Here is a 57,671-nt window from a genome sequence, read left to right as displayed (position 1 = left end):
CAACAATCAACGGGCCATTGAGTGATACGCGGGTGGATACTGGGTAAAGTGAAAGCTGTTGACGAATTTCATCCATCGGGCGGTTAAGATCAATGTTAACGACGGTCCCTTCATTATTAATCCGCAAATCTTCAGGAATATATCGCTCAGGGTGACGTTCTAATTTCTCCAGCCATATACCCTTTTTATTAATTTTGGCTTTAATATTTCGGTCAGAAGAACATGAAATAGCCATCCCTATCGGGCAAGAGCCACCATGACGCGGCAAGCGAATAACCCGAACATCATGAGCGAAATATTTGCCACCAAACTGAGCGCCTAAGCCAAATTCGCGTGAAGCCTGTAGCAGGTCGTCCTCCAGTGCCTTATCACGGAAAGCCTGGCCGTGTGCATTACCCTCACCAGGTAAGTTATCGTAATATTTTGTCGAGGCGAGTTTGGCGGTCTTCAAGGTTAATTCAGCGGAGGTGCCTCCGACGACAAAAGCAATATGATAAGGGGGACAGGCAGCCGTTCCCAGGCTCTTCATTTTCTCAATTAAAAATGCTTTGAGCTTTGCCGGTTCCAACACCGCTTTTGTTTCCTGATAAAGCGCCGCTTTATTGGCTGAACCGCCGCCCTTATTCACAAATAAGAACGAATATTGCATACCCGAAGTAGCAAAAATATCGATCTGCCCAGGAAGATTGGTACCGGTATTCACTTCGTTATACATATCTAACGCCGCATTTTGCGAGTAGCGCAGATTATCCTGTCGGAAGGTGTTATAGATGCCGCGTGATAGTGCTTGGGCATCATCGGTATCAGTCCAAACCCGTTGGCCTTTTTTCGCCACAATGGTGGATGTCCCCGTATCCTGGCAGTTCGGCAAAATACCTTTAGCTGAAATCTCAGAATTTCTCAATAATTGCAGTGCAACATATTTGTCGTTTTCGCTCGCCTGTGGATCATGCAAAATAGCGGCAACTTGCTGCTGATGTGCTGGGCGCAGGAAGAATGAAGCGTCATGGAAAGCTTGCTGGGAGACTAATATCAGTGCTTCAGGTTCAACTTTTAATACTTCGTTGCCATCAACCTCAATAGTGGAAACATACTTATCTGTTAATAAATAATATTCTGTGCTGTCCTCAGAAAGAGGGAAGAGATCTTGGTAGAAAAAATCATTTTTATACATTATTTTCACTCGATTAGCTGAATGGGAAATAGTAAGAAAATATCGCTGACCCTTTGCATCTAAAAATCAAAGAATAAAAACAACCTCAGCAAACTGCCTATGTCACAGTGCTATTATTAATAGAGTAAAATAAAAAGCAATTGTTCTATCTGCAACACATAATGCTTATTGGTGATTAACTCCCCCTCAATTGTCACAGTAAAAATGAGGGAAAGACCAAGGTAATAATCCATTAGAAACATGCACATACCAAAATGGCTGCACTATAATAATATAGTAAAATACGAAAACTCAATTATTACCATAATGTTAGAACATGACACTAATTGAGTGTCATACCTAATATATAGATTATATTTTAAAAAATAGTATGGAACCGTACCCGTCAATTTAACAAAATCAATTACCCCATGTTCTTTTTAGCTCTTCTTCCTTCGATTTATCATGGAGCCAACGACTTAATTTCTGCAAACTTATCAGCCCTCTTTTACCTTCTTTGTAGGTCAGTACAAAGTGGTTCCCAGTGCTCATGGGTAAATCACATGGAATGACCATATCGCCATTTTCCAAATCCTTGTGAATCGCAAACCGAGGTAATAAAGCCACACCAAGATTGGAACGCACAGCAGAAATCAACATTGATAAAAGATCAAAACGCGGCCCCATCCGTACTTTAGGACTATTAACGCCCGACAATGTAAACCAGTCATGCCACGAATCTAAACGAGTTGTTTGATGAAGCAACGTAAATTCATCCATCAACTGCTCCGCACGCATCACTTTTTTATCATCTCGCCATAACATCCGGCTACATACAGGAACCAGTTCTTCTTCAAACAAATGCTCATTTTCAGCCCACGGGCTACAGAAATCCTCACGCATAATTGCCGCATCATATTTCAGATTCAGAAAATCAGCAGGTGTAGTCAGCGCCACTAAATTGAGGACAATTTCAGGATGCTTCTCGTGGAAGTCACTGAGGTTTGGAATGAGCCAATGAGTGCTAAATGTTGGCGTCACCGCCAACTCCAACACTTGCTGAGTCGACTGGTAAGACATAATGCTTTGCGTATCCCTTTCCAGTTGCTCCAATGTATCTCTGACTAAGCCAAGATAATAACGACCCGCATCATTGAGGAAAATTCGTTTACGAACATGGTGGAATAATGACACATTAAGTAGCTCCTCCAGTGCTGTGATTTGACGAAAAACAGCACTTTGTGTTAATGCTAACTTTTCTGCCGCTCGCGTGTAGCTTTCATATTGAGCAACCGCTTCAAATGTCACTAATAAGTCAGTTTTAGGAATTTTACACCGCATTATGGCTCACCCGTTATTTCATAAAAAACCGATTAAATAGTTGTGCATACTTGGGTACAACTAATATTCAAATATTGATGACAACTCTTCTTTTTTTGATTTTTAAAATACACATTTCTATTTAGATAGACATGGCTCTCCATCATTTTTGTGATAGCCTTCATAATTATTAATAACAATATCATATTAAAGATAAAAAATAAGCGGATGAACCAAAACTATAACGAAGGACATTGCACATTTAAATATTGATGCTTCAGCGTTAACACAAATAAAACAATAAAATAATTAAACATAAAAATCATGTAGTTAGAGTGTTAGTAATCAAACACAAAATATTTGAAAGAGATCATTCCATAAAATGATTAAATATTGGGAGCAAGGTCAAATATATAATCCAATATTTATGAATAATGATGCGGAGTTTAATGATCATATTCCGTTTTTATATAACGCATTTTTGGTGATTAATTTTATATAAAATTATAAACCTTATCGTTCATAAAGGTTGCTCGAATGAGTAAAGGAAAAGTATTGTTAGTTGGCGCAGGACCGGGGGATGCATCTCTAATCACTGTAAAAGGATTGCTAGCCATTCGTGAAGCACAAGTTATTGTGCATGACCGTCTGGTTAATCTTGAGTTAATTTCTCAAGCACCACCCCATTGTCAGATTATTAATGTCGGGAAAACCTCAAACCATCATCCAGTCCCGCAAGAGCAAATTAATCAAATCCTGGTTGAGCATGCCTTGGCGGGTAAAAATGTTGTTCGTCTTAAAGGGGGCGACCCTTATGTATTTGGCCGGGGCGGAGAAGAAGCCGAGGCACTTGCTCATGAAGAGATCCCTTTTGAAATTATTCCGGGTATCAGCTCCGCTATTGGCGGTTTAGCCTATGCCGGTATCCCCGTGACTCATCGTCACTACGCTTCCAGCTTTCATGTGGTTACCGGGCATATGTGTCAGGGAAATGAACCACAAAACTGGGATGTTTTGGCACAACTGGATGGGACGTTAATCGTATTAATGGGGATGACGCGACAAGAGGAGATCTGCCAACGCTTAATCGACGGAGGTAAATCCCCTGACACCCCCGCCGCCGCCGTGATGTATGCCAGTCAGCAACGACAAGAGATAGCGAAAGGAACACTGACCACGCTAAAAGATGAAATTGTACGCAAAAAATTACATGCCCCCGCGCTGTTAGTCATTGGTCATGTGGTCAATCTTAGTGATGTTCTGGCTTTTACTGCGCGCCAAATTGATATCAGTCATGAACCACTATTGCAGGTAATCTAAGTATGTGGTCAGCAATAGTTATTTGGTTCAGGGGGCCAGTCGTGCATAAGAACGGTATTCAACCCGTCAGTTATATCCGGTATCCAGACCACATCTGGCAACAGGCTCTTTTTCATGGCTGAAGCCCGTTGCCCTGCCTCTTGTGGTGAACTGATCCAAGGGTGGATTTTTGGCGGAGAAAAACTTATCTCTTGCCCGATTAACTGGTTTAGCACCGTTTCAGTCACTGAAGGGGAACCGGGCTGGCGTGAACGACCGCGTATGCGCCAAATGGTCAGGCAAGTGTTAGCGCATTTTGGCGAGCCTGCGCAATACAGCGAGAATATATGTATTGAATTTGAATCCACTATTCCCGTGGCTAAAGGATTAGCCAGTAGCACCGCTGATATTGCCGCAGCGGCTATCGCGACCAGCCGCTTACTGGGCAAATCACTGAGTGACGAGTCACTGGCCAAACTCTGTGTAGCACTTGAACCCACCGACAGCACGATATTTAAAGATCTCACCCTTTTTGATCACCAGACCGCGCAAAGTCATCATCCCTTTACCTGGCGACCCGGCATCGACATTCTGCTGCTTGAAAGTACACAAACGCTGTTAACCGAAGAGTTCCATAAACGAAATCGCCAACCCTTATTACTTAAACAGGCAACCAATTTAGCCTGTGCTATGCAACAATTTCAGCAGGCTAACGACACCCAGTGCCACTATCGTTTGGGCGAAGCCACCACGCTAAGTGCCACCGCCAGTCAGTCAATGCTGCCTAAGCCTAAATTTCATCAATTACTGGATATCGTTGAGCACAGCGGAATCTATGGTTTGAACGTAGCCCATAGCGGCAGCGTTATCGGTTTGTTGTTCAATCATCAACAGCACGACGTAGACCGCCTTATCAGCACACTGCATCAACAACAGATAATTAAGCACTATCCACATATTCATATCGTCAAAATGGTGGCGGGTGGTGTACGTTGATAAGAATACTATTTTCGCACAAATCATTTTTTAATATTTATCTCATTTGATAGTAACTCATCATTACTTTTAACATTATAACCCTCACATCTATAAAATATTTTATATTAGTCCATCAAATATGGGTAATTAGCAATAAACCAAGCTAACTCCTAGAGATTTAAATATGATGAATGTCACATAAACAGAATTAAGTCATAAGTTTTAAATGGATCACACTTTCACTCTAAATAATCACATTAATTTTTAATGATAATTATAACCATATAGTAACAATTAATAAATAATAGAATTAACACCATGACTTTAAAGGATTTATTAAATTAACTCCGGGTATTTTAAATAATTAATTTTACTTTTTTATTTTTTTCAAGATGTCCTGACAATAAATCAATTGTATTCGATTTGTTAGAAAAGCACATTATAAGCCAGCCAATTCCCAGTGAATTGCCATCGATACCTGAAGAATAAAATAAATAATCTTGATTTACGCGTAGAAAGCTAAAAGCATAAATTTGGCTCTCTACTCACAAAACCAATATACGGATCGTAATCTACATAGAGGACTTAACATGCAAAATCCAACAATTGTTATTGGCGTCATTGGTGCTGATTGCCATGCTGTTGGTAATAAGGTGCTAGACCGAGTGTTTACAGTGCACAACTTCAACGTCATCAATCTCGGAGTGATGGTGAGTCAAGATGAATATATTGATGCTGCCATTGAAACCGGTGCTCAGGCCATTGTCATCTCCTCTATCTATGGACACGGTGAAGTGGATTGTATTGGTATGCGTGAGAACTGCATTGAACGCGGAATTGGCGAAATATTGCTGTATGTCGGCGGAAATTTGGTTATTGGTAAACATGCCTTTTCAGAAATTGAGTCAAAATTCAAAGAGATGGGATTCAACCGCGTCTTCGCACCCGACACTGATCTGGAATTAGTCTGTTCTTTGATGAAAGGCGATATCGAACATGCTATGCAATCAGAAGCAGCGGCTGGGGGCGTGCAATGATCACCGTTTCTATCGATATCGGCTCCACCTGGACAAAAGGAGCAGTGTTCGAGGTGGGAGATGATGACCATATTGATGTGAAGAATTATGCGTTATCTCCTACTACGCCACACCATTTGGCTGAAGGATTTTTTTCGGTATTGAATAAGATCCTAAATGTTGCCGATGCACGGCCTTTATTAGCGTCAGGGCAGGTCAATATTGATTATTCCTCATCGGCCAAAGGCGGATTAGCGGTTGCTGCTATTGGGCTGGTGCCCAATATCACCCTCGAATCGGCCAAAGTCACCGCGCATTCTGCGGGGGCTAAAGTGTCACAACACTTCGCCTATAACCTGAATAAATCAGATGTGCGGGCTTTAGAAGCATCACCGCCGGATATCCTGTTATTTACCGGTGGTACTGACGGCGGTGACTACTCTCATGGCCTGTCGAACGCAAAACTATTGGCTCAATCTAAATTGAAGTGTTCCATTATTTATGCCGGAAATCGTGACCTGCAAGATGACGTGTTGGAGATCCTCGGTGATAAAGATTTAACTATCGTTAATAACGTGCTGCCTAATCTCGACAGCCCTAATCCGTTTGATGCACGTAAAGCTATTTGTAATATTTTCCTCAAAAAGATTATTAGAGGGAAAGGTTTAGACGTCATCGTTGATCAAACGGGTGAAGACCCTCTGCCTACGCCCTATTCAGTCTTCGAACTGGTACAACAAATTCGCCAATACGTGCCCGATTGGGAAACGTTCATGTTGATAGATATGGGGGGTGCTACCACCGATGTTTATTCCTCCTATAACAGTCATATGTTGCCCGATACCGTGATACACGGGATCCCAGAACCGCTGATTAAACGAACCGTAGAAGGTGACCTGGGGATGCGCGTTTCAGCGATGAATGCTGGCGAAACCGGTATGCCGATGATTGCTCATTACTTCTCACATCAACAAAACCAAATTGATGCTTTTTATCGATATTTAACCCATGTCACTGCGCATCCGGGCTATTTACCCCGTAGCGATGAAGAAATTGTCTTCGACCAACTGTTGGCTGGGATTTGTGTCGGATATGCCACTGAACGTCATGCGGGCAAAAAAACACAGGTTTGTACCTGTGCAGGCAACATTGACCTACAGGTCGGCCGCGACTTAAGCCTGGTTAAAAAGGTCATTGGCACTGGCGGGTGGCTCTCCCGGGCAGAATCATTCGATATTCATAACTGGCTGAAATATCGCAATTTAGATGATGAGGGCAAGCAAGTACTGCTCCCCAGCAAGTTTGAGTATTACAGAGATACACAAGGTTTACTTCCCCTGTTGGCTAATGTCGCCCGTCGCTTTCCTAAAGCTGCCGCCCAAACTGGCGTTCGAATTTTGAACAAGTAAAAACTGGAGTCATGATGGAACTTCGCAACAAAAAGATTTCTTTAGATCACTTTATGTCAGAACGTTTTCACGTTTTACAAACGTGGCACACCGGCAAAGACGTTGAGAAATTTGAAGATGGCGTTAAGTATCAGCAAACAATTCCTGAGTCGAAAAATTTTGCCAGGGCGTTATTTGAAGCAGACCGCCAAGGCATTACGTTGAGCCAACCTCGTGCTGGGGTCGCATTAATCGAAGAACATATCGCACTGCTGACAGCGTTGCAAAAAGATTGCGACCTCCTGCCCACCACGATTGATGCCTATACCCGCCTTAATCGTTACGAAGATGCGGCCATCGGCATCCAAAAATCTATCGAAGCAGGGACATCAAAACTCAATGGTTTACCGGTCGTCAACCACGGTGTCACAGCTTGTCGCAGCATTACTGAAAGCTTGTCTAAACCATTACAGATCCGGCACGGAACACCTGATGCACGGCTGCTGGCCGAAATAGCGATGGCCAGTGGCTTTACCAGTTACGAAGGCGGCGGTATCTCCTACAACATCCCTTATGCAAAACGCGTAACGCTGGAGAAATCCATTCGTGACTGGCAATACTGCGATCGCTTGATTGGGGTGTATGAAGAACATGGCATTCGTATCAACCGCGAACCATTTGGCCCATTGACCGGCACCTTAATCCCACCGTTTGTGTCCCATGCGGTCGCGATTATTGAAGGGTTACTCGCGCTGGAACAAGGTGTCCGGTCTATCACCGTGGGCTACGGCCAGGTGGGTAACATTGTGCAAGATATTGCGGCTATTCAATCGTTACGCGAGCTAGCCCATGAATATTTCCACGCCAATGGCTACGACAATTACGAGTTGAGTACCGTGTTCCATCAATGGATGGGCGGGTTCCCGGAAGATGAATCCCGCGCATTTGCGGTTATCTCTTGGGGGGCCGCAGTGGCGGGCATGGCAGGCGCTACCAAAGTTATTACCAAAAGCCCACATGAGGCCTACGGGATCCCAACCGCTGAGGCAAATGGTCAAGGGCTAAGAGCCTCGAACCAAATGCTGAACATGGTACGCGACCAAAAATTCCCACCTTGTCTGGAGGTTGACCGCGAGGTCGATTTGATTAAGCGCGAAGTTCGCGCCGTTATGAACAAAGTGCTGGAATTGGGACAGGGCGATATTGCGATAGGTACCGTGCGTGCCTTTGAAGCGGGTGTGCTTGATGTGCCATTTGCACCCGCCACCTGTAACTCCGGCAAGATGATGCCCATCCGCGATAACCACGGTGCCATTCGTGTCTTCGATCCGGGTTCAGTTCCACTGCCTAAAGATGTGCTAGCGCTCCATCATGACTTTGTTGCTGAACGCGCTAAAGAAGAAGGTCGTGCACCTTCATTCCAAATGATCATTGATGACATTAACGCTGTATCCCACAGTAAATTAATAGGAAGACCATAATGAAAATCAAACACGCTCTGTTCACCGCCGGTTACTCATCTTTCTACTTCGATGACCAACAAGCCATCAAAAATGGCGCGAAATTGGATGGGTTTATCTATCAAGGCAAGCCTGTTACTGAGGGATTTACTGCCATTCGGCAGGCGGGTGAATGCGTCAATGTCCAATTAATTTTAGAAAATGGGGCCGTGGCAGTGGGTGACTGTGCCGCAGTGCAATACTCAGGCGCTGGTGGTCGTGATCCTTTGTTTATTGCAGCAAATTTCGTTCCTTTCTTAGAAAAACATATCAAACCCCTACTGGAAGGGCGCGATGTCAGTGAGTTTCGCCTGAATGCCCGTTTCTTTGATGACGTGACCATTGATGGCAAACAGCTACATACCGCCATTCGTTATGGGCTTTCCCAGGCATTGCTGGATGCCACTGCGTTAGCCACCGGGCGTTTAAAAGCGGAGGTAGTGTGTGACGAATGGCACCTGCCGCTGGTTGCCAAACCTATTCCGTTGTTTGGTCAAAGTGGCGATGATCGTTATATCGCCGTGGATAAAATGATCGTTAAAGGCGTCGATGTACTGCCGCACGGCCTTATCAACAACGTTGATGAAAAACTGGGCCGCAATGGCGAAAAACTGCGTGATTATGTGAGTTGGTTAGCCAAACGCGTAGCTGAACTGCGCGTTGACCCTAGCTACAAACCGAATCTGCATATCGATGTTTACGGCACCATTGGCCTGATTTTTGACATGGACCCAATGCGGTGCGCCGAGTATATCGCCAGTCTGCAAGAACAAGCCGGCGATCTGGATCTGTATATCGAAGGGCCGGTTGATGCAGGCAATAAACCAGACCAAATCCGCCTGTTAACTGAAATTACCCGCAATCTGGCAAAACTCGGTTCGAAAGTCAAAATTGTGGCCGATGAATGGTGTAACACCTATCAAGACATCATCGATTTTACTGATGCGGGTAGTTGTCACATGGTGCAGATCAAAACCCCTGATTTAGGCAGTATTCACAACATCGTGGACGCGGTTCTTTACTGCAATAAAAAAGGGATGGAAGCGTACCAAGGTGGTACCTGTAACGAAACTGATATCAGCGCCCGCACTTGTGTGCATGTCGCTATCGCCTCCCGTCCAATGCGTATGCTAATCAAACCAGGGATGGGTTTTGATGAAGGGATGAACATTGTGTTCAACGAGATGTCTCGCACCATCGCGCAACTTAATGCAAAGGCTAACTGATATGTCTAAGACTTTTAAAATTCTCTCACCAACGGCCATCTTGGGGTACGGATTCCCGGAAGAGAGCTTTATGAAAGCGATGGAGGAGTCGCCTGATTTAATCGCCGTTGATGCGGGTTCCTCTGATCCCGGCCCTCACTATCTGGGTGCCGGTAAACCTTTTACCGACCGCGCTGGGGTAAAACGCGATCTGCGCTATATGATTACCGCAGGGGTGAAGAATGGTATTCCTGTGGTTATCGGTACTGCGGGTGGTTCAGGGGCTGCACCGCATCTGGAGTGGTGCCGCCAGATAATTTTAGAGATTGCCAAAGAGGAATCTCTCAATTTTACGCTGGCCGTTATCCCTGCCGACGTCAGTAAAGAGGTGGTCCATGCCGCCCTTGATGCTGGCAAGATTCAATCGCTGGATTTTGTCCCAGAACTGACTCATGAAGCCATTGATGCCACGACCTATATCGTTGCTCAAATGGGGATCGAGCCTTTTCAGGAAGCATTGCAAGCTGGCGCGCAAGTGGTGTTAGGTGGCCGTGCTTATGATCCCGCCTGCTTTGCAGCGTTACCGATTATGAAAGGATTCGATGAAGGTCTGGCGTTGCATTGCGGCAAGATTTTGGAATGTGCTGCTATTGCAGCAACTCCGGGATCAGGTTCTGACTGTGCAATGGGTATTCTGGACGAAACTGGCTTCACTTTAAAAACCTTCAACGAGAAACGCCAATTTACTGAAACCTCGGCCGCAGCACATACCCTGTATGAAAAGTCAGACCCTTACTTCTTGCCCGGCCCCGGCGGCGTGTTGAACCTGAAAGCCTGCCGCTTTGAAAATGTCGGCAATGGACAGGTTCGTGTCAGCGGATCAGTACATGAAAACACGCCATACACCGTGAAGTTAGAAGGCGCGCGCCCAGTAGGCTATCGTACCCTGAGTATTGCTGGCACCCGTGATTCCATCATGATTGCCGGTATCGATAATATTTTGGTCGAAGTGCGCAACAGTGTCGAAAAAAACCTGAAAATCGATCCTGACGCGGTGAAGCTCAATTTCCATCTGTACGGTAAGAACGGTGTCATGGGTAAAATGGAGCCAGAGCCGGATACCACTTCATATGAATTGGGTATTTTGCTGGATGTTGTCGCACCGACTCAAGCCATGGCCGATAGTATATGTTCACTCGCCCGCTCTACTCTGCTTCATTATGGTTATGCCGGGCGAATAGCTACTGCGGGTAATTTGGCCTTCCCATTCTCTCCGTCAGATATTCGTGCAGGACTGGTCTATGAATTCTCCATTTATCATTTGATGGAATACACGCCAGAAGTTGCATTTAAATTCCGCCTGGAAAATGTAACAACCGAAGGAGTGGTAGCATGAAAAAATCAATTTTAGATTTGGCACACGTCGTCAGATCGAAAAATGCCGGTCCTTATGAATTGGTGCTGGATATTTTATTTAAAGACAAGGAAATATATTCAAGCATTAAAGCGTCAGGGCAATTTAAAAAAGAATTGATTGCGCAGCTCTATAAAATTGAACCCAAATTTGTCCATCGTATCGTTTGGTTCGATCCCGCTAATGCTGTCAAGGTGGTCATGCCGCGCAACCTGGTATCGGGCGCGGTAGGCGATACTGATGTCTATGGTGCTCAGCAACATGCGCCATTATTGAAGCTCGAGTTTACTATTTAGCATTTTATCAGCCGTATCAGTTCCATTAGCTGTATTAATAGAAAAACACCCAAATAATCCGGTGCACTGAGCTGCGTTATTCGTCTCTCCCTGCGCCGTGATTAATATAGAGGCAAATACAACATCAGTACCGTTATTAAATGATTTTAGAACAACGATACCACTCTACTTATAAATGGAATCCTTATGAAATCAAAAAATTTGACCACAATGATCATATTGGGTCTGATAATAGGTATTATTGTCGGGTTTTTAATTAATTCCTTTAGCAGCCCTGAGTTCGCCAAGTCGTACTCATCTGAAATATCTATTTTCACCGACATTTTCCTGCGATTGATCAAAATGATCATTGCTCCGTTGATCATCTCAACATTAGTCGTTGGGATTGCAAAAATGGGTGATGCCAAAACCTTAGGGCGCGTTTTCTCAAAAACGCTGTTCCTGTTCATTTGCGCTGCATTCATTTCCATTCTACTCGGGTTGGTAATTGTTAACCTGCTGAGACCGGGTGATGGGATTAACTTCGTGGCAGCAACGGCCAGCGCTGTTGACGGTATCGCACCGGTGCCATTCTCCGCTAAAGTGTTTATCTCACACGCTATCCCAACCAGTATTGTGGATGCGATGGCACGTAATGAAATCCTGCAAATTGTTGTATTCTCAATATTTATGGGGATTAGTCTGTCCGCTATCGGTGAAAAAGCTGCCCCTATCGTTTCGGTATTAGATTCGTTAGCACACCTGATGCTGAAGCTCACAGGTTATGTCATGTTGTTTGCCCCACTGACGGTATTTGCTGCCATTTCAGCCATGATTTCTGAGCGTGGCTTAAGTGTATTAGTCAGTGCTGGCATCTTTATGGGCGAGTTCTATCTCACCCTCGGCCTGCTGTGGCTTATTTTGATTGGCTGTTCAATCCTTCTGATTGGCCGCTGCACATTGCGCTTAATTAAAGGTATCAGCGAACCCGCACTGTTAGCCTTTACCACCTCAAGTTCTGAAGCCGCTTTCCCTGGCACGTTAGAGAAATTAGAAGAGTTTGGCGTGTCCAACAAAATTGCCAGCTTTGTGTTGCCGATTGGTTATTCCTTTAACCTTGTAGGCTCCATGGCATATTGTTCGTTCGCGGTCATATTTATTGCTCAGGCATGTAATATCCATCTGAGCATGGGTGAGCAAGTCACCATGTTGTTGATTCTGATGTTAACCTCAAAGGGCATGGCAGGTGTTCCGCGTGCGTCGTTAGTGGTTATTGCCGCAACATTGAGCCAGTTCAATATCCCGGAAGCAGGGTTGATTCTACTGATGGGCGTTGATCCCTTCCTTGATATGGGCCGTTCTGCCACTAACGTGATGAGTAACGCCGTTGGTGCAGCATTAGTTGGGCGTTGGGAAGGTGAACACTACGGTGAAGGCTGTCGTGGCGTGGCAAAAGCGCGCACAGAAACCGTCATGGTTCATGAGACGGCCACGATACAAGAGACATTTACTCTCGAGGCGCAGGCCAAGTAATATCGGCTCTCTATGCACCATCTGAAAAAGCATACAGCCCAAGCTTGCAATAAGCTTGGGCTTTAGATTTGGCGAAGGGGTAGCCGCTCAAATTGTTATAATGCGTAACCAGCCTCAAAAAAGGACGACAGCACGTTTTCCCATCACGCACTCCAACTATAAATTATGCGCATAATTTAATGACTCTACAATATGAGAGTATTTTGTGGCATTAACACAAGAATGGAAGAGCTTCATTGTGTGATCGATAATCCAAAATACTTCCATATTGAATATCGATCGTCACAATACATAACACAATGACAGCGTATATATCTTCATGCCGCAATTTTAATTTCTGATACATAGCCTATTCTATCTATCATTTTCATAGCAGCATCTAGTGTTTTAAAAATCCGTGCACCTCCCCGCTGGAGTTCAATAATTTCAATATTATCGGTCCCATATAAGCTTATTTCAATAATCCAACCCTCACCGCAATGCCTAAGCCTTACTCCAATGACAATTCCCATTTCTACGGCCTCTTTAGCCATAAACACCTGCATTTTACACCTCATTATAATAATAACTATAAAAATGCCATAATATAGTGCCAAAAAATATGACCCACACTAATAAGGAACTGTAATTTTCAAAAACCAGATCACGCTCTTGGCAATAGCCACACAGATTGCAGTATGAATTATACTTTCATATTCTTTTACTCTGTTAACTCCCATAGAATTTAACCCTTCGGTCATAGGGTATATCTATGACCGTCTAAATGCTCTCTAGAATATCCCATTAGCGAATAAGTCTAATCGTCGTAATAATTATTTAGATTAAACCTTTCCAATAATCGATAGTGAATCGGAAAACGAGACTATCTGATTGAACAGCGATTTTTATCCTTGTTTTCGCGAAAAGAATTAACGTGATAGCCCAAGGTTACTACGACGTTAATACTTAAATCAGTTAAACGTCACCAGCATTTCGGCTGCCGCGCTTACAGCCCCCGTCGGCAGTGAACTGCCCCCCGAGCATAAGCGCCACGTCACCTGATTGGTGATTGTCTGACTCGTCTGAGCACTGGTAATACTGCCTATTTTTAGCGGTGTACTATTAAATTGCACCCCGTTGGTTGAATTGCAACTCCCACTGCCCGTCACCGCATTATTAATTTCACCGGTAATATAACCACCGCCTTCATTTAATGCCAGGCGGGTTGCCACACCGCCATATAAGCTGGTTAATGCCCTAAATTGTACATTAATGTTGGCATTAACCTGAGCCGAGGACTGTGAGCATTGGGTTATAAACGGGTATGACAAGGAGCTCAGTTCAGCACCGCTCTGGAGATTTTTAGCAACAGTGCCAAAATCAATCATGACTGGTGTATTGACCGTACATTCCAATGTTGAAATACGTAATACCGTACCTGCAGGAATAACTTGTTTATTTGCGATTGAGTTATATGTAATTGTTTCAAACCATAAATCAAGGGCGATATTATTCTGACTGGTCTGCGTTCCATCGGCAACAATAATCACAGTTCCTGCTGCAGTCGCATTTATAGGCGTACCCGCCTTATAGAAATAATCAACAGCACTCATTCTTGGCGGCACGCACCATTGCCTGCCCGTTGACAGTGGATTGGTAATAATACTCCCATTCGAGGTCACCGCCCGTGTTTCCGGTAAACCCATCGTACCCGTGAGTGTCTCTGACGTATTGTTCGCCAACGTATAATTTGCACTGATATTCGCTCTGGGAACAATCCCGACGCCTGGAGCAATTTTATATGCCTGGTAGCCCGCGATAGTCGTTAATGCCCCGATAGCACAGCCAGTTCCTGACTGAGGCGTTTTAACAAAAGAAGCCACCCCATAATATAGACTGGAAGAAGTGCTCGCCGATTGTACTGTTACGATATTTGAGACACTAAATGGCATCCCCTCCCACACAATACCACTGCCTTTACCAATGGTAATGGTGTCCGCCATGGCAGACTGCCCCATCAGCGCCAGCAGGCACAGGCCAAGGGAAGGATGAAATACCTTGCGCCGTAAGTATTGACTGATTCTTTTCATATTTTCTTTCCTACAAATTCATGTTTACCGGATGCCAGGCGATTAACTCACGTCACAACGCGCCGTTAATTGGCGAACAGGGTTACTCCCCGAGCTTGCTGCACTGTCCGCCAAATCAAACACTGCGCGGCACTGCTGGTCCGCACCCTGGCCCCATTTCGTCATCAGTCGGCCCTTTTCCGGCAGCCCACTCAGGTACACCTGACCGGCGTCGCCAACAATACCGGTGTTGTTTTCACTCCCGGAACCGCCTTCCACCGTCACCAGTGCCCCAAACGGAATGTTGCTTTCCCCCCGGCGCAACGTCACCAGCGCCTGATACCCCACCCGCGTATCAAACTTCGCCATCACCACCGCCCCTTTGGTCGGGTAGACCTTCAGGCTCGATTTCGCCATGTCGACATCATCCGGCAACGTGGCCGGGTTCAGGCTGATATTGTTGTTCTGGTAGTTCGATAAATACGGCACCACCGCATAACCCCGGCTGTCGGTGCGCACATTCCCGTTCATCACCTCGACACCCTCCGCGCCTGGCGCACTCACTATCGCCACCGAACTGCCCAGCATTTGCCCCAGCGTCACCCCTTCCGGGTGGACAACCAGGCTGCCGTTACCGCTGAGGTTCAGCGAACGGAACTGATTGCTGTAGCTGTACCCCATGTTTGCCATCCCTTTACTGCCCTGATAGCCCGCATTCAGGGTGGAATTGTCACCACTGCTGCCATTTGACTGGCTCTGCATCGCGCTGTAAGAAAGACGGTCATCCAGCGCATTGCCGCTGACCCCAACCTGCTGCTGCACCTGCCCCTGATTATTATGCGTCATTTGATAGTTAACATAGTGGCGGCTCACCGCCGGGGATGAACTAAACAGGCTAAACGGCACCTGCATGTTCATGGATAACTGGCGATTTTCAGGCCACCCTTCGTCACCTTTTATCCGGTCAATGCTGTAAGCCACACCGAGACTGACACCCCGGTAACTGGTGTTGTAACCGGCTGAGACCGTGTTATTCACCTGGTTATTGCCCCAAAAATCATTGCGGGAGGCCGACAGATACAAAGCCCCCCAGTCCCCCAGTTGCTGGCTGACACGCATCTGAAAATTGGAACGCTGACGCTCTAAGGCCCAGGGCACCTGACTGTCATTGAGTTCATATCCCAGATTGTTGAAATCCGAGAAACTGTAATAGTGGCGGGTCGAATACCGGTAGGCCGCCAAATCCACAGCGGTGCCGGTGCTCAACAGGCTTTTGGCATAACGCAGCCGATAAGAGCGGCCTTGTTGCTGTTCATCCTGCCCCTGCAATCGGGCTGTGGAGGTGGTGACATCGGCTGAAAGCGCGCCAAAAGTCCCCAGTGACAGGCCCGACCCCGCCACAAAAGAGAGATAGTCGTCAGCCATCAGCCCACCGCCGTACAGGGTGATGTCATAGGGCAAACCATAAATAAAGGTGCCCAGCGCAAACGTGGCCTCACGCGAGCCTTGCGTTATCCCGCCGTCGTAACGCCCGGTGGTAAACTCATATTTGAGGGCGCCGGGGCGTTGCATCACCGGTAAAGAAGAGAATGCCATTGTCTGGCTGCGCACCGTGCCGTCAGCCTCAGTGATAGTGACCGTCAAATCCCCGCCCTGACTGGTCTGATAGAGGTCATTAATGCGAAACGGCCCCGGTGCAACATAGGTTTGATACACCACATTACCGTTCTGGCTGACCGTCACCCGCGCATTACTTTGCGCAATACCGGAAATCTCCGGGGCAAACCCCCGCAGGCTGTTAGGCAGCATTTCTTCGCTGGAATTCAGCTTAATACCGCGAAACGGAATATTGTCGAACACCTCATTGCCGGTACTGCTTTCCCCCGCCAGCACCTCAGCGCGCAAGGCATGAATATCGCGCTGTAAATAGGTATTGGAAAAGCGGGTGTTTTGCTGGCTCGTCGACGCAGTGCCACTGTTCTGGCTGCGGGTATAGGTCATGTCACTGCGCAAACGCCAGGCCTGCCAGTTCAGCCCGTTACGCAAACTGGCAAACAGATTGGTCTGTTCGCTGCTGTCCATTCCAGCCCGCGCACGTTGCCAGTTTCGGCTGCCATTCAGGCTATAGTTCATCAGCAACGCGGGCACGCCGTCGTCCCACAATGCGGGGTCGACATAACCGGCGGCGTTTTGCTGCATGGCAATCTGCGGCACACTGATGTCCAGCCGCAATTGGGATAAGTCAAAGTGCACCTGCGCATCAGGAATAAGGGCGGCCAAATCATTGACCGGCTGGTCCGGTGGCAATGCGCTGAACCCCGGCAACGCCGCAGTATTGACCCCCAATTCATGGAGGAGCGCTGGCGTCAGTTCCGGTTGCACCTGACCTTGTGCATTCTTTTTAAAGTTAAGGGTGTGCTGCCCCTGATCCGACTGATTCATCCACAATGTGACCAGATAATGGCCCTCTGCGACCTGGCCGGCGGATTCAAATGCACTCAAGTCGGTGCTGGTCGACTGCGCGCCGCCCAATGACAACAAACGGGGGTCAAAATAGTCACGCGCCCAGACAGGGAATGCCCCGGCCAGCAGCCAGACTCCGGCCATAACGAACGACACGATGGGCCTGTTACGCCTGTTTTTTATTGTTATGTTGTGCATGACGTGAACCTGTCCATCAAAATCAGAAAAAATCATGGCAGAAGCTGTTTGAATACACGACGCCTGCACCCGGTAAGGCAAGTGTTACGTACGGTGACAGCACGACTACCGGCGCCTTGTGGGTAAATACGTCGGGTGGGTAAAACAGCAGCGCCATCATCATCGGAATAAACAGTGTCAGGCGCGTCATTCTTTCGTTACAGAGTAAAAAGGAAAAAGGTCACAATGGCAGGTGGCTGAAGCCACCCGCCATCAGGACAATCAGTTATAGGCAAAGGCAAACAGGATAGGCGCGCTAACCGCACCGATGCTGATACCCGTTGCGGTGGTTGACGCCAGACCGGCCTGCAGGTTCAGTGTCTTGGTATTAAAGTCACCTGCGGCTGGCGTTGAGCCTGCAGTCGCTACCAACAGCTTCTCATTATTGTTGATATAGGTGGTTGGTGTCGCAACCTGGTTCAACATGATGCCGGTGTTAGTACCGGTAGAGTTAAACATGTTCGGGTTACCCCCCAGAACTGGCCCGCTCACCACCAAATAGGCTTTATCACCCGCAGCACCCGGCGCATCACAGTTGTTCAAGCCCACAGTGAATGACTTTTTGCTGGCAGGGATTGGGGTGGCAACACCGCTAAATGCAGATGCTGCATAGTTACCCAGGTCCAGATTATTGGTCGACAAAGAAACATCACAGGTTGACGCAACAACGTTAGCGGTAACCGTTAATTGGGCGTTAGAGGTTGCTTGTGCATTCCCGGCTACCGCCAGTAAGACCAACGCGGCGGGAGTCAGAGAGAAAATAGTTTTACGCATGGAACAATTCCTTCATGGTGATATTGATTTTCGGTTACCCGATATATAACGTGGTTGTTTTAACCACAGATAAATGCCCCCCGCTATTACATAATAGGGAGCGTTAATACAGATAAATAAAATATAAATAACGATAATTAATTTATTATTAATATGTACATACTGATTTAAATCGAGCGATTAAATATTGCCCCCCTAAAAACGCGGTTGTTTATCGGCAGAGGATAAAATCACTGTCGGTTACCTCGGTCATACGGTCATAGAAAACTCTATTTTTACTGAATATCGGTATGCGGTGCTAATGCTGTTGCTCCCCTGAACAAAAAAGGTGATATAAACCGGTGTTGGCTACGACACCTTGGCTAAATCAGGATGACACAATCATAACAAGGTTTTAAAGAAAGTATATTTGAGCATTTATTTAGCTTAAACATAGATTTTTATATCGATAATTTAATTTATACATTTTATTATTCTTATAAATTATCTTTAAAGTAAAGAAATTAGTATAATCAACTTGTAAAGTAAAATGTGGTAAGGAGGTGCTTTAATAGTATGAGACTGTCGGCAGTGATTAAATGTTTAATTCTGCCTGTAGTGGCCCTTAATGCCCATTGAGTGATATCGTTCTTCATGTCAGTGTTGGTTGACCCTGTTTCCTTTGCCACAAAAAAGAGCTGTCAGTCATAAAAAATATTTCAAAAAGAAAATTTATAAGAGAGGCTTAGCCGAAGACAGTATTGCCATTTTTGATTTAGCGCCGATTAAAAGGTTTTTTAGCCCATTAGAGTTATAGATGATATATATACTTAATCTTACAATTGTGTTTAATCCATCAGAAAAGATATTGGTGGTGTTAAATGACGAAGATCAGGGGTGACATTTCCAACCCGGCTATTGCTGAATTTATCCAACATCTGAATGAACCAATAGAAATAGACGTGCTACTGAAGAACGTGTGGGAAGACTATGGTTTTATTGCGTCGAACAGTAACCTGAATATAGATGCGCTTGACCTGATCTTGATCGATAAAATCGTTGATATCGGCCGTTCCACAAGTAAATCGAAGATGCTTTCATGGCATTTCCCCCAAGGCTTTAACTGAATAAACAGTATGGCTGAGCCCTGACCACGACCGGCATGACAACGCTTATGCATGGATCAATAACACCGCTGCCGCGTTTAAATTCGCAGCAGCCGGATAGCACTCATATCAGCTTCGCTTCTCTGAGTTCACTTTTTAAGTAGGCATAATAGATAGGGGCGGCAACTACACCCGCTAGCCCGAATGCCGCTTCGAATATCAACATTGCCAGCAGGATCTCCCAAGAATGGGCATTGATCTTAGTACCAACAATACGAGCATTGAGGAAATACTCAAACTTGTGGATCACAATCAGGTAAAGCAGCGCAATCAACGCAACACCGAGTGATACCGACAGACCAGAAATAAAAACAATAGTATTGGAGATAAGATTGCCTATCACTGGCAGCAGGCCAAAGATAAAGGTAAACACCACCAACGTTTTCGCTAATGGAATATAAATCCCACACAGAGGTAGCACACCGAGGAGAAAAATGGCGGAGAAGACGGTATTAATCGTCGATATTTTAACCTGAGCAAATACGATGTTGCGAAACGCCTGTGACAGCAGCGAGATCCTTTTCATCAACTCACTCTTTAGCAATGGTCGATCCCCAGTACTATCAATGCTGCACAGAGAAACTATCGCCCCAAGTACCATACCGATCAACATGGTGACCAAGCCATGTAGGATGCTTTTGCCCATGGTCTGCAACAGCACAAGATGTTGCTGCAAACGGCTAAGGATCTCGTTTTTCAGTTCCACCACGCTCAACGGCAGATAGCCCGGCAGATATTTTGCCACTTCCTGCTGGACATCCTGCAGTATGAACGCAATACGGGTGTTGATACCGGAGATATTCTTCATATCCTGCATCAGATAACCAACGATAGTACCGATAATTGTGGTCAGCAAGCTGACGACAAGAGTACTGATCACTGCCACAACCAACCATCGCGCCCGTTTATCGCCGATCACTTTTTGAAAATGTGGTGTGAGGATGTTCACAATCTCATAGACCAGAAAACCGGCCATAAAACAGGTGAGAAGATTCAGCGGCAACAGCAGCAGTATGCCCCCCATCACAAAGATGAAACTGGTTATTCTGGCTTGTTTTAAATTCATTATCTGCATTGTTACTCGCTTACCCTGGATAGGATAAAATGTTTAACTCTCTGTTTAGCCTTAAATTCTCTTTACAAAGAGTGACTGCGGCCCCACCAGCGAGCATAAATGGATCTTGCTCACGCGGCTATCAAAAAATTCATTACTAGTTGCTGGCGTGTTTGGCTTGGTCAACTAAAAGTTCTTGCCTTCTTACTGTTGAAGTGTTCACTGGTGCTGAGCGCTGCAGACATCATACTCCTCAAGATAAAATTGCCATTGTGCAGCAAAGTCTGGAGCAGAAAATGACGGCGGTGACTGCCGGTAAAGGTGCTGTCCTCCACCCCCAAACTGACCACAGCCATCACACAAATACACGAGCCTCAAAACCTTCATGGAAAGAAAGCAATGGGAGTCGAGATCGTGAAAGGGCCAGTGGAGTATGGCCGGGCTAAAAATGGATAACACATCGGCGATATCACTCGCTATGGAAATATCGATCCCAGCGTGGATAACTAACATAAGGATGATCTTACGTCTGGGAATATAGGATTAAATCCAACCACCTAATATGAGTGAAATACAAAAAAATCAGTAGTGACAAATAATCTATTGTAAGAATGGGGTCTTTTTCATACCCATTACTTGCCAAAGTATAATTCGTAAGAGTAATTATTAAATAATTTATCGGTACATTTTAGCACTCATTTTTTCCACGAAATCGTTAGCTCCGGAGTTTCCTCGAATAATGACATAATAACGGTAATGATGCTTTTCCGCGTATTCTTTAATTTGCTGTTCAGCGAACATACCGTTGAAAGTCACCGTAGTAACAAAATGTAAACCTTTCACTTCATAAGTGCTGATTTCAGTTGGCGAACCAAGGTAAGGAGGAGGATATACCGTCTTGCGTAGCGAACTGCAACTGGTTACAAGTAAAGTCAAAAAGATAATAGAAACAATTCTCAAGGGCGGCTTCATGGTAGGTTTATCCATTATCTATTGTTGCAAATAGGAGTTTTACATTTTGTATGATCCTAGATATGGTATATCAACTTTCACTGATAACACATCATATTTTGTGGTGATTAAAGCGAAGTTGCCAGACAGTTTGGCGATCAGATCCGCTGCGTCGTGAACGAGACACTCTGGGGGTTACAGCAGCGTGATCGACGTTGTTTATCAGGTCAAAGAGGGCGCATAATGACTATTATTACGCCTGCCGGAGCAGGCGTCAGTCGGGAGGATTTGCTGGCGGCAAACCGATTGGCTGACACAATTCTCACAACCGCGGATAAACGGCTAAGGATGATCAGGCAAAGGTACGTGTGAATCGGGAAATACATCCCCCCAACAGTAAAGAATAGTTTTAAATTTCAGTGTCAGGTACCTCACTTTACGCAATGAACTGCGCGAGCGTCCCCGAACGTTCCCATCAACAATATTATCCTGATGTTAGCGCCCACTCAGAAACGCGTTCAGCTCATACCAATATCACACACTCACTATGCTTTTTCTTCGTTACCCGCATTTTCTTTCGGTTGCGCATCGAGTTCTTTGGATAAAAAATAATTCAGGAAAGTACGGATAACCGCGATAACAGACAGCTTTATCAGTTCCTCCATCTCAGGATTCACCGTTGTCGCCAAAATATCTGCCGCCAGTTGGAATTCCAAGGCAATAGCCAACCCACTGCCTAAAGACAGGCGGGTTCTCGAACTGAAGAGCGTACTCCCACGGTAGACAACCATGACGTAGAACGTTCTTAGTAAGCCAATAAACACACACAATACTGACATCGCCTCCAGTGCGAACTGGAGAAAAATAACGCATTGAGTGAGAAGGTGTTTCAAAAGGATAATATCCATCCCTGTCCTCTGATTGATGGTTGAACTGATGTGAAGCATGGAGATTATGGTCATCATATCGCCTTTTGCTAACACATCAACGGCGATGACTGTATTTGCAACCACCCGATAAAGTTCGCAAACGCGTTACAAACTGGACATCAGCATCTCAGGAAAAACGCTCAGCCAGCTTTTCAAACACTCGCTCAACAGCGATTATGGGTGTAAATGCAGTTGTGCGAGCTAGGGTTGATGAAGTTCTAAAAATGAGGCTGTTGTTATACTGCCCCCTATAGGACCTTACTGTTCATACAGATGCAAATATGCAGGGTGTCATCGTTGACGACACAGTGCTACACGCTTTAAATGGAAAAAGACGCCATCAAGGCGCCTTGAGAAAAATGCATATTTCAGGATAATCACTCAACAGCGATAGGTTTATCACTGGTTTCGGTTTTCTGTGTGCCCTGAATTGTTTTAACGCGTTGTTCAAATTTACTCACTGCATCAGCATCCGGCAACAGTGAGTAGGTCAGTTCAAACACCGTACTCTGTCCCGGTTGCAACTGTTTAACTCGGCCCTGTTTCCGCTCGATGGTCACCGGATAAGCGTAGTTGGTGCCTGGTTCGATGCCGGTGACATAACCCTGTTTCAACGTATCCGTGTTTTTCCACAGAGTCAGCAGTGGCAACTGATGGGTATTAAACTCAATCGACGCACCTTTGTTACCCGCTTGATTGACTATGCCAGCCAGAGTTTTGCCCTGCGCATCGGCGTAAGGCACCATGTTAAACACCATTTCATCAAAGTTCTTGGTCGGCCCCGCGTAAGTCTGCCAGTCTTTCATGCCTTTTTGGGCATAGTCATTGAAAGGTGAAATAGATTTCACTGGGGCGACGAAACGCGCACCCTGCTCGAGAAGCGGCTGACCAAAATTGCTGTGATAGATTATCTGGTAGTCATGCGGGTAGTCGGACTGGTTAGTCAGGGTGTCGTGTATGGTCCAGGAGTGGCTGCCTGGTACATAACGCAGTTCAGTCCAGGTTTCCAGTTTAGCTTTCTTGAACGTGTGTTCTTTAATCAGGCCGCGCACTGTAATTTCATAGGGCGCAGTGTCTGCAATGTCCACGACCACTTTCGATGCTGGCGTATTACCCGCACGGCCGTGCAGCGTGTAAATCATACCGTCAGCAACCACAGGGTGCCCAGTCCATTCAAAGCCGCAACGCACCATCATCTCGTTAAATCCTTCCAGCCAGCCTACACCGTTGCGGCTTTCGAGATTGATAAACGCCGGATTGACCACTTCATTAACTGGTGAATCCCAGCCAAGTCGAATGTTATCACCGCTGACATAGAGTAAATCCATGCCGCGTGTCGGACTGAGTGCAATAGTCAGCCCTTTACTGGTGATAGTCAGGACTTTGGAACCTTCCTGTTTACCGCCGTGCAGCACTTTCTGCTCGATGCTGAAATCTGCACCCGCCAGCTTCAGCTTTTTGCTGCTAGTTTGCCAGTCACCCTTGTCCATACCGGCTTCAGCATCGGTCAGCACGAAAGATTGTGCCGCGACCTGCCATGACATCAGCCCCATTACCATGCCCGTTACAATGATTTTTTTCATTCTTTATACCTTTTGCTGAATTGATTAAGTTAAAGCAACTTAAGCCTAGTGACGACCACGGTATAAAAATGTGACAGCTTTCAATTCACGGAACATTGGCACGTTACAATGGATTAATTTGTGGGTTAATACACATTTATATGTAAAATTATTATCTTAATTGCATTTATTTAGTGATATTGCGCAGTGAAATTCAGTTAAAAGCTGATTCGATTCAGTTCGTTATTTTACGTTATGCACATAAAACCAGAGCAGAGCAGGATGTGTGCTATTACTAAAGATGAGTTTATTTTTTTAAGCCGTTATCATGTGGGCACTGTTATCAATAGCGGAAATAGTGAAGCTGGATATTCAGTCGAGTCTTTGACACTTAGTGCATGATGGTATTCCCCATCACACACTAATAGCACCATCAGCAATTTCGGCTCAACTCTTGTACCCTACATGCCGGTGAGCAACTGTACCCGATTGCTTTCGCTGTTTCCCTGATACACTTTTTTAACATTCGTCCTTTAGCATGGATTATCACCGGAGTTTATATGACATCACGCGCACTTATTGTTGGCGCCAGCGGCATCAACGGCACAGCTCTAACTGAAACCCTTATCGCACAAGGTTGGCAGGTTTATGGGCTGTCACGAGGCCGCACGCCAGTGCCAGAAGGCTGTCAGGCGATTCAAGTTGACCTCACTGACGCTAAGGCGGTCAAACAAGCGCTCAAGGATATCAGTGTGGACAACGTCTTTTTTAGCGTATGGGCTCGCCAGGAAAATGAAAAAGAGAACATCCGCGTCAATGCCGCGATGGTACGCAACGTGCTTGATGCCCTTGGCAACCGCCTGAAAGGCGGTCATGCAGCACTGATCACCGGTCTGAAACACTATCTCGGTCCGTTTGACGCGTACGGAAAAGGCGAAGTGCCAATGACGCCATTTCGCGAAGAGCAGGGCCGCCAACCGGTCGACAACTTCTATTACGCGCAGGAAGATGAGCTTTTTGCCGCTGCTGAAAAATACGGTTTCAATTGGAGCGTCCACCGTCCGCATACCATTATCGGTTTTGCGCTCGGCAACGCAATGAACATGGGCCAGACACTGGCGGTTTATGCCACGCTCTGCAAAGCCAACAATAAGCCGTTTGTCTTCCCTGGCTCACAGGCGCAGTGGGAGGGTATTACAGATATGACCGATGCACATCTGCTAGCCGATCAGCTGCTGTGGGCCGCCACCAGTGACAATGCGAAGAATGAAGATTTCAATGTGGTCAACGGCGACGTTTTCCGCTGGAAGTGGATGTGGGGTGAAGTCGCTGACTACTTTGGTATCGAAGCGGTACCGTTCAGCGGTGTGCCGCAGCCACTGGAAGATCGCATGCAGCAGGCGGACAAGCAGTGGCGCGAGGTCGCCAAGCGTTATCATCTGCAGGAGCCGGATGTCAGTCGCTTAGCCTCATGGTGGCACACCGATGCCGATCTCGGCAGGCCGATGGAAGTGTTCACCGATATAAGTAAAAGCCGCAAGGCTGGCTTTACCGGCTATCGCAGTACGCGTGACAGCTTCTTTGAACTCTTCGACCAGCTTAAGGCACATAAGTTGATTCCGTAAGGAACGGACGAAAAAATTGGGCTGGGTGCATGCCCTGCCTGAAGTTTTGATGGAACGCGTAACTGACAGAAAAGCCAACACCATCCTTTGCCTTTTTTGAACAAACGTTTTTCGAGTAGGGAATATCCTCCCAATGGATTGGGGCTGGGCACCTACTGGTTACACTGCCGAGTTTCGCCATTGTCACTAAAGCGGCTGTTCAATCCTACTGTCGATTTGACGGGTAAGCACTCCCGCTCATTGAGTAAAATTCCGACAACAGTCAAGGAAACAGCAAGTTATGGCAACAACACTATCACTACCTCGATTCCTGCCACGAATAATAAATGTGTTCAGCATGAACATTTGCTGGGACACTGTCACCCAGCAAACGGGTTGCGATGGTAAAAGCAAAATCAAATACCAAACCAAACCCTTTTCCACTGATTAAATTACCGTCTTCCACAACATTTTGGTCAACATAAACACCATCACTGACATTTTGCCATAAATCGCCAGAGCACACGTAGCGCCGACCTTTGAGTAGGCCGTTCCCCCCCAATACTCGGGCTGAGGCTGAGCAAATTGGACAAATTAATTTGCCTGCGTCGTCATGGCGACGCACAAAACTCACCACGTCCTGGCTATTTGCAAGAAACACGCTGCCTTCCGGCCCACCTGGCAACACCACGGCATCATAATTTGTGTCGAAAGCCTTTTTCAACGTATTGTCTGCCACCATTGGGATGTTATGGTAACTCACTACCTTTTTACTTGAAGTGCAGGAGAGTGTTTCTACCTTTATCTTCAATCGGTGTAAAATATCTATAGTAACTATAGCCTCCCCTTCCTCGAACCCTGGGGCCAGTAAAACCGCAACCTTTTTCACTCTTTTTTCTCCTTTGAATACGAAAATACCACTCTCTGTCGTCCCGTAAGTTATGTGCGTAGGATTGCCTCGTTTATCCCAACCACTGATTCTCTTCTGGGCTTAATGCATATCATCTCTGAGACTCGCCTCTTGGGCCTGTTCGAGCACTGCTCAAATCGGTTTCTGACCGATTTTTTATTCCGTGACCAACAATCACCGGATTAATGGAACATTTATCAGAATATATGCCCAAGCCCTATACAAAATCGGCTTTGTCTTTCACTGATATCACTCCTTACCGACACATTTCCTATTTCTATGAAAAGTATCCAAGCATTGACGTTATAGGCTGCTCTAAAGCTATACTCATACTGTTATTATACAATTCGTCCCTGTTGGCAATTTTATAACCCCCTCGGCTATAAACTCGAAATTATTGATTTTCTGTCCAGCCCAGAGAGATCCAATCAGTTAATCGTACAGGTCGTTCGTAAATAAAACTTATATACCGAATATCCATTACCCGTTTCAAGAATAAGACCGGGTTGAATATTGAAATGAGGCCCACCTCAATTTCAACTAAATTCACTCACGCTTTCGTCAGAGGCGCTATTTGTATCCGTTATGCTTGAAATAACATTGGTAATAATTATATTGAGCGCAATTATCTGTAAAATAATAAAGCTAAAAATAAAAACTCAGCGCCCCTTCAACTAACGCCCGATTAAACTTAACGTGCATACTCGTCGTTTTCAGCCTGGGTTGGTTGGTTGGCACTAATTTGTACGTTGTCCAGTCGCAGATTGTTTACTCCGGCAATCTTGCCAAACTCCTGCGCCACTAGCGTGACGTTGCTAAAGTGCAGATTGTCGATTGGTTTTTCGCTATTGCCCTCAATAAAGAAGGCCCGGCTAAATACCTCACGGCTCGAAAGTACACTTCGCACCGTTGAAATAGTAATATTTTCCACCTGAGTAAGCCCTGCTTCTCCTTCCACGCTCTGGCTGAGCGATTGCCAGTGAGCGGGCATCGACTCATTGGCGGTTATCGGACTGTAGCTGTAAGCTGGGAACCAGTTGAGTTGAAACATAAATGGATAGTGAACATCCGTCATTTGCAATCCACTTACGCGCACATGGCGAATAAAGCCCCCTCGATTACGGGCCGACTTGATGCGAAAACCTACCCCAGTACCGCTGAAGGTAATGTTTTCAATCAATACCTGTTCGATACCACCCGAGGTTTCGCTACCCAGCGTAATGCCAGAACCGTGCAGTAATTCGCATTCGCGGATCACAATATCCCGCGCGTTGGCACCAATACGCTCAGCCTCAGCACCCCGGCCAGCTTTCACGCAGATATTGTCGTCATTGCAGGACACCCGACAATGTTCCACTCGCACCTGCTGCGAGGAGTCGATATCGATACCATCAGTACTTGGACCGCCAGAGTTTTCTACTTGCAGATGGTGCAGGTATAGATGCTGTGAATAGCAGAGGTGAATATTCCAGAAGCCGGATTCACGTGAAGTAAAACCACTCATTTCCACCTGTTCGCTACGGTATACCACCAGATTGCGTGGTCGTTGGCAGTCATAATCCACCACCCACCGCAAGCCGCGCTGGCTGTAATCTGCCAGCATGCCGCCGTTTTCGTCTGTACCCCAGAATTTATGCCACCAGACAGCCCCTTGGCCGTCGATGGTTCCACTACCGCAAACACAGACATCATGACATTGCAGGATATTGATGATGCCTGTCGGCCAGACCATATCAATACCGGCCACCCGAGTCTGTCGCAATGGGTAGTCCTCTAGTTCGCGGCTACCGAGCAACACAGCCCCGGTTTGCAATTCGAAGATGAGGTGGTTTTTCAGAAATAGCGCACCGGTCAGATAACGGCCCGGCGGTACCACAACGGTATCCCCCGGCGCGGCGATATCGATGGCGTGTTGGATAGCCGCAGTCGCCAATTGCTGCCCACTGGCGTCGGCACCGAAAGCCAAAATATTGAGCTTTGCCATGATAGTCCTCTTATGGGGCAGCAACAGCAGCCCCATTACGGTTACAGGTAAACGTGCAGGTATTCCACCAGGCAGAGAATGGCCATCGCCTGACCATAAGGCATTGAGGTGAGCGGTATCTGACGATAGTAGTCTAGATTTTTGCCCATCGCGGTACCGAATGAGACTTGTGTCAGTTCCCCGTCGGCGTTGATCTGCTTCACCACGCCCTGTAACGCTCTTTCCGCGACCGCCAGATATTTGCCATCAATATAGCGCTTGCGCACCGCTTTCAGGATGCCGAAGGCGAAACCAGCGGTGGCGGAAGACTCCAGATACGATTGTGGATCGTCCAACAACGTATGCCACAGGCCGCTTTGGTGCTGGCAACGTGCCAGCGCTGCCACTTGGCATTCCAATACTTGCAACAGGAAACGACGGGTGGCATCGTATTCCGGCAGGTCCAGCAGTTCGAGGAATTCAGGGATCACCATAGTCAGCCAACTGTTGCCACGCGCCCAACGGGCTTTGGCAAAGTTGTGCTTGCCGTCGAAGGTCCAGCCATGGAACCACAAGCCGCTCTCGCGCTCCATCAGGTGCTGGATGTGAACCAGGAACTGATATTTAGCCTCTTCCACATACTGCGGGCGGTTCAACAGTTTGCCAATTTTTGCCAGCGGCAACACGCTCATCATCAGGGTATCGTCCCACAGTTGCTGATGGTTCTCCTCCGCCAGAGTGACGTGCTGCATGCCACCGCGCTCGGTGCGGGGCATCTCATGCATCAGCCATTCAGCCCAACGCTCCAGATACGGTAACCAGCGCGCATCGCCGGTTTCCTCATAGCGGTAGGCCAGTGTGAGAAACGGACAGGCTGTATTGACGTTCTTGGTTGGCGTACCTTCGGCAAAGCGTGCGGCGAACCAGTCGTCAACGATGCCACACAGGTTGGCGTCGCCGGTCTGGCGGTAATACTGGTGGATGCCATACAAACCGATGCCGTGCGTCCACTCCCAGCCAGCCCAGCCTTTGGTATCGATGATCCGGCCATCGTCGAGGCGTAGCAGGAACTCACCAGTTTCATCAGTGATATTAACCAAGTTGCTCACCAGGCGGTCAATCAACTGCTGCAGTTCCTGGTGGCTGATAATGCGTTCCGGTTGGCGCAGTAACGGGCTGTGTTTTACGGGATATACCGTCATAGTTAGGTCCTTTTACACCTTAAGATCAATGTGTCACGCTGCCTGCCGCTTTCTGGCCTGAAGTGGCCTTGGGGAATGGCAGTGCAGCAGGTTTATTACGGTTGAGGTAGCCAATATTGTTGTTACCCCACAGCGATTCATAGGGCATGCCCGCCAGCATTTCGACGGTAGCTCTCGCTTCTGGCGTGATGTTGTCAGGTACCACTCGGCCCGCGAGGCGCATCTTCTCAGTTTCCTGGCGCAGCACACCATGTGTTTTCAGGTTGAGCTTGAAGCGCAGTGAGACAATGAAGCCCATCGCCAGCACCACTAGGGTACCAACACTCAGGATCATCAAAATGGCGTGACTCACCTCGGGTAATTGCTGACTTTGGCCGGAAACAAAACCCGACAATTGCAGGATGATACCAACCAGCATCACCGCACCAGCCTGTGAGGCCTTGCGGGTCAAAGTCATGATGCCAGCAAATATACCTTCACGGCGTTGCCCGGTGATCACTTCATCCACATCAGCAATATAGGTGTAGATATTCCACGGCACGTAGTTGATGCCCCCCCGGCCCAGACCGGCAACGCCCGAAACCAGCAGTAGCAATGAGAAAGCATCACTGAGGTTGGCGTAATACAGTACAGAGTAAGAGATTGCCGCCATACCAAACAACACGATGACTACGCGATAAGACGGTGCTGGCCCAAAGCGGATACACAGCGGGATCATGGCGATAACCGCTACAAACTGCATGATGGCCATGGTACCCATCAGGTTGGAGGCTGTGGCTGCACTTTGCATCAGCACGAATACCACGTAATAGGTGAACACGGCGTTGAAAACATCCTGCGCGATATAGCCTCCGAGGTACATCCCCAAGTGCTGACGGAAAATACGGATACGCAGTGTGGAAGACAATTCGATATTCAGACGCTTTAAGCTCTGGAGTAGCGTGAGTTTTTGTTTTTCGGCTTCTAGCGCGGCGGCAGATTTTTGTTCTGCCGGGCGCTCCCAGGTGAATAAATAGACCAATGTCAACATGCAGGCACAGATGATCGAGAACACCAGGCTGGAATAGAAAAATGAAACAGCATTATCTTTACCGAAGTAACTGAGCAGAATGCCGGGTAAAAATGCCGCCAAAATAGCAGACAACTGGGCCAGGCCGATACGCGCCCCAGAGAACTTGGTTTTTTGCTTAAAATCATCCGTCATCTCCGGCACCAAGGTTTCATACGGCACCAGGATCATGGTATAGACCACATCAAAGAACAGATAGGTCAGCAGGTAGTACCAATAATCCATATGGCCTACCCACATCAGGCTGTAGCTGAAGACTAGCGGAATACCCAGCAAGATAAAGAATTTACGGCGACCGAAGCGTCTGCCCAGCCAAGTGGAGCCAAAGTTATCGGTCAGATAGCCCATCAGCGGGCTGACGACTGCATCAAGAACCCTTGCCATCGCAAAAATGAAGGTGGCTTCGATTGGACTAAGCCCACAGAATGTGGTGTAAAAATACAGTAACCAGGCAGCAGTGAGTGCCGTGGTACCCGCACCGAGGAAATCCCCAGAGCCGTAGGCAAGATAGTTGAACAGGCCTATTTTACGTGTTTTCATTGTTGCCATCCCCATAGCTACATATATTAGGCGTTATCTTCCCGGCAATATTCCGGGAATCTTCGTAACATACGGTTACCGCTGTGGGAAAACCTTTGTGTTTTTGCCAGTTCTGGTGAGTTTATGGCAAAGAAAAAAAGGATTGGCCGATCAACTTCGCTAATTTTATAAAACACTGTTTTATTTTTTTATGTGCGTGATTGTTTTTTAGTCAACTTGCAACTTATTTGGGCTATAAATTCCTCGCTGTCATCACACTATCCGGCCTTATAACCCTCACGTTAGAAACGAGATGAGCGTATCCCACCACCCGATAGGGGGATAGGAAGAGTTATTACCGAGGTTCCCCAGAACTGTTCAGTGCACACAATAGTTCCAATCCGCCTCAGCTCTGATTTAGAAGCAATAGCGGTAGAGGAGCAAGGGGCCGAAAGATATGTTTACAACGATGCACCAAAGTACGTTTTTTTAACGACACAAGCCTGGAGGGGGGATGGCTGATAAACTTACGCCCAGTCAATTCCTTGAGCTGGATAAATCCTTATTAAAAGGTTTGATACTACGTAGTGGTGGCACCATCTCCCACACCGTGATCCTGGCTCGTTCCTTTAACATTCCGACGCTGGTGGGCATGGACATTGATACTTTATCACCTTGGTTGGGGCAAAGAGTTCAAATCGATGGTAATGCGGGCATATTGGTCGTCGAACTGGATGAAGACATTAAACGTTACTAGCACCAAGAAGAACGCTTACAGGTACAACTTCGTGAGCAGCAACATACCTGAAAAAACCACAAACAAAAAAGCCCAAGCTTGCAATAAGCTTGGGCTTTAAATTTGGCGGAAGGATAGAGATTCGAACTCTAGGACCTGTTACAGTCGACGGTTTTCAAGACCGTTGCCTTAAACCACTCGGCCATCCTTCCAATGGGCAGCATTATCATCTATAGCGTGATGATATGTCTAGTGTTTCATTCAGAAAAAATAGAAATTCGATTCGTTTGGTTAAACTTCACGCCAAAATTGGTCAAAAAAAGCCTATACGGCTAAAAATAGCACTACTTTTGATGGATCACCCGCTGTTTTCAATGCACGTAAAAACCACCTTCGGTACATAAATATCCTGCTACCACCCTGCCCTAACAATACCCGCATGATGGCTGGCACAAAAAAACGCGGCCAAGTGACCGCGTTATGCCTCAGAACTTATCTTGTAATCAGAATTAGAACTGGTAAACCACACCAACGGCTACGATATCATCAGTGTTGATACCGGCGTTTTTGGTAAAGGTGTTTTCATCCAACAGGTTGATTTTGTAATCAACGTAGGTGGACATGTTTTTATTGAAGGCATAAGTTGCACCAACATCAACGTATTTCAACAGATCCTGGTCACCATAGCCGTTGCCAAGGTCTTTACCTTTGGATTGCAGGTAAGCCACGGATGGGCGCAAGCCGAAATCAAATTGATACTGAGCTACTAACTCAATGTTTTGCGCTTTGTTGGCATAACCTGCATCAGCGTTGCTATTGCTGAAATCACCGAAACGGGTCAGGTTATAAGTCTGTGTATAGTTAGCCGCCAGATAGACATTGTTGGCATCATATTTCAAACCACCGGTGTATGCATCTGCACGATCACCGTGACCAAATTTCAGATTATTTTGATCAGTAGTACGTAGAGAACTGGCCATCGCCGCGGAAGCACTCACCCCCCAGCCCAGATCGTAAGATACGGACATACCGTAACCATCACCATTCTGGCCTTGTACATCACGGCCATTATTGGTTTCAGTACCGTTACCATTTTTGCCCTGATATTGCAGCGCAAAGTTCAGGCCATCCACCAGACCAAAGAAGTTGGTGTTACGGTAAGTCGCCATGCCGTTACCACGTTGAGACAGGAAGTTATCCGCACCGTATGTATCGCCACCAAACTCTGGCAGTACGTCAGTCCATGAAGTTACGTCGTATAGCACACCGTAGTTACGACCGTAATCCAGAGAACCGTAATCTGCAAATTTCAGACCCGCGAAGCCAACACGAGTGAAGTTGCCTTGATCCTGGCTTTCAGCTTTATTTAGATTTGCCTGATATTCCCACATACCATAACCGGTTAATTGGCTATTAATTTGGGTTTCGCCTTTCAGGCCAAAACGCATGTAAGACTGATCACCATCTTTGCTCTTATCGTCAGAGAAATAGTGCAGACCGTCAATTTTACCGAACAGGTCCAATTTGTTACCGTCTTTGTTGTAAATTTCGGCAGCACCTGCACTACCTGCGACTAATAAAGCCGGAACCAGCAGAGAAAGAACTCGAAGTTTCATCGTTATTATCCTCTATTATTAGATTTGATTATGCCACTGCTCTTTCGAGCAATTAATCCCAATGGGGTTTCTCTATTGTGGGAATAAGATTAGGATTAATCTATACAGAAAGTGCTACCAAGTGACGGATAATGTTTCATATGTCCAATAAAGCATTTCGAAATGTAAATACTAGCGAACTTTCACAAATATTGAAAACACCAAAAATATAGCACTCATAGTCAAGAATAAATATAATTTACATAAATAACAATGAGTTACAAAAAACAACAAGCAGCACAAATTGATAAGTAAAACAAAATAACCTAGGGCTATAATACACCCGCTATCATCATTATTTTTACTGTTATTCTCATTGTGGCTTATGCAGCCAGATAAATCGTTAGTGTTACGGCCGGTCCTGGACCGGCTTTTTTATTGCCTGAGATATATCAGAAAGCATATTTATAGCTACTGAGTTATTAACAAGGTGAAATAGTCATCTGGCAATATAATTTCATTGTTTTATTTAAGCACGAATAGCTTAACAGCATCAGACTTATTATTAGTCGACCATGTGGATAGTCATCTAATTATCCATCAATGGCTAAGAAATGGTTATATCGTATTTATACGCAACACCTCTGCTAATCCTTTCTGATTTTACGCCACAACCTTATTGGGATATACCGTCATCCTGGATGTACTTCTATACCCTAAATAATTCGAGTTGTAGGAAGGCAGCAACTAAGCAAACCCCCAAGAGCTTACACAAGTAAGTGACTGGGGGGAGCGAAGGCAGCCACCAACGCACATGCAACTTGAAGTATGACGGGTATACACACAAAAGTCGCATCATGGCCCAATGGGTCAGTCATGCCATGATCAGTCATACCTTCCCATATGGGCGTAGCGTGCCAACAAATAGCCAAATATAAAAAGAAACTATTGCGCTAATCCAGACAAATCCCTTCGACCCACATTTCTCTTTGTGATAGAAACGTCTGTCAATATAACTTATTTATCTCACATGCAGACCGATACCCCATGACCGCCAAAATACATCAACAAACATTGCAGCCAGGTGTTGCTCAACAAGTCTCAACTCGGCTGGCATTCTTTATCGCCGGATTGGGTATGGCCGCTTGGGCACCATTAGTGCCTTTTGCCAAAGCGCGTATTGGTCTTAATGATGCTTCGTTGGGTTTGCTGTTATTGTGTATTGGTATCGGTTCGATGTTGGCAATGCCCCTGACCGGAGTGCTAACAGCAAAATGGGGATGCCGCGCAGTGATTTTACTGGCGGGTGCCGTGTTGTGCCTCGATCTGCCCTTGTTAGTCCTGATGAATACACCACTGACGATGGCCTTCGCTCTGTTAGTATTCGGTGCAGCCATAGGCATAATGGATGTTGCGATGAACATTCAGGCCGTTATTGTTGAAAAGGCCAGTGGCCGGGCCATGATGTCCGGTTTCCACGGTCTGTTCAGTGTTGGTGGGATTGCCGGTGCTGGGGGGGTGAGTGCTTTATTATGGTTAGGGCTAAGTCCACTGGTGGCGATCACCGCTACCGTCACGCTAATGATTGTTCTACTGCTAACCGCCAATCAGCATTTGCTACGAGGCAGTGGAGAACCCCATGACGGGCCACTGTTTGTTTGGCCGCGCGGCTGGGTCATGTTTATTGGTTTCCTATGCTTTGTCATGTTTCTGGCCGAAGGCTCGATGCTGGACTGGAGTGCGCTCTTCCTAACCACACTGCACGGTATGGCTCCTTCACAAGCGGGAATGGGTTATGCGGTGTTTGCCGTCGCGATGACGCTGGGGCGTTTAAATGGGGATCGGATTGTCAACGGATTGGGCCGATACAAGGTATTATTAGGCGGGAGCCTGTGTGCCGCGCTTGGGATCATCATTGCGATTAGCATCGATAGCTCAATGGCCGCTCTTTTTGGCTTTATGCTAGTAGGGCTTGGGGCATCGAATGTTGTCCCTATCTTGTTTACTGCCGCCGGTAACCAGACCGTGATGCCGGCCAACCTGGCGGTTGCATCGATTACCACCATTGGCTATGCCGGGATCTTAGCCGGCCCTGCGGCAATTGGGTTTGTCGCACAATTAAGTAATTTATCGGTGGCTTTTGGCTGTGTGGCATTGCTATTGCTGACTGTCACTGCCAGCGCCAGAGCCGTCACGCGCTAATCAAGGAATATGCATTATCGTTATGCAAAATAACTCGTTATCTACCAGTTCTGCGAATATCACCCGCTGTTTCTGGCTGTTTATCGTACTACTGCTCATTACGATGGGCCTGTATAGCTACAACTATACCAATGCCTATCTGACAGAAAAAAAATACGCGCTAACGGCTATCGCCGCAGGTCTGCAACAACGTATCGATGATTATCGCTATCATACCTATCAGATATACGATTTAGCCAATAACCCCAACATGTCTGAGAAGAGTATTCTCTCAGCACAAGAAGTCCGCCTGCGCCCTGATATTTACTATATTGAAAAAACGCGCCGAAAAACTGACTCGGTCGTTTTTGGCAATCATGAGACAGCGACACTGCCGATGGTCCTACAGATGTCTGACTATCTTGATAGCCATTGGGGCTCACAAAATGATACCTACTCCATGTATTATCTTAACGGCCAAGATAATAGCCTGACACTTATCACCACCCAGGCCTTAAAAGAAGTCACCTCACGCTTCAAAGAAAGTTATCTAACCGTTGCCGCTGAATCTCGCCGCGCGGAGATGCTGCAACAGGCTAATACCTTAGACGAACGTGAGAGTTTCTCTCCGTTACGTAAATTGCGCTTTCAGAACGCCTACTATTTTACCCTGAGAACCACATTTAACCATCCAGGGCATTTGGCTACTGTTATCGCTTTTGACTTGCCTATCAATGATTTAATCCCGACCAACATGGCGCGCTCTAACTTTCTACTGCAACAAGATAAGACGCCCGTAAATGAAGGTATGGCCCCTGAGGACATTGTCGTCACCAGCGTGGCGTTGAATGGTTCCTGGCTGGAATTTTCAGCGCCGCTGGCAAATGCCACGCTGAAAATTGTCTACCGTGTGCCGGTGGGTGGCTTGGCAATCGACCTGCTGAGAAACAACTTTTGGCTCCTTTTGAGCAATATATTGTTGCTCGCATTAGCTGTTTTAGGCATCTATTTTGTGCGTCGCCAATATGTGCGCCCCAGCGCAGATATGCTCGAACAGTTAGAAGCGCAGAAATCGCTGAGCCAAGAGATCATTACCAGCCTGCCACAAGGGTTATTGGTCTATAACTTCAGCAACAGTACTGTTGTCGCCAGCAACCAGATTGCCGATAACCTAATGCCGCATCTTAATCTGCAAAAAATTGCCCATATGGCGGAGCAGCATCACGGCGTGATTCAGGGCACGGTGAATAATGAAGTTTATGAGATTCGGATGTTTCACAGCCAGATTTCACCAGAAACCTATCTGTTCCTACTTCATGATCAGGATAAAGAGGTACTGGTAAATAAAAAGCTGCAACAGGCACGGCGTGAATACGACAAAAACCTGCAAGCACGTAAGCTGATGTTGCACAATCTGGGAATTGAGCTGAATCAGCCTATCAATAACCTCAATCAAATTGCCCATGAACTCCAGAACACCACCGACTTACAGCAACAGCATGCACTGAAGGCCAAGTTGGTAGAACAAACTGACACTATTGCCGAATTGATAGATAACATTACCCTACTGACGCGGCTAGAGACGCAGGACTGGCAGCCTGAACAGGAAGCCTTCTCCCTATCAGCATTAATCGATGCGCTGCTACTGGAGGTACTGCCTGCCATAAATCAGAAAGGTTTAACGCTGTTTAATCACTATCATGTCAACATTGATCAGGATTACATCGGTGATGAAAAAATATTGCGCAAAATACTGTCGCTGCTGCTGCATTATTCTGTCATTACCACCGCTTATGGGAAAATTACGCTCAATGTTGGCCACGAGCCTGAAAATCCAGAACAACTGGTTATCAAGATAACCGATACTGGCGTCGGTATTTCTGATGAAGAAATCAGCAATCTTAATTATCCGTTCCTCAGTCAAACATTGGTCGACAGATACAACCATGGGTCGGGGTTAACCTTCTTTTTATGTAACCAATTATGTAAGAAATTAAACGGCCAACTCGAGATTCGCAGTAAAGTTGATATAGGTACTCGCTATACAATTCGCTTAACCATGGCTATCCAAAATGAACAAGCGGAGGAGCAAGAAAAACTATTGGACGGTGTCACGGCGCTATTAGATATAACCTCCGAAGAAGTGCGCTCAATCATCACCACGTTATTGAATTCATTCGGTGCTAACTGTATTGTCGCCGATGATCGTTTACCAGGGCGGGATTACGACGTAACCTTAACGGACAACCCGCAACAATATGATAATTTTACCTTATTACTGGCCTCAGATGAGGTAGGTTTACAGCAGTTGCAGGATAATTATATTCGGGTAAATTATAATTTAGGCAGTGCTGTTATTGATGCAATATTATTATTAATCGAGCAGCGCATCATATCAGATGAGTCACAAGAAGAATCTGAATTCATTGATGCTGGTGATATAAGTGCCTATGAGCAGCAACTAAAATCCAGTGACTATTATTCCTTATTTGTTGAGACAGTACCGGTAGATCTGAAGAAACTGTATACTGAACTTCAGCAACGTGATTTCATATCGCTTTCGCAGACGGCACATCGATTGAAAGGCGTATTTGCTATGTTGAACCTGATACTTGGCAAACAGCTATGTGAAACATTAGAACAGCATATCGCAGATGGCGATCGGTTGAAGATCGAAAATAGCATCAGTCAAATTGATTCTTTCGTCACCAGACTGTTGCAGCAAGGTAACCCATAACCATGAACAACCTTAATGTAATTATTGCTGATGACCATCCAATTGTGTTGTTTGGCATCCGAAAGTCGCTTGAGCAAATAGAATGGGTAAACGTTGTCGGGGAGTTTGAAGACTCCACAGCGCTTATTAACAGTTTGTCTAAACTTGATGCCAATGTGCTAATTACCGACCTCTCCATGCCTGGGGATAAGTACGGTGATGGCATCACTCTGATAAAATATATAAAAAGGCATTACCCAGATTTAGCCATAATTGTTCTGACCATGAATAATAACCCCGCTATTCTCAGTTCCGTTTTGGACTTGGATATTGATGGGATAGTATTAAAGCAAGGCGCACCAGCCGACTTGCCTAAGGCATTGGCAGCACTACAGAAAGGGAAGAAGTTCACCCCAGAGAGCGTTGCTAAACTGCTAGAAAAAATCAGTGCTAACGGTTACGGTGATAAGCGTTTATCACCGAAAGAAAGTGAAGTTTTACGGTTATTTGCTGAGGGTTTCTTAGTGACTGAAATCGCCAGAAAGCTCAATCGCAGCATTAAAACCATCAGTAGCCAGAAGAAATCGGCCATGATGAAACTGGGCGTAGATAATGATATCGCGCTGTTAAACTATCTTTCATCTGTAACCATTAGTCAGGTTGATAAAGAACAATAATCTTTATCAACAGAGATACTCTCAAGCCCGGTGTTACTCAGCAGCCTTTGCTCAGCAACACCGGGCTTATTTCTATCCATTCGCCCATTCACACTATTAATGTATTAACTCTCGTTATAACCAACCAAACTGCTTAAACCGCTCCCCGTAGCTTCCAGTATCAGGCCTTAAGCCAAAGTAATTGGAGTTGCAGCTAACACCCCTGCGGCTTCAAGTACGAAGGCTTTAACGTGAACGGCGGACTTTGTCGCTATAGTAAACCAACATCTGGCGCAATGTATCCAGTGTCACTGGCTTGGACAAACAGTTATCCATCCCTGCTTCAATGCACCGTTGTTTGCCTTCAGCTAATGCATTAGCTGTTACACCGATGATGGGGAAGTGGTGATTTAGCTGACGCAGGCGCTGAGTCAAACGATAGCCATCCATATTTGGCATGTTCACGTCAGTCAGTACAATATCGACATTATTGGCACTCAATACTGCCAGAGCATCCAACCCATCATTCGCGGTAATGACTTGGTAGCCTAAGGTAGTGAGCTGATCAGCTAATAACCGGCGATTAATCGGATGATCGTCCACAACCAGAATTTGCAGGTCTGCATTTTCATCCTGATTTGCTTTCGGGGCTGGCAACTGTAATGGTGCATTCTCAACCAATGGCTGCTCAAGCAATATCTGGTCCAATAGCGGGACTATCTCCAGCAGGGTCGATGTACTCAGTAACCAATAGCCTGGACGTGTCTCTTGTGGCAAACCAATGTGCTCAATGGAGATTTGAATCCACGTCGATAGCGGTGCATTTATTTGCGGTAAGTAATCACAAATCAGCACTTGCTCCTGCAAAGTCTGTTCATTACTGTAACGCTGGATCGTGGCACCAAAATGGCTAAGTAGATCAAGTAAATAGCTCTCTAGCCGCGCATTACGAATATCTAACCATAACGTTTTCCCTTGCCAACGGTCACTTTGTGGCAATACCGCATTTTTGGCCTGATTGCCATTTTCGGCCAAATACACTGGAATGCGGATAGCAAAAATACTGCCCATCCCCAGTTCAGAAACCACTTCAACATCACCATCCATCAGGTTGACCAACTTCTCACAGATAGCCAGACCTAATCCGGTACCCTGAAAATGGCGCTGCACCCCGGTTCCAACCTGGAAGAAGGGATCAAATAACTGGTTAATTTCACGTGAATTAATCCCCACGCCGGTATCTCGCACCCGGAATTCCAGATAATCGCCGCGCACCCGTACCTGCAAGATAATACAGCCAGTATCTGTAAATTTTATGGCATTATTTAACAGGTTAGAAATCACCTGTTGCAAGCGCACCGAGTCACCTAGCATCTGCCGTGGGACATCAGGCTCAATAAAGCAGTAGAGGCCTAATCGTTTTTTAACCACCAGCGGTAAATAGTTAGCCGTAATATGGGTTATCACCTCCACGGTAGAAAACTCACTCGGCTCAATTTTCAGTTGTTCAGATTCTATTTTAGAAAAATCGAGGATATCACTGATAATTTTGAGTAATAAGCCTGATGAATTATTCATCGCCGTCACCAAACGATCAACACCGTGCGGTAACTCTTTGGTTTGCAATAAATCGAGGTTACCAATAATCCCATATAGTGGTGTGCGTAACTCGTGGCTGACCGTGGCTAAAAACATCGATTTTGATTGGCTGGCCTGCTCCGCTGCGGCTGCCATCTCTTGCAGTGACTCTTCCATTTTGACCCGCGAGCTAACATCCACCAGCACGCAAATAGCCACATCTTCGTTGCGATAACGGGAGTGAACAAAGCTAATTTGCAGATTATTGTTATTACTGGTCATGACATCGACAAAGTTTGCCTGCTGCTCACAAATAATGCGTGTAATACGTTCGCGATCCTCATTCGTCAGCAAATTAATATAGTTATGTGCCAATTCATTGCTGAGGATATTAGTCCCGTCACTAATGCGCAGAATAGAAATGCCGACAGGAGCCGAAGCGACAATTTTACGGTTGAACTGCTCATGTTCCTCCAGCCTCAAGGCGTTATCTTCTGCCGGATGGAACATTTTTCGCTCAAATAGCCACGCCAGAGTAAAGATCACGACACCAGAAAGTGCGTTCAGAAGAAATGCATTAAAAATTAATAACTTGAATGCATCTATTATCGTTCTAACTGGTAAGGAATAAGCGATACTGAGTGTTGATGGCAGTAAATTCTTTTTTAGAATAAGAGAGTTGTAATCATCAACATAGCCAAAATAAAACGGAGAGTCGGGGTAATCGTCCAATATCGACGCATATCGTTCCCCTGTCGCTAACCGTAATACCGGCTCATTATCCTCATCAAGCAATGTCACGCCGATAGGCAATGACCCAGGAGAGATAAAATCTTCCAGGCGGATAGTTTGCTCAGTACCCACCATCGCTTCTAGCTTGTTCCCCACATAAAGGGGGGTCAGAACATATAAGGTGCCAATCTCAGGCCGCACACCCGGTACTATCCAATACAGCGTACTGTCTTTATCCTGATTTTTAGCATCTCGATATTTTAAAATATTCTCATTCAATGACTTAAGCAGACTCTCCTGCTCCATCGGGGTATTACGAATATCGAAATCCACCATGCACAGCGTGTCGCTACCAATAAAAAATATCCGGTTAAGGTCATAGGCAGCGGCAAAGTTCTCTTTCCAATACAGGATAAGGTTACTAAGAGAATTTAATGAAGAGTGACGCGATGAATTAAGTGCAGCACAATCTGCGCCGGCACTAAGCGGATGATATTGTGGTGTCGTTTTGTTTTTGATAAAAGCGCCAGCAGCGATCTCACTGCTTGCCGAGTCCTGGTTTAATCTGTTTTCCGCCATATACTTGATATCACGGATAATATCGGCGGAGTGCCTGATGTAGCTCTGCGCCTGTTCAAAGTTAGTATTATATTCCTGACGGATATCTGATTTTTTTTCGTTGAGAATATTCAGGATATAAAAAGTGGTCAGCAGTGCGCCAAGTGACCATAACATGATGGCCAATACCCGAAACAAGTAACGGGATATTTTCAGTGTCGTGCGAAATGAAGAGAGATATTTCAATCTGATCCCATGATGAAAAGCATTGCCGGACAGGCTGCGTGAACAACAGAATACACTACCGATAAGCCATAAAAAAGCCAGCTCGTAAGCTGGCTCTTGTTTTCAACAACGCATTATACGTTGTCATCCTCGTCTTCAGCGTCGCCTTCTTCTGCTTCATCAGCAGCATCATCATCTTCTGGTGTGTTCAGTGCAGCATTATCTTCGCCGCCCTCTTCACCGTCTAATGATTCGCCATCAAGGATTTCATCATCCTCTTCTGGCTCAGCAACACGTTGCAGACCGACGACATGTTCATCTTCTGCGGTACGGATCAGCGTCACACCTTGGGTATTACGCCCCACGACACTCACTTCAGATACGCGAGTACGTACCAACGTGCCCGCATCGGTGATCATCATGATCTGGTCGGTAGGTGCCACCTGAACAGCCCCCACAACCTTACCATTACGCTCACTGACCTTAATGGAGATAACACCCTGAGTCGCACGAGACTTGGTTGGGTACTCTTCCACTGCGGTACGCTTACCATAACCGTTTTCAGTCACAGTCAAGATTTCGCCATCACCACGTGGGATAATCAGAGAAATAACCCGATCATCGCCATTGAGGTTGATACCACGTACACCGGTCGCAGTACGGCCCATCGAACGGACCTGTGACTCAGGGAAGCGAACCACTTTACCCAATGCGGAGAACAGCATGACTTCATTGCTGCCATCGGTCAGATCCACACCAATCAGCTCATCGCCTTCATTCAGATTGACGGCAATAATACCGGCACTGCGTGGACGACTGAACTCGGTCAAAGCGGTTTTCTTCACGGTGCCGCTGGCGGTAGCCATAAAGATGTGACGACCTTCTTCATATTCCCGCACTGGCAGAATGGCGGTAATACGCTCATTTGGCTCAAGCGGCAATAAGTTCACGATCGGACGACCACGTGCACCACGGCTGGCTTCCGGCAACTGATAGACCTTCATCCAATAGAGACGGCCACGGCTGGAGAAGCACAAAATAGTATCATGGGTATTGGCAACCAACAGACGATCAATGAAGTCTTCTTCTTTGATACGAGCAGCTGACTTACCTTTACCACCACGGCGCTGAGCTTCGTAATCCGTCAGCGGTTGATATTTGACGTAGCCCTGATGGGACAGCGTCACAACCACATCTTCCTGATTAATCAGATCTTCGATGTTGATGTCGGAAGTATTAGCCGTTATCTCAGTACGACGTGCGTCGTTATATTGCTCTTTGATAGCCACTAATTCTTCGCGGATAACCTCCATCAGGCGATCCGGGTTTTCCAGAATAAAGATCAACTCACCAATTAAGGTCAGCAGCTCTTTATACTCATCCAGCAGTTTTTCATGCTCCAGGCCCGTCAGTTTCTGCAAACGCAGATCCAAGATTGCCTGAGCTTGTTGCTCGGTGAGGAAATATCTGCCGTCACGGATACCGTATTCAGCTTCCAGCCACTCAGGGCGGGCAGCGTCATCACCGGCACGTTCCAACATTGACGCAACGTTGCCTAATTCCCATGAGTTGGCAATCAAGCCCGCTTTTGCTTCAGCAGGGGTGGCGGCACGGCGGATCAATTCGATAATCGGATCGATGTTAGCCAGTGCAATTGCCAATGCTTCAAGGATGTGCGCGCGGTCACGCGCTTTACGCAGTTCAAAAATGGTACGACGGGTAACCACTTCACGGCGGTGGCGCACAAATGCAACCAGAATGTCTTTCAGGTTAAGCAATTTAGGCTGCCCTTGAGACAGAGCCACCATATTGATACCGAAAGTCACCTGAAGTTGCGTCAGTGAATAGAGGTTATTTAGAACCACTTCCCCGACGGCGTCACGTTTAATCTCAATCACGATACGCATGCCGTCTTTATCAGACTCATCACGTAACGCGCTGATGCCTTCTACGCGTTTCTCTTTGACCAGCTCAGCGATTTTCTCAATCAACCGCGCTTTGTTCACCTGATACGGGATCTCGTGAACGATAATGGTTTCACGGCCAGTTTTCGCGTCGGCTTCAACTTCAGCACGGGCACGGATATAGACCTTGCCACGGCCAGTACGATAAGCCTCTTCAATACCACGGCGACCATTAATAATGGCGGCTGTTGGGAAGTCTGGGCCAGGGATGAACTCCATCAACCCTTCAATGGTGATGTTTTCATCTTCGATCAGGGCCAGACAGCCATCAATAACCTCAGACAGGTTATGTGGCGGAATATTGGTTGCCATCCCAACGGCAATACCAGACGAACCGTTAACCAACAGGTTAGGGATTCGGGTTGGCATCACTGCGGGGATCTGTTCCGTACCATCATAGTTAGGCACGAAGTCAACGGTATCTTTTTCTAAATCCGCTAACAATTCGTGAGCAATTTTAGACATACGGATTTCGGTATAACGCATCGCCGCAGCGGAGTCGCCATCGACGGAACCGAAGTTGCCCTGCCCATCCACCAGCATATAGCGCAGTGAGAACGGCTGGGCCATACGCACAATTGTGTCGTAGACCGCGCTGTCACCATGCGGGTGATATTTACCGATAACGTCCCCGACTACACGGGCCGATTTTTTGTATGGTTTATTCCAGTCATTACCCAGTACATTCATCGCATACAGTACGCGACGGTGCACCGGTTTCAGTCCATCCCGGACATCTGGTAAAGCACGTCCGACAATAACGGACATCGCATAATCCAGATAGGAGCTTTTCAGCTCTTCCTCGATGTTGACCGGTGTTATTTCTCTGGCAAGGTCGCTCATTGAGCCGCTATCCCTCTACTAATTACCGGATTTAAAGGTACGAAACTATATCACAAAACCCAGATTTTGGCGAAACTACGTGATGTTTGTCGAAACGACTTTATGTCGGGCTGATCCACCCAACTTAGCGGTATTATTCTGCATCAATTGGGAGCGAACATGTATAATCGACACAAAGAAACAGAACAGTGAGAACTCTCCATGCGTGTAGATAACACAGCTAGCCATCAGAATGTCGACGAGCAAGAAATCGCTAAATTTGAGGCGGTTGCCTCTCGCTGGTGGGATTTAGAAGGTGAATTCAAACCTCTTCATCGCATTAACCCGCTGCGTCTTGATTACATTTTACAGCGCTCTGGCGGTATTTTTGATAAGAAAGTGCTGGATGTCGGTTGCGGTGGTGGAATTTTGGCCGAAAGCATGGCTCGGGAAGGAGCACATGTCACCGGTCTGGACATGGGCTATGAGCCGTTGCAAGTGGCTCGCCTACATGCGCTGGAAACGGGTACCAAACTGGATTATGTGCAAGAAACAGTTGAAAGCCACGCGCAAGCGCACCCACAACACTACGATGTGGTGACCTGCATGGAGATGCTGGAACACGTGCCTGATCCCGCCTCGGTTATCCGCGCCTGCGCTCAATTGGTCAAACCCGGTGGTCACGTATTCTTCTCCACCATTAACCGCAATACCAAATCCTGGCTGATGGCCGTGGTCGGTGCAGAATATATATTGAAAATGGTTCCGAAAGGCACCCATGATTCGAAAAAATTTATTCGCCCATCAGAACTTATCGGCTGGGTTGATCAAACCCTGTTGCGTGAGCGCCACATTATCGGGCTACATTACAATCCGATAACAGATCATTTTAAGCTTGGCGGTAATGTTGATGTGAATTATATGGTGCATACTCAACGGGATAGCGAATAAATCCATCGCGTGGGTAGTGTAAAAATCAAACAATACCCAATAGATTTCGCGTTGTAGCAAGACGGCAACCGAACAAACTCCCAGGAGCTTAGTCCACTAAGTGACTGGGGTGAGTGAGGATAGCCAACACCGCTACGGCGCGAAAGATGAAGGGGATTTTTCTAATGTTTAATAAACCGGCAAACGATCCACTTTTTAAGATTTTCAGTAAAATCTTATCCCCCAGAGCGACAGTAGGTAAGAGCCAGTGATGGCGCAGTCTGAGAGCATTTCGTAACAATTCACCCCCAAGTTATCCACACAATTAAGCGATCTTGTTCACTTGCCAAAAGCCGCAATACTCACTATCTTGTTATCTATCCACTACCCACCCCCTACATATAGTGTTTACATACTGAACAATACACTACAGCCTCAATGATTTTCGTAATCATAGAGAGTGTAGATTTGTGCTGTTTGTGCATGAAGAACGGGGATAAAAGGTCAAGAACACATGAACCAAAGCCTACTTGTTACTAAACGCGATGGCAGCAAAGAACGCATCAATCTGGATAAAATCCACCGGGTCATCGACTGGGCCGCAGAAGGTTTACATAACGTCTCGGTATCTCAAGTAGAATTGCGTTCACACATTCAGTTTTATGATGGCATTAAGACTGCCGATATCCATGAAACCATTATTAAAGCAGCGGCCGATCTTATCTCGCGCGATGCGCCTGACTATCAGTATCTGGCCGCCCGTCTGGCTATTTTCCATTTGCGCAAAAAAGCCTACGGCCAGTTTGAACCGCCGAAACTGTTCGATCATGTATCGAAAATGGTGGAGATGGGTAAATACGACAAGCATCTGCTGGAAGATTACACCGCAGAAGAATTCGAACAGATGGACACTTTCATCGACCATTGGCGCGATATGAACTTCTCCTACGCTGCCGTTAAGCAGTTGGAGGGTAAATATCTGGTGCAGAACCGCGTCAGCGGTGAGATCTATGAAAGTGCCCAATTCCTGTACATTCTGGTTTCCGCCTGCCTGTTCTCGAACTATCCGCGTGAAACTCGCCTGGATTACGTGAAACGCTTCTATGATGCCGTTTCCACCTTTAAGATCTCACTGCCAACACCGATTATGTCAGGGGTGCGTACCCCAACTCGTCAGTTCAGCTCTTGTGTGTTGATCGAGTGCGGTGACAGCCTGGATTCTATCAATGCCACCTCCAGTGCCATTGTTAAATATGTGTCACAGCGTGCCGGTATCGGTATCAATGCGGGTCGTATCCGTGCGTTAGGTAGCCCAATCCGTGGTGGTGAAGCCTTCCATACTGGTTGTATTCCGTTCTATAAACATTTCCAGACGGCGGTAAAATCCTGTTCACAAGGTGGTGTGCGCGGTGGCGCGGCTACGTTGTTCTACCCGATGTGGCATCTGGAAGTTGAAAGCCTGCTGGTGTTGAAGAACAACCGTGGTGTTGAAGGCAACCGCGTGCGCCATATGGATTACGGCGTCCAAATCAACAAGCTGATGTATCAACGCCTGCTAAAAGGTGAAGACATCACCCTGTTTAGCCCATCGGATGTACCGGGATTGTATGACGCGTTCTTCGCCGATCAGGATGAGTTTGAACGCCTTTATACCCAATACGAGCAAGACAGCAGCATCCGTAAGCAACGGGTAAAAGCGGTTGAGTTATTCTCTCTGATGATGCAAGAGCGTGCTTCGACCGGCCGTATCTATATCCAGAACGTTGACCACTGCAACACCCACAGCCCGTTTGATCCGAAAATTGCCCCTGTACGGCAGTCAAACCTGTGTCTGGAAATTGCATTGCCAACCAAACCGCTCAATGACATCAATGACGAGAATGGCGAAATTGCGCTCTGCACCCTGTCAGCCTTCAACTTAGGTGCCATTGATAGCCTTGACGATTTAGAAGAGTTGGCGGTACTGGCTGTACGTGCGCTGGATGCCTTGCTCGATTATCAAGATTACCCTATTGCCGCCGCACAGCGTGGCGCGATGGGCCGCCGCACCTTAGGTATTGGGGTGATTAACTTTGCTTACTATTTGGCGAAGAATGGCGTGCGTTATTCCGATGGCAGTGCCAATAACCTGACTCACCGCACCTTCGAAGCGATTCAGTACTACTTGCTGAAAGCCTCTAACGCGTTGGCTCGTGAGCAAGGTGCCTGCCAGTGGTTCAATGAAACCACCTATTCGCAGGGTATTTTGCCGATCGATACCTATAAGAAAGATTTGGATACCATCAGCAACGAGCCACTACACTACGATTGGGAAACGCTGCGTAACGATATTAAGACTCACGGCCTGCGTAACTCCACACTGTCTGCGCTGATGCCATCTGAAACGTCTTCGCAGATCTCGAATGCCACTAATGGTATCGAGCCACCACGCGGTTACGTCAGTATCAAAGCCTCGAAAGATGGTATTTTACGCCAAGTTGTGCCTGAATATGAACGTTTGAAAGATGCTTACGAACTACTGTGGGATATGCCAAATAATGATGGTTACCTGCAACTGGTCGGCTTAATGCAGAAATTCGTCGATCAGGCGATTTCAGCTAACACCAATTATGACCCAACCCGCTTCCCATCTGGCAAAGTGCCGATGAAGCAGTTGCTGAAAGATTTGCTGACCACCTACAAATTTGGTGTGAAGACCCTTTACTATCAAAACACCCGCGACGGTGCTGATGATGTGCAGGAAGATATTCAAAGCCAGCCGGGTGATGATGACTGTGAAGGCGGCGCATGTAAGATCTGATTTTTAGTTCTGGCCCTGCGCGGTAATCGCAAATACGGTTATCGCCGGGCCATTCTTCATTTGCCCTTGCATTGTTGTCCCCTGAGGAAATCATGGCCTATACCACTTTTTCGCAAAATAAAAATAACCAGTTGCTCGAACCGATGTTCTTTGGTCAATCCGTTAACGTGGCGCGTTTCGACCAGCAAAAACACGCTATTTTCGAAAAACTGATTGAGAAACAATTGTCATTTTTCTGGCGTCCAGAAGAGATAGATGTCTCCCGTGATCGTATCGATTACAACGCACTGCCAGATCATGAAAAACACATTTTTATCAGCAACCTGAAATACCAGACCTTGCTGGACTCAATTCAGGGCCGCAGCCCTAACGTTGCCTTACTGCCGCTTATCTCAATTCCAGAGTTGGAAACCTGGGTGGAAACCTGGTCATTCTCAGAAACTATCCACTCACGCTCGTACACCCATATCATCCGCAATATCGTGAACGACCCGTCGATAGTTTTCGATGATATCGTGACTAACGAAGAGATCCTCAAACGCGCGAAAGATATCTCAGCCTATTATGATGATTTGATCGAAATGACCAGCTATTACCACCTGCTGGGGGAAGGTACCCATCAAGTTAATGGTAAAACTGTCATCGTCAATTTGCATGAGCTGAAAAAACAGCTTTATCTGTGTCTGATGAGCGTCAATGCGCTGGAAGCCATCCGTTTTTATGTCAGTTTCGCCTGCTCCTTTGCTTTTGCAGAGCGCGAATTGATGGAAGGCAATGCCAAAATCATCAAAATGATTGCCCGCGATGAAGCCCTGCATTTAACCGGTACCCAACATATTCTTAATTTGATGCGTTCTGGCGAAGATGACCCGGAAATGGCCGAAATTGCCATAGAGTGCCAACAGCAGTGTTATGACCTGTTCGTTCTGGCTGCCCAACAAGAGAAAGAATGGGCTGAATACCTGTTCCGTGACGGTTCCATGATTGGTCTGAACAAAGAGATTCTGTGTCAGTACGTAGAGTACATCACCAATATCCGCATGCAGGCTGTGGGGCTGGGTGTGCCGTTTGCTACTCGAACCAACCCTATTCCGTGGATCAACTCTTGGTTAGTGTCTGATAACGTGCAGGTGGCACCGCAGGAAGTTGAAGTCAGCTCTTATCTGGTCGGTCAGATCGATTCAGAAGTCAGTGCTGACGACCTGAGTGATTTCGAGCTGTAATCCATGAAATCCATTATCAAGTTGAGCACCACCGGTGTTCAACTTAACCGCCCTGCTGATAGCCGCAATCTGCTGGAAACCCTCGAACACCATCAGGTACAGATCGAATACCAATGCCGCTCTGGCTATTGCGGCTCTTGCCGCCTGCGATTACTAAAAGGCGAAGTTAGCTATCATCAGCAACCACTGGCCTTTATTCAGCGCGGTGAAATTCTGCCCTGTTGCTGCCAGCCAAAGGGCGATATTGAAATCGAGCTTTAATATACCCGTCATACTTCAAGCTGCTTGTGCGTTGGCTGCCTTCGTTCACCCCAGTCACTTACCAGTGTAAGCTCCTGGGGATTAATGAGCCTCATCCTTGAGGCTCACCCTACGGGCTAGCATAAATGCTGTTCAAATCGGTTCCCGACCAATTTGTTGCTCAGTTGCCGCCTTCCTGCAACTCGAATTATTTAGGGTATCAAATAGATAAATCAGCCAATCGGATTTCACCTATAATCAGCCTGTTGAATAGATGATATTTTTGCATCTGGAATTAAAATCATAGGGACAAAAATGAAAAGACTTCCAATCGCAATAACCAGTCTGCTAATGGCAGTATCGGTCAGTACCATGGCGGCGACACCTCAGCCACTCGACCCGCAGCAGCCGTTAGATAAAATTGCACCGTACCCGCAGCCTGAAAAAGGCATGAGCCGTCAGGTTATTTTCCTTGAACCACAGCAAGATGAAACCCGCTTTAAAGTGGAGTTGTTAATTGGTAAGACGCTAGAAGTTGACTGCAACCGCCATATGCTCGGCGGCACGCTGGAAACCAGAACCTTATCTGGCTGGGGCTTTGACTATCTGGTGATGGATAAAATCTCACCACCAGCTTCGACGATGATGGCATGCCCGGATAACCGCCGCCATCCACAATTTGTCGCCGCTAATTTGGGGGACGCCGCTATGCAGCGCTACAACAGCCGCCTGCCGATCGTGGTTTATGTACCCAAAGGAGTTGATGTGAAATACCGCATTTGGGAAGCAGGCAAAGATATAAGAAACGCACAAGTAAAATAAACCATAAGCAAAATCATTAAAAACCCACATTAAAAATACCCATTCAACTGAGTGGGTATCTAAATTATGTCGCTAATAACCTGCTCATGGCGCATAGCTGCTTGCAGTCAGGGTATGAACCAGGAACTGAGGCATTTTAAGCTGTGGATAAACGCTGGTTAATTCTGGGTTAGAGCCAGTAAATTCAGGCATGATAGTCATCAGTTGTGCCACATCGTTATAAACGACTGAAGCATCCGCCTGCATGGCTTCGGTGGCTGAAAAAATAAAATCATTCGCATCGAGTTGCTCAACATCCAACCCATCCAAATACATCAGGTTGATACTCTCCCCTTCAGTGTTGGGTGCTGAAGAGTCAACATTTACTCCTTGGATAAGTGCAAGCCCATTAATAATCACCGCGTTTCTTTTCGTCACCGTTAATTCACTAAAACTCCGAATCCCCACGGCACTCAAATCAATTTTATCAATACCATGTCGGAACCCCCGCACAGTATTGCGATAATCCGACTGTTCCTCTTGGGGAACCACCACAAACACACCAGGCTCTGCATCCTTGCGCTGATAGACCGTTCCCGCGAGTGAGGCAATCATTTTACCATTTTCCCCAAGCGTTAAACTGACGCCACTGGCCCCTCCGTTGAGCATAATACCCATTTGCTCGGGTTCTGCTGGCACTGAGTCATTTATCAATACCGTGCTGTCTACATAGCCGACAGGAGCCCTAAAGGTATTCTGAAAGACAAAATTTTGTGGCCCGAACGTATTAACTTGTCGATTTTTGATAATAATACTTTGCTTATCTGGCAGTGAGATTCGGGTGTCAGTCCGCAATTGCATCAACTCTAACTCACTAAATTTTAAACCAGAAAAACCCACCAGATGGATAGTTTCTCCATTGTTGGCATCAAAATTGATTATCTCATCCCGGCCATTGGCGCGCTGACGAACCACAAAAGCGTCTTTACCTGTGCCCCCTGTTAGCACATTTTTGCCCCGCCCACCGTCGAGCAAGCTACCACCACCACCTGCAGTGAGGCTATCGTCACCATCACCACTGAACAAATTATGGATAGCCTCTGGCGAGCGAAGCGTCAGATTAGCCCTGCCTAACTTAGCGTTTCCGCTGGCTAAGTTAGCCACAACATTGCCGGAGATCGCCGCCATATTCAACGTATTACGCCCACCTACCGTGCCATTTACCGCATCATCAAGCAATGCTCGTGCTGGTTGTTCTTCTACTTGAGCGGCAAATTCGTCAGTATAAAAATAGGTATCATCTGCATTCAGCTTGCTGCCAAACAATCGTAATGACCAACTATTCAGCCTGACAGGTAACCCCTTGCTGGCATCTTTAACCGCTAATTGCCAGTTCCCGCCAGATTTCTCGCCACGATGATGTGTGGACATAAAGGTATAGTTAAAATCACCTGAAATAGTACTACCGGTATCAGTAGTATGTGGGCCATTTGCTGTATTCTTTCTGCCGACACGATCCAGTAGAATGCTTTCACTGCCACCCGGCGAGACTAATCTCACAGTCAAATCCCCCAGGCGGCCTACATTGGCACTAAAATCAACTTCGACCTGCTCAACATTGAGACTATCACCCAGAGTGAGATATGAAGAGTCTGTTTCCCCAGCGGAGAGCTGCCCCCAATGCCAATACTCATAGCTGTTCTCCAAGACCTGCTGATTAGCACCGGTTTGTTGGGGGATCCACGTTTCAGCTAAACGCAGTGCCGCCCGCGCATCCACTGCACCAAAACCGTAATCATGGCTTACATGCATACCGCCACCATTCCAATTTTTGGCATTATTGTTGCGCCATTGGGTGCCTGAGTCATCCACCCGACGGGCCGACAAGGCGAGGATCTGTTGCACATCGCGGTAACCCAGATTCGGATTAGCCTGCAACATCAATGCGGCAATCCCTGAAACAATCGGCGCGGCAAAACTGGTGCCTTGTTCGGTGCTGTATTTAGCCCCAAACACCGCACCGCGCTCGGTTTCAAGCTGGTTGCTGCTGGAAAGAACCTGACTACCAGGAGCCGAGACTAACAAGCTGGCTCCAGAGTTAGAAAAAGGCGCTGAACGCGTCTGAAGGGTTGAAAGATCAGCCAGCGCATTGACCGCCGCGACCTGAATACCAAAGCGGCTGTTATTGATAAGTGAACCCTGCGCACTGCCACCCTGTTCGCGCTGATTACCTCCCGCACTAACAATAATGGTGCCTAATCCGCCACGGCCATTTTCTGCCGCATATTGCAGCGTCGAGTTCAGGATATTCGGTAAATTGACACTGCTACCAGATAAATTGCTCAGGGCAAAATCATGTTTGAACCCCCAGCTATGATTAACCACATCATAACTGGACATCTTACCCAGGGTGGTAAAATCCGCGCCATCATTACTGAGATAGTGCCCACCTAAAGTGGCATCATAGGCCACTCCCACCCCACCGATATTATTTCTTGCCGCCACCATCACACCTGCCACCATCGTGGCATGGTTGGAAACATCGGCGGGCAATGTTCCGGCGCTCTTTTGTGTTTCCAGCCAGGAGGGGTCAACATTAGCGGCTAAATCAGGGTGTTGAATATCAAAAACCTCTGGGCCGGTGGCGAACTCCCCACCCGGTTCAAACTGACCAATGCGCACACCTTTACCGGTATAATCAGACCAGACAGGTATCACATTGATTTTATTTAAATACGTTTGTTTGGCGACCAAAGGATCTTGCGGGATATCGGGTGTTAATAGCGTTACCGTTGCCCGCATCAGCGCGGATTCTCCGCTGGATAAATCAACCACAGAAATAGCCTGATCACCGGTGGCACTCTTGACTTGATATTTAAAACTCATTACTCCAGTGAATGTTCTATCAGGTGTGAATATTACATCCTTTTGAAGATTAAGCTTGACCGTGCCGCCCACCGCATCGCCGACCGAAGATAGGTAGCCAGGCGTTCCGTCATTAAATTGTAAATCGTTGGCGAGCAAGCGGGCAGCCGGAATACGCTGCACCCAGTGCCGATGAATGGCTCTGCCTGTTTGACTAAACGACAACACATCATCGACTGGAATAATATTATTGGTATTCAGATCTACCGCAGAGATATCAGCAAAATTCAGTTTTTGAATATTTTTCAGTGTCAGAGTACCATCGCGACCAGCCACGCTATCCCTTATCTGGTAGCCACTGTCAGTGCGGGTAATGGCGTAATCTGCATAGCTGCCATGCAGGGTGACCAGATTGATACCGCCGCCACCATCAATGAGCGCATTGCCCTGACCGGCTTCAATCACATCATGGCCCTTATTGCCATAAATGCGATCTGCCCCACCGCCAGCGTGGATGATACTGCCCTGCTCAGCGGCATAGATGGTATCGCCCTGTGATCCGGCATAAATAACCGCTTTACCGCTACCACCAACAATACGGTTCTTGCCACTGCCACCGGCCAGTACGTCATTACCGCCGCCGCCGACCAGTGTGGTGTTGCCGTTACCGCCTTTAATAAACACACTGTTATTGCCGCCACTGACAATAATGTCGTCACCATCGCCGCCCTGCGCAATAGTGATACCACTGCGCGCCATATTCAGCGCTACCCCTTTATCGCCGACAATCAACACGGTATCGCGCCCGCCATTGCCACGAATTCGCGTTGGATCATCACTGGCGCTGATAACAAACACATCGTTGCCGCTCTTACCAATATAGGTATTACTGCCACCACGCCCGACTAACCAGCTGCCTTTAGGGCTGGCGGTTAAGATGTCATCCCTGCTGCCGCCATAGATATTATTTGTTTTCAGAATATTGGCTGATAACGCCGCGCCTTTATCAGCAAGATGCACATAAGCGGTGGTGGTCGTTTCATCGGTGACAGAACGAATAATTGCCCCCTCATTACCACGCTTAGTGACGGTGTTACTCACCGGTGAACTGACAAAATTCACCGCCAGCACTTCTTGCAGTTTGCCGTTAATCACAAAAACGCCACGCGCCAGCACCCTATTGCCCTGACGATTATCCTCAACCGCGTTAGCGTTAACTTTGATTTGCGTAATCCCCCAGTCATCCAGCGTTTTCAACTCACCGGGATCGACCCTGCCGTTATGGGAGCTATCCTGCCAAATACGCAATTTGTGCCAGATTGGATCATGTTTATCAATCGCGCCATTGCTATCATCATCTTCACTGGCCAGCGCGGCAAAACCATCCTGATAGCGTTTTTCCCCCGGCTGACCCTTCACACCGGCCGTGCCACCGTAATATTCCGAATACATTTGGCTGATATTGTCGATTTTCCCGCTGCCATTATCGATAACCAGCATACCGGTATCCGGCCCTGCCCAGCCGGTGCGTTTCAGCGTGCCACTGTTATCGGTATCAAACAGCACCCCATCTTCAATGCCGGTCATGGAGACCCCCTTGCCACTTAAATCCAGCAGCAGCGGGTCAACATAAGTGTTTACCGTGGTTTGTGCTGATAAGCCATTAAGCGTGGCGGCATCAAACAGCCCGGTTTCCGGCAGCATATAACTGGGTCGTTCCAGATAGTAATCAGATAAATAGCGGCTGGGCTGGATATTGGGATCAAGCTGAACTTCCCCTGGGCGAACCCCGCCCGATGCCATAGCGCCCATCTGCACCGAGGCAAAATCGGTTTTATCCAGGCTGCCGTCAGTAAAGGAGAAACTGTGAGTGGGTTTATTCACCAGATAGCCGTTGGTGACATCGCGCTGGGCCTGATCTTCATCGGCAATGCGCTGAACCGCTTGTGGGGTTGGGGTGATATTGATGTCGATAGGGCACATCTCGGTTGAGACTGGTGCGACTTCTTCGTCGGAGCTAAAGAGTTGGCTGGTACTGCTTTTGGCTAAGGCCCAATAGCCTGGGAGAGAATCCATTCTGTCCAACCATTGGCGGGTGCTTTTTTGGGTATCATCAGGACCAAACGACGAGCTGTAAGCCATCAATTGATAGGTTTTAAACGAGTGCTTTAGTTCTTCAAATGGCCTGCCGCCTGTGCTCAACGTCTGTTCCCAATAAATTGGCCGACTATCTTCAGTCATCGCGTTGAAAACCTCGGTTAACGTCCAGGCCTCTGGCGGTAATCCATGCATCTCAAAAACACTATTGTGAAACTGTGCAGCTTGCTCATGGCCGATATCACCATAGATAATTCCTGTCAGGCTTTCGTCCAGCCTGTTTTGCTGGGTATCAAGATAGCCGTGCGCCATATCATAACGAATATACTTAATATCCGTTTCAGTGAGGTGTTTATTATGACGGCCCCCCACACTTTCCATATTGTGAATAGCCATGGCACCCGCGATAGAATCCCCCTTGGCCACACCATTGGCTAATATGGCATAGCGATCGCCTTTGCTGGCAAAAAAATCATACATCGGGCTGGGGTCTTTACTCTCCTTATGGGCTTCTAATAATTGCCGGGCGCAGGCCAGATCGGCGGCATTAAGTTGTAACTTACCTGCATTGCTATTTTGCTGTAGCATAATTACCTTCCTTAACGTTTAATATGCGATAAAAGAAACTGCTGAGTACTACTAACAATGGCTCTCCATTGCGGTAATTTTTCTACTGTAAAAAAGATGCGAACAAGTGAACCTATTTCCGCCATCACAAAAATGGCCTCACAGATATAATATCTTTTCTCTAACGGCAACCACTGACAGTCAAATACCACCGGCACTTTCCCCTCAACCTCTGACCAGTAATAACCATTAATCGTCTTATCAAACCAATAAGGACTATTCCTATCCTGTGGTTCTGCCCGGAATAATTTTCTGGTGGCTTTAACGAAAAATAGTCCTAATTTATCGATATAAATAACTGGATCAAAGGTTCTATCATTTTGTTTTCTTAGAAAAAAGTCACGTTTAAAGGTGATATCAGTATCTGTGCGTTTAAATGGCTCAACACGCATTCTTAGCCCTTCATACCTCAGCCCCTGTTTATACCATTTCGATTTATCCCCCGGTTGCATATCCGGCCAACTGGCGATCATGGGTAAAGAGGTAAAATTGGCATCGCAGCCTTTTTTATTTTTAGTAAAGCCAGGCGTCCAGGAACTTTTCCCTTCATATTCCGCCCAGTAGATAATATATTCTTTAGGCACTTCCATTACATGATCATTAAATTTTCCGCAAACAAAACCGGGGCGATTTTCAGAAGAAGCAAATGGTGGCATCATTAGTAAAAACATTATCAATAATGCTATTAAATATCTCACTCGTGTTTTATCACATAAAAAACTACTCATATTTATCTTAGGGAACATAATTACCTTCCTTAACGTTTAATATGCGATAAAAGAAACTGCTGAGTACTGCTAACAATGGCTCTCCAT

General features: G+C 46.7%; 41 protein-coding genes, 1 tRNA gene and 1 pseudogene (2 of these 43 running past the window's edge). 20 read left to right on the top strand and 23 right to left on the bottom strand.

What is annotated here, in order from left to right; all coding sequences use genetic code 11:
* Together A6J67_RS11120 and A6J67_RS11115 are read right to left on the bottom strand one after the other, a co-directional pair.
* A protein-coding gene (locus A6J67_RS11120; RefSeq protein ID WP_050074739.1) for a fumarate hydratase crosses the window boundary here: on the bottom strand, window positions 1-1,174 show its 5' portion. It extends 473 nt beyond the left edge of the window; the window shows 1,174 of its 1,647 coding nt (coding positions 1-1,174); the start codon lies at window positions 1,172-1,174; its stop codon lies beyond the left edge, outside the window.
* Between the two features lie 399 nt (window positions 1,175-1,573).
* A complete protein-coding gene (locus A6J67_RS11115; protein WP_032907370.1) occupies window positions 1,574-2,494 on the bottom strand; it encodes a LysR substrate-binding domain-containing protein in 921 nt (306 codons plus the stop codon).
* A 516-nt stretch (window positions 2,495-3,010) separates the two neighbouring features.
* On the opposite strand from A6J67_RS11115, the gene cobA reads away from it, so the two are divergent.
* The 9 genes from cobA (at window position 3,011) to A6J67_RS11070 (ending at window position 13,080) form a co-directional block, all read left to right on the top strand.
* Window positions 3,011-3,793 (top strand): uroporphyrinogen-III C-methyltransferase, encoded by a 783-nt coding sequence (cobA, locus tag A6J67_RS11110; protein WP_005190153.1) that lies wholly within the window; start codon window positions 3,011-3,013, stop codon window positions 3,791-3,793.
* A 114-nt stretch (window positions 3,794-3,907) separates the two neighbouring features.
* Window positions 3,908-4,768 (top strand): GHMP kinase, encoded by an 861-nt coding sequence (locus A6J67_RS11105; protein ID WP_005190156.1) that lies wholly within the window; start codon window positions 3,908-3,910, stop codon window positions 4,766-4,768.
* Between the two features lie 572 nt (window positions 4,769-5,340).
* A complete protein-coding gene (gene glmS, locus A6J67_RS11100; RefSeq protein WP_005190158.1) occupies window positions 5,341-5,787 on the top strand; it encodes a methylaspartate mutase subunit S in 447 nt (148 codons plus the stop codon).
* Window positions 5,784-7,175, top strand: a complete 1,392-nt coding sequence (gene glmL, locus A6J67_RS11095) for a methylaspartate mutase accessory protein GlmL (RefSeq protein WP_032907371.1) — start codon at window positions 5,784-5,786, stop codon at window positions 7,173-7,175. Before glmS ends, glmL begins: the two co-directional genes overlap by 4 nt.
* A 14-nt stretch (window positions 7,176-7,189) precedes the next feature.
* Complete coding sequence (locus tag A6J67_RS11090) at window positions 7,190-8,635, top strand: methylaspartate mutase subunit E (protein WP_032907373.1); 1,446 nt, start codon at window positions 7,190-7,192, stop codon at window positions 8,633-8,635.
* Window positions 8,635-9,879 carry a methylaspartate ammonia-lyase gene (locus A6J67_RS11085; RefSeq protein WP_032907374.1) on the top strand — a complete coding sequence of 415 codons (1,245 nt, stop codon included), beginning with the start codon at window positions 8,635-8,637 and terminating at the stop codon, window positions 9,877-9,879. The genes A6J67_RS11090 and A6J67_RS11085 overlap by 1 nt, the downstream gene beginning before the upstream one ends.
* Before the next feature lies 1 nt (window position 9,880).
* Entirely contained in the window at window positions 9,881-11,254 is a 1,374-nt protein-coding gene (locus tag A6J67_RS11080; RefSeq protein ID WP_032907376.1) for an acyclic terpene utilization AtuA family protein, read from the top strand.
* Complete coding sequence (locus A6J67_RS11075; RefSeq protein ID WP_032907378.1) at window positions 11,251-11,568, top strand: DUF4387 domain-containing protein; 318 nt, start codon at window positions 11,251-11,253, stop codon at window positions 11,566-11,568. The genes A6J67_RS11080 and A6J67_RS11075 overlap by 4 nt, the downstream gene beginning before the upstream one ends.
* Window positions 11,569-11,754: 186 nt before the next feature.
* The gene (locus A6J67_RS11070) at window positions 11,755-13,080 is read left to right on the top strand and encodes a dicarboxylate/amino acid:cation symporter (RefSeq protein WP_080608167.1); all 1,326 of its coding nucleotides are present in this window, start codon (window positions 11,755-11,757) and stop codon (window positions 13,078-13,080) included.
* 317 nt (window positions 13,081-13,397) lie between these two features.
* Here A6J67_RS11070 and A6J67_RS11065 read toward each other — a convergent pair whose 3' ends face one another.
* The 4 genes from A6J67_RS11065 to A6J67_RS11050 form a co-directional block, all read right to left on the bottom strand.
* Entirely contained in the window at window positions 13,398-13,613 is a 216-nt protein-coding gene (locus A6J67_RS11065; RefSeq protein ID WP_125461919.1) for a hypothetical protein, read from the bottom strand.
* Between the two features lie 417 nt (window positions 13,614-14,030).
* A complete protein-coding gene (locus A6J67_RS11060; protein WP_226967897.1) occupies window positions 14,031-15,149 on the bottom strand; it encodes an adhesin in 1,119 nt (372 codons plus the stop codon).
* Window positions 15,150-15,191: 42 nt separating this feature from the next.
* Window positions 15,192-17,747: a fimbria/pilus outer membrane usher protein gene (locus tag A6J67_RS11055; RefSeq protein ID WP_226967896.1), complete on the bottom strand. Its 2,556-nt coding sequence runs from the start codon at window positions 17,745-17,747 to the stop codon at window positions 15,192-15,194.
* Between the two features lie 303 nt (window positions 17,748-18,050).
* Entirely contained in the window at window positions 18,051-18,602 is a 552-nt protein-coding gene (locus A6J67_RS11050) for a fimbrial protein (RefSeq protein WP_042568297.1), read from the bottom strand.
* Between the two features lie 860 nt (window positions 18,603-19,462).
* On the opposite strand from A6J67_RS11050, the gene A6J67_RS11045 reads away from it, so the two are divergent.
* Entirely contained in the window at window positions 19,463-19,708 is a 246-nt protein-coding gene (locus tag A6J67_RS11045) for a hypothetical protein (RefSeq protein ID WP_005192359.1), read from the top strand.
* 103 nt (window positions 19,709-19,811) lie between these two features.
* Here A6J67_RS11045 and A6J67_RS11040 read toward each other — a convergent pair whose 3' ends face one another.
* The 4 genes from A6J67_RS11040 to A6J67_RS11020 form a co-directional block, all read right to left on the bottom strand.
* Window positions 19,812-20,822: an AI-2E family transporter gene (locus A6J67_RS11040; protein WP_050074765.1), complete on the bottom strand. Its 1,011-nt coding sequence runs from the start codon at window positions 20,820-20,822 to the stop codon at window positions 19,812-19,814.
* A 654-nt stretch (window positions 20,823-21,476) separates the two neighbouring features.
* The gene (locus tag A6J67_RS11030; RefSeq protein ID WP_226967895.1) at window positions 21,477-21,788 is read right to left on the bottom strand and encodes a hypothetical protein; all 312 of its coding nucleotides are present in this window, start codon (window positions 21,786-21,788) and stop codon (window positions 21,477-21,479) included.
* Between the two features lie 509 nt (window positions 21,789-22,297).
* The gene (locus A6J67_RS11025) at window positions 22,298-22,660 is read right to left on the bottom strand and encodes a DUF1622 domain-containing protein (RefSeq protein WP_032907905.1); all 363 of its coding nucleotides are present in this window, start codon (window positions 22,658-22,660) and stop codon (window positions 22,298-22,300) included.
* Between the two features lie 398 nt (window positions 22,661-23,058).
* Window positions 23,059-24,264, bottom strand: coding sequence for an aldose 1-epimerase family protein (locus A6J67_RS11020; RefSeq protein WP_005192367.1), 1,206 nt, complete (start codon window positions 24,262-24,264; stop codon window positions 23,059-23,061).
* A gap of 539 nt (window positions 24,265-24,803) precedes the next feature.
* On the opposite strand from A6J67_RS11020, the gene A6J67_RS11015 reads away from it, so the two are divergent.
* Complete coding sequence (locus A6J67_RS11015) at window positions 24,804-25,868, top strand: SDR family oxidoreductase (protein WP_050074762.1); 1,065 nt, start codon at window positions 24,804-24,806, stop codon at window positions 25,866-25,868.
* Between the two features lie 298 nt (window positions 25,869-26,166).
* Here A6J67_RS11015 and A6J67_RS11010 read toward each other — a convergent pair whose 3' ends face one another.
* From A6J67_RS11010 to A6J67_RS10990, 6 genes are all read right to left on the bottom strand, one after another.
* Window positions 26,167-26,736 carry a DJ-1 family glyoxalase III gene (locus tag A6J67_RS11010; RefSeq protein ID WP_050074761.1) on the bottom strand — a complete coding sequence of 190 codons (570 nt, stop codon included), beginning with the start codon at window positions 26,734-26,736 and terminating at the stop codon, window positions 26,167-26,169.
* Window positions 26,737-26,954: 218 nt separating this feature from the next.
* On the bottom strand, window positions 26,955-27,032 hold the full coding sequence (locus tag A6J67_RS23955; protein WP_404810573.1) for a hypothetical protein: 78 nt from the start codon (window positions 27,030-27,032) through the stop codon (window positions 26,955-26,957).
* Window positions 27,033-27,185: 153 nt separating this feature from the next.
* A complete protein-coding gene (locus A6J67_RS23950) occupies window positions 27,186-27,254 on the bottom strand; it encodes a hypothetical protein (protein WP_404810571.1) in 69 nt (22 codons plus the stop codon).
* A 194-nt stretch (window positions 27,255-27,448) separates the two neighbouring features.
* Window positions 27,449-28,741 carry a glycoside hydrolase family 28 protein gene (locus tag A6J67_RS11000; protein WP_050296714.1) on the bottom strand — a complete coding sequence of 431 codons (1,293 nt, stop codon included), beginning with the start codon at window positions 28,739-28,741 and terminating at the stop codon, window positions 27,449-27,451.
* 41 nt (window positions 28,742-28,782) lie between these two features.
* Window positions 28,783-29,922, bottom strand: coding sequence for a glycoside hydrolase family 105 protein (locus A6J67_RS10995; protein ID WP_005192377.1), 1,140 nt, complete (start codon window positions 29,920-29,922; stop codon window positions 28,783-28,785).
* 25 nt (window positions 29,923-29,947) lie between these two features.
* Window positions 29,948-31,540 (bottom strand): MFS transporter, encoded by a 1,593-nt coding sequence (locus A6J67_RS10990; RefSeq protein ID WP_050074759.1) that lies wholly within the window; start codon window positions 31,538-31,540, stop codon window positions 29,948-29,950.
* Between the two features lie 469 nt (window positions 31,541-32,009).
* Between A6J67_RS10990 and A6J67_RS10985 the strand changes: the two are divergent.
* A pseudogene (locus A6J67_RS10985) lies at window positions 32,010-32,264 on the top strand (PEP-utilizing enzyme); the annotation flags it as partial.
* Between the two features lie 106 nt (window positions 32,265-32,370).
* On the opposite strand, the gene A6J67_RS10980 reads toward A6J67_RS10985, so the two are convergent.
* A tRNA-Ser gene (locus tag A6J67_RS10980) sits at window positions 32,371-32,458 on the bottom strand.
* Between the two features lie 297 nt (window positions 32,459-32,755).
* Window positions 32,756-33,862: a porin OmpC gene (gene ompC / locus A6J67_RS10975; protein WP_005192384.1), complete on the bottom strand. Its 1,107-nt coding sequence runs from the start codon at window positions 33,860-33,862 to the stop codon at window positions 32,756-32,758.
* A 1,026-nt stretch (window positions 33,863-34,888) separates the two neighbouring features.
* On the opposite strand from ompC, the gene A6J67_RS10970 reads away from it, so the two are divergent.
* Genes A6J67_RS10970 through rcsB form a run of 3 tightly spaced genes read left to right on the top strand, consistent with a single transcriptional unit; the run spans window position 34,889 to window position 39,415 of the window.
* Window positions 34,889-36,043, top strand: coding sequence for an MFS transporter (locus tag A6J67_RS10970; RefSeq protein ID WP_005192386.1), 1,155 nt, complete (start codon window positions 34,889-34,891; stop codon window positions 36,041-36,043).
* Between the two features lie 22 nt (window positions 36,044-36,065).
* Window positions 36,066-38,759, top strand: a complete 2,694-nt coding sequence (gene rcsD, locus A6J67_RS10965; protein ID WP_042568306.1) for a phosphotransferase RcsD — start codon at window positions 36,066-36,068, stop codon at window positions 38,757-38,759.
* A gap of 2 nt (window positions 38,760-38,761) precedes the next feature.
* Window positions 38,762-39,415, top strand: coding sequence for a response regulator transcription factor RcsB (gene rcsB / locus A6J67_RS10960; protein ID WP_005192390.1), 654 nt, complete (start codon window positions 38,762-38,764; stop codon window positions 39,413-39,415).
* A gap of 225 nt (window positions 39,416-39,640) precedes the next feature.
* Here the strand turns inward: rcsB and rcsC are convergent, their stop codons facing one another.
* The gene (rcsC, locus tag A6J67_RS10955) at window positions 39,641-42,508 is read right to left on the bottom strand and encodes a two-component system sensor histidine kinase RcsC (RefSeq protein WP_080608165.1); all 2,868 of its coding nucleotides are present in this window, start codon (window positions 42,506-42,508) and stop codon (window positions 39,641-39,643) included.
* A 113-nt stretch (window positions 42,509-42,621) separates the two neighbouring features.
* Window positions 42,622-45,294 carry a DNA topoisomerase (ATP-hydrolyzing) subunit A gene (gene gyrA / locus A6J67_RS10950; RefSeq protein WP_005192395.1) on the bottom strand — a complete coding sequence of 891 codons (2,673 nt, stop codon included), beginning with the start codon at window positions 45,292-45,294 and terminating at the stop codon, window positions 42,622-42,624.
* A 201-nt stretch (window positions 45,295-45,495) separates the two neighbouring features.
* Here gyrA and ubiG point away from each other — a divergent pair, with 201 nt between their 5' ends.
* The 5 genes from ubiG to eco all read left to right on the top strand — a co-directional run bounded on the left by ubiG (window position 45,496) and on the right by eco (window position 51,288).
* Window positions 45,496-46,224 (top strand): bifunctional 2-polyprenyl-6-hydroxyphenol methylase/3-demethylubiquinol 3-O-methyltransferase UbiG, encoded by a 729-nt coding sequence (gene ubiG, locus A6J67_RS10945; RefSeq protein ID WP_042568307.1) that lies wholly within the window; start codon window positions 45,496-45,498, stop codon window positions 46,222-46,224.
* A 493-nt stretch (window positions 46,225-46,717) separates the two neighbouring features.
* Window positions 46,718-49,003 carry a class 1a ribonucleoside-diphosphate reductase subunit alpha gene (nrdA, locus tag A6J67_RS10940; protein ID WP_005192398.1) on the top strand — a complete coding sequence of 762 codons (2,286 nt, stop codon included), beginning with the start codon at window positions 46,718-46,720 and terminating at the stop codon, window positions 49,001-49,003.
* Between the two features lie 92 nt (window positions 49,004-49,095).
* Window positions 49,096-50,226, top strand: coding sequence for a class Ia ribonucleoside-diphosphate reductase subunit beta (gene nrdB, locus A6J67_RS10935; protein ID WP_005192400.1), 1,131 nt, complete (start codon window positions 49,096-49,098; stop codon window positions 50,224-50,226).
* Window positions 50,227-50,229: 3 nt separating this feature from the next.
* A complete protein-coding gene (gene yfaE, locus A6J67_RS10930; RefSeq protein WP_042568309.1) occupies window positions 50,230-50,487 on the top strand; it encodes a class I ribonucleotide reductase maintenance protein YfaE in 258 nt (85 codons plus the stop codon).
* Window positions 50,488-50,781: 294 nt separating this feature from the next.
* A complete protein-coding gene (gene eco / locus A6J67_RS10925) occupies window positions 50,782-51,288 on the top strand; it encodes a serine protease inhibitor ecotin (protein ID WP_050074756.1) in 507 nt (168 codons plus the stop codon).
* An 84-nt stretch (window positions 51,289-51,372) separates the two neighbouring features.
* On the opposite strand, the gene A6J67_RS10920 is transcribed toward eco, so the two are convergent.
* The 3 genes in view from A6J67_RS10920 to A6J67_RS10910 are tightly spaced (at most 11 nt apart) and all read right to left on the bottom strand, a layout consistent with a single transcriptional unit that may run on beyond the window.
* Complete coding sequence (locus A6J67_RS10920) at window positions 51,373-56,817, bottom strand: S8 family serine peptidase (RefSeq protein ID WP_050296718.1); 5,445 nt, start codon at window positions 56,815-56,817, stop codon at window positions 51,373-51,375.
* An 11-nt stretch (window positions 56,818-56,828) separates the two neighbouring features.
* Complete coding sequence (locus A6J67_RS10915; RefSeq protein WP_151426807.1) at window positions 56,829-57,602, bottom strand: hypothetical protein; 774 nt, start codon at window positions 57,600-57,602, stop codon at window positions 56,829-56,831.
* Between the two features lie 11 nt (window positions 57,603-57,613).
* Window positions 57,614-57,671 carry the 3' portion of a hypothetical protein gene (locus A6J67_RS10910; protein WP_074010336.1) on the bottom strand. The gene runs 716 nt beyond the window's last position, so the window shows 58 of its 774 coding nt (coding positions 717-774); its start codon lies beyond the right edge, outside the window — the gene reads right to left on this strand; it ends in the stop codon at window positions 57,614-57,616.

This window comes from Yersinia sp. FDAARGOS_228 (genome assembly GCF_002073315.2).
Taxonomy (GTDB): Bacteria; Pseudomonadota; Gammaproteobacteria; order Enterobacterales; family Enterobacteriaceae; genus Yersinia; species Yersinia intermedia.
The sequence above is the reverse complement of the archived record's forward strand: the minus strand, read 5'-3'. Positions and strand labels throughout refer to the sequence as shown.

Bases quoted from the DNA above. Each gene is read 5' to 3' on its own strand.
- ompC (WP_005192384.1), bottom strand. From the start codon at position 33,862: ATGAAACTTCGAGTTCTTTCTCTGCTGGTTCCGGCTTTATTAGTCGCA.
- cobA (WP_005190153.1), top strand. From the start codon at position 3,011: ATGAGTAAAGGAAAAGTATTGTTAGTTGGCGCAGGACCGGGGGATGCA.
- A6J67_RS10915 (WP_151426807.1), bottom strand. From the start codon at position 57,602: ATGTTCCCTAAGATAAATATGAGTAGTTTTTTATGTGATAAAACACGA.
- ubiG (WP_042568307.1), top strand. From the start codon at position 45,496: ATGCGTGTAGATAACACAGCTAGCCATCAGAATGTCGACGAGCAAGAA.
- A6J67_RS11030 (WP_226967895.1), bottom strand. From the start codon at position 21,788: ATGGATAAACCTACCATGAAGCCGCCCTTGAGAATTGTTTCTATTATC.
- A6J67_RS11105 (WP_005190156.1), top strand. From the start codon at position 3,908: ATGGCTGAAGCCCGTTGCCCTGCCTCTTGTGGTGAACTGATCCAAGGG.
- A6J67_RS11060 (WP_226967897.1), bottom strand. From the start codon at position 15,149: ATGAAAAGAATCAGTCAATACTTACGGCGCAAGGTATTTCATCCTTCC.
- A6J67_RS10970 (WP_005192386.1), top strand. From the start codon at position 34,889: ATGACCGCCAAAATACATCAACAAACATTGCAGCCAGGTGTTGCTCAA.
- A6J67_RS11025 (WP_032907905.1), bottom strand. From the start codon at position 22,660: ATGGATATTATCCTTTTGAAACACCTTCTCACTCAATGCGTTATTTTT.
- A6J67_RS11115 (WP_032907370.1), bottom strand. From the start codon at position 2,494: ATGCGGTGTAAAATTCCTAAAACTGACTTATTAGTGACATTTGAAGCG.
- A6J67_RS11000 (WP_050296714.1), bottom strand. From the start codon at position 28,741: ATGGCAAAGCTCAATATTTTGGCTTTCGGTGCCGACGCCAGTGGGCAG.
- A6J67_RS10995 (WP_005192377.1), bottom strand. From the start codon at position 29,922: ATGACGGTATATCCCGTAAAACACAGCCCGTTACTGCGCCAACCGGAA.
- A6J67_RS11085 (WP_032907374.1), top strand. From the start codon at position 8,635: ATGAAAATCAAACACGCTCTGTTCACCGCCGGTTACTCATCTTTCTAC.
- A6J67_RS11080 (WP_032907376.1), top strand. From the start codon at position 9,881: ATGTCTAAGACTTTTAAAATTCTCTCACCAACGGCCATCTTGGGGTAC.
- A6J67_RS11015 (WP_050074762.1), top strand. From the start codon at position 24,804: ATGACATCACGCGCACTTATTGTTGGCGCCAGCGGCATCAACGGCACA.
- A6J67_RS11045 (WP_005192359.1), top strand. From the start codon at position 19,463: ATGACGAAGATCAGGGGTGACATTTCCAACCCGGCTATTGCTGAATTT.
- nrdA (WP_005192398.1), top strand. From the start codon at position 46,718: ATGAACCAAAGCCTACTTGTTACTAAACGCGATGGCAGCAAAGAACGC.
- glmS (WP_005190158.1), top strand. From the start codon at position 5,341: ATGCAAAATCCAACAATTGTTATTGGCGTCATTGGTGCTGATTGCCAT.
- A6J67_RS10990 (WP_050074759.1), bottom strand. From the start codon at position 31,540: ATGGCAACAATGAAAACACGTAAAATAGGCCTGTTCAACTATCTTGCC.
- nrdB (WP_005192400.1), top strand. From the start codon at position 49,096: ATGGCCTATACCACTTTTTCGCAAAATAAAAATAACCAGTTGCTCGAA.
- A6J67_RS11050 (WP_042568297.1), bottom strand. From the start codon at position 18,602: ATGCGTAAAACTATTTTCTCTCTGACTCCCGCCGCGTTGGTCTTACTG.
- yfaE (WP_042568309.1), top strand. From the start codon at position 50,230: ATGAAATCCATTATCAAGTTGAGCACCACCGGTGTTCAACTTAACCGC.
- eco (WP_050074756.1), top strand. From the start codon at position 50,782: ATGAAAAGACTTCCAATCGCAATAACCAGTCTGCTAATGGCAGTATCG.
- A6J67_RS11020 (WP_005192367.1), bottom strand. From the start codon at position 24,264: ATGAAAAAAATCATTGTAACGGGCATGGTAATGGGGCTGATGTCATGG.
- gyrA (WP_005192395.1), bottom strand. From the start codon at position 45,294: ATGAGCGACCTTGCCAGAGAAATAACACCGGTCAACATCGAGGAAGAG.
- glmL (WP_032907371.1), top strand. From the start codon at position 5,784: ATGATCACCGTTTCTATCGATATCGGCTCCACCTGGACAAAAGGAGCA.
- A6J67_RS11040 (WP_050074765.1), bottom strand. From the start codon at position 20,822: ATGCAGATAATGAATTTAAAACAAGCCAGAATAACCAGTTTCATCTTT.
- A6J67_RS10920 (WP_050296718.1), bottom strand. From the start codon at position 56,817: ATGCTACAGCAAAATAGCAATGCAGGTAAGTTACAACTTAATGCCGCC.
- A6J67_RS11090 (WP_032907373.1), top strand. From the start codon at position 7,190: ATGGAACTTCGCAACAAAAAGATTTCTTTAGATCACTTTATGTCAGAA.
- rcsB (WP_005192390.1), top strand. From the start codon at position 38,762: ATGAACAACCTTAATGTAATTATTGCTGATGACCATCCAATTGTGTTG.
- A6J67_RS11075 (WP_032907378.1), top strand. From the start codon at position 11,251: ATGAAAAAATCAATTTTAGATTTGGCACACGTCGTCAGATCGAAAAAT.
- A6J67_RS11065 (WP_125461919.1), bottom strand. From the start codon at position 13,613: ATGGCTAAAGAGGCCGTAGAAATGGGAATTGTCATTGGAGTAAGGCTT.
- rcsD (WP_042568306.1), top strand. From the start codon at position 36,066: ATGCAAAATAACTCGTTATCTACCAGTTCTGCGAATATCACCCGCTGT.
- A6J67_RS11070 (WP_080608167.1), top strand. From the start codon at position 11,755: ATGAAATCAAAAAATTTGACCACAATGATCATATTGGGTCTGATAATA.